Source organism: Halomonas sp. OfavH-34-E (assembly GCF_024124525.1).
GTDB classification, from domain to species: domain Bacteria; phylum Pseudomonadota; class Gammaproteobacteria; order Pseudomonadales; family Halomonadaceae; genus Halomonas; species Halomonas litopenaei.
Window position 1 is genome coordinate 1 of the sequence record NZ_JAMXRY010000023.1, and the last position, 54094, is coordinate 54094.

Here is a 54094-nt window from a genome sequence, read left to right on the forward strand (position 1 = left end):
CGTCGACCTCGCGCACCCGCACCAGATCGGCGCGCAGCCCCTGAGCGATACGCCCGCGATCGTCCAGGCCCACGGCCTCGGCCGGCCTACGCGAGGCCGTGGCCACCGCGCGGGGCAGGTCGTAGCCGTCCTCCATGGCGGCGATACGAAATACCGCATCGAGCAGCGCCGCCGGGTAGTAGTCGGAGGACAGGATGTCGAGCACGCCCAGGCGCACCAGCTCGGCCGCGGCGATATTGCCGGAGTGGGAGCCGCCGCGGACCACGTTGGGGGCGCCCATCATCACCGCCATGCCGTGACGATGGGAGGCCTCGGCGGCCTCCCGGGTGGTGGGGAACTCCGCTACCCGGGTGCCGTACTCGAGGCTTTCCGCCACGTGGGCGACGGTGGCGTCGTCATGGCTGGCCAGGGCCAGGCCGCGCTCGCTGCACAGCTCGGCGATGGCGCGACGGTGGGCGCTGGAATAGGCGGCGCTGTTGGCCAGCTGCTTCTCGATAAAGGCCTCGAGGCTGGCATCGTCCAGGCCGTACTTGCCCTGGTAGTAGACCCGGTAGGCGTCAAGGCTGGCGAACTGGCGCTGGCCCGGCGAGTGATCCATCAGCGACACCAGCCCCAGCAGCGGCGAGTCCATGAAGCTCTTGAAACGCGCCAGAGTATCCGGGTGGCACACCTCGCAGCGCAGGTGCAGACGGTGGTCGACCCGGGCCATGCCGTTGTCGTTGATCGCAGCCAGCGAGGAGACCATCTCGTCGAGGGCCCCGTGGCGCATGCTCTGCTCGTCGACGTCACCGATCGACACTGCGTCGAACACCGTGGTGATGCCGCTGGCGGCCATCTGGGCGTCGTGGGCCAGCGCCGCCTGGCGGCCCGGCCAGGACACCTTGGGCCTTGGCTGGAAGTACTTTTCCATATTGTCGGTGTGCAGCTCGATCATGCCGGGCATCAGGATATCGCCCTGGCAGTCGGTCACCCCCGGGAGCGACACCGGGCCACGTTCCAGCGCCTTGATCACGCCGTCCTTGATCACCAGGCTGCCGTGCACCACCTCGTCGTCGAGCACCAGCCTGGCGTTGGTCAGAATCTGATCCTGGTTCATGAAAGGGACTCCCCGGAGTCGGTCTGACGAAATGAGGTATGGTCTGACGCGGTGCGGTCAGCGTCGGTGCCACCAAGCAGCATATGCCCTTCCAGCTCAAGCAGGCGATCGGCGACCCGCTCGCGCACCTCCTCGTCGTGGAAGATGCCGAGCATGGCGGTGCCACGGGCCTTGGCCTCCTCGATCAACTGCACCACCACCTCGCGGTTGGCGGCGTCCAGCGACGCCGTGGGCTCGTCGAGCAGCAACAGCGGGTGTTCGGCGATAAAGCCACGGGCGATATTGACCCGCTGCTGCTCACCGCCGGAGAAGGTGCCTGGCGCCAGCTCCCACAGCCGCTCGGGCAGGTTGAGCCGCGCCAGCAGGGCCTCGGCACGGGCGCGGGCCTCGGACACGTCACAGCCCCGGGCCAGCAGCGGCTCCATCACCACCTCCCGGGCCGAGACCCGGGGCACCACCCGCAGAAACTGGCTGACGTAACCGATCACGTCGCGCCGCAGCAGGTGCCAGGCATGGGCCGGCAGCGCCGACAGCTCCAGCTCGCCATCTTCGAAGTGCAGCGTCAGCTGCCCGCCGCTGACCCGGTAATTGCCGTTGACCATCTTCAACAGGGTGCTCTTGCCGATGCCGCTGCGCCCGGCCAGCACCAGGCACTCGCCCGGCGACAGGGACAGATCGAGACCGCGCATCACCGGCAGCGCCTGGCCGCCCTGGGCGTGCAGCACGAAGGTCTTGTCGAGCCGCCGGGCGGTAAGAAAGGGGGACGTCATCTTGGACTCCTGAGCAAGCGAATTCATGGCGTCAGCACCGAGGACACCAGCAGCTGGGTGTAGGGATGCTGTGGATCGTCGAGGATCTGATCGGTCAGCCCGGCCTCCACCACCCTGCCCCGGCGCATCACCATCAGGCGGTGGGCCAGCAGCCTGGCCACCGCCAGGTCGTGGGTGACCAGGATCACCGACAGGCCGAGCTCCCGGGTCAGGGTGCGCAGCATGTCCAGAAGCCGCGCCTGGACCGAGACGTCGAGGCCGCCGGTGGGCTCGTCCATGAACACCAGCCTCGGCTGGGTCACCAGGGTGCGGGCGATCTGCAGGCGCTGCTGCATGCCACCGGAAAAGGTCTGGGGCGCGTCGTCGATGCGCGCGGGGTCGAGCTCGACCCGGCCCATCCAGTCCTGTCCGGCGGCGCGCAGTTCGCCATAGTGACGCTGGCCCAGCGCCATCAGTCGTTCACCGACGTTGGCCCCGGCGGAGACGCCCAGGCGCAGGCCGTCCCGGGGGTTCTGATGGACCAGGCCCCACTCCATGCGCAGCAGGGCGCGGCGGCGTGCCTCGCTGATGGCGTAGAGGTCGAGCGCCTCGTCCTTGCCGGGGGAGCCGCCGACCGAGCCGGCTTCCCCGGCGTGATAGACCACCTGACCGCGATCCGGCGCCTCGAGCCCGGAGAGCACCCGCAACAGGGTCGACTTGCCCGAGCCGGACTCGCCGACGATGCCCAGCACCTCGCCCTGGTGCAGGGTGAAATCGATCTCCTCGCAGCCCTTGCCGGGGCCGTACAGGCGCTGGATGGCGCGGGCCTCGAGCAGGGCGGGACGTTCAAGCTGTGGGCGCTTCATGCCTTCTCCTCGCTGCGGGAGTTGCAGTAGTCGGTATCCGAGCACACGAACATGCGTGCGCCCTGATCATCGATGATGACCTCGTCCAGGTAGCTGTCGGTGGCCCCGCAGATGGCGCAGGGCTCGTCCCAGGCCTGGATCTCGAAGGGGTGGTCCTCGAAGTCGAGGCTCTCCACCCGGGTGTGTGGCGGAATCGCGTAGAGGCGCTTCTCGCGGCCGGCGCCGAACAGCATCAGCGCCTCGCTCATGTGCAGCTTGGGGTTGTCGAACTTGGGAATCGGCGAGGGGTCCATCACGTAGCGTCCGTCGACCTTCACCGGGTAGGCGTAGGTAGTGGCGATATGGCCGTGGTGGGCGATGTCCTCGTAGAGCTTGACGTGCATCACCCCGTACTCCTCGAGGGCGTGCATGACCCGGGTCTCCTCCTCGCTGGGCTCGATAAAGCGCAGCGGCTCGGGGATCGGCACCTGGAAGATCAGGATCTGGTCGGCGCGCAGGGTCTTCTCGGGAATCCGGTGACGGGTCTGGATCACGCTGGCCTCTGCCGTGGCGGTGGTGGTCTCGACCCCGGCGACGCGCTCGAAGAAGGCGCGGATGCTGACCGCGTTGGTGGTGTCGTCGGCGCCCTGGTCGATCACCTTGAGGGTGTCGTCGGCGCCCAGCACGCTGGCGGTCAGCTGCATGCCACCGGTGCCCCAGCCGTAGGGCATCGGCATCTCGCGCCCGCCGAAGGGCACCTGGTAGCCGGGGATCGCCACCGCCTTGAGCAGGGCGCGACGGATCATGCGCTTGGTCTGCTCGTCCAGGTAGGCGAAGTTGTAGCCGCTGTCGATGGCGGTGTTCATCGGACGTTCTCCTGGACGTTCTTGGCCTGGGCGTTCGCGGTCTGGGCTTTTTCGGGATCGGCCTTGTCGCCATCGCCTGGTGCAGGACGTGCGCTGGCGGCTTGGGTGTCGGACACGGCCTCGGCCGTGGCGGCGGTACGCTCGGCGTGCTCACGACGCAGGCGGCGAATCAGCTCAAGCTCCGACTGGAAGTCGACGTAGTGCGGCAGCTTCAGGTGCGAGACGAAGCCCGAGGCCTCGACGCTGTCGGCGTGGGCCAGCACGAACTCGGCCTGCTGGGCCGGGCTCTGGATCGGCTCGCCAAGCTCATCGGCGCGCAGGGCGCGGTCGACCAGCGCCATGGCCATGGTCTTGCGCTCGTTGCGGCCGAAGGCCAGGCCGTAGCCCCGGGTGAACTGGGGGGCGGTGTCACCGCTGCCGGCGAACTGGTTGATCATCTGGCACTCGCTCATGGCGATCTCGCCGACGCACACCGGTCCGTCGAAGCCCTCGACCTCGATCTCGACCTCCACCGCACCCTGGCGGATCTCGCCGGCGAAGGGGTGGTTGCGCCCGTAGCCCCGCTGGGTCGAATAGCCCAGCGCCAGCAGGTAGCCCTCGTCGCCACGCGCCAGCATCTGCAGCCGGGTGGCGCGATCCACCGGAAAGTCGGGGGGATCGCGGGTGATGTCGTAGGGCTCGCTGCCATCGTCCTCTTCCCGCTCGATCAGGCCTTCATGGTTGAGACAGTCGAGGATCTGGGGGCAGGCCTCGAGACCTTCCTCGGCACGCGGCGGCGCCGGTGTGGCGTTCTCGACCTCCTCGCCGGCCAGCAGCATGAAGTCGAGCAGCCGGTGGGTGTAGTCGTAGGTCGGGCCCAGCACCTGGCCGCCGGGCACGTCCTTGAAGGTGGCGCTGATGCGACGCTCTATGCACATGGCGCCGGTATCCACCGGCAGGGTCTCGGCCAGCCTCGGCAAGGTGGTGCGATAGGCGCGCAGCAGAAACACCGCCTCGACGGTGTCGCCGCTGGCCTGCTTGAGCGCCAGGGCGGCGAGCTCGGGATCGTACAGCGAGGCCTCGGCCATCACCCTGTCCACCGCCAGCCCCAGCTGTTGCTGGACCTGGGACACCTCGAGTTCGCGCTGGTCGCGCTCTCCACGACGACGATCGGCCATCCAGCGATGGGCATTGGCGATGGCCTTCTCGCCTCCTTTCACGGCGACATACATCAGGCGGTCTCCTCTTGATGTTCGGCGTCGTCTGTTTCCGCCAATCCAGCTCCGGACAAGCCAGCTCCCGACAGACGGGTGCTGCGGGCGATGGCAGTGAGTCGCGTCCCGCTGCTGATAAAGGCGTCCAGCCCCCGGGGGAAGTGGGCACGATTGGCGGCGAGCACACGCATCAACGGCAGCACGCGCTCGGCGTTACCCAGCGCAAGGCCGCGCTGACCGGGTACCCCGGGACCGGATAACCACCAGTCCTCGCCCTGCGCAAGTGCCTCGACCGTCACGATCAGCGTGGTGCTGCGATCGGGCCAGGCGTCCGAGCCCAGCGCGAAGCCGTCCTCCCGGGACAGGGTGTCGGGGGTCACCAGGGCGAAGTCGGCCTGGGCCGGGTCGTCGGTCAGTCGCGCCCCGGTGTGGAAGGCCAGGGCGGCGGCAAGGTTGGCGCCAGCCAGCTCCTGGTCCACCCACACCCGGGTATCGAGGTCGCACAGTGCCAGCAGCGCGCCCCAGGCGGCGGGCGAGATCGCCGCGCCGGCCGGCAGCTCCGGCAAGACAAGCTCGGTCAGAGTGCCGGGCTCGGACATGGCGCTGAGCAGCTGACGAAACAGCCGCTGGCTGTCGTGAACGGGATCGACGAGTCCCGGCCAGTCGTGGGGCCGGACGGCCTCGGAGGTCTGCTGGGTCATGTTCATTCGCCCCTTACCATGGTGAAGAAGTCGACGCGGGTGGCGGCGGCGGTCTGCGAGGCCTGGTTGCGCTGCTCATCGAGTGCCTGCTCGAGCGGTGCCATCAGTTCGCTGTCGATACGCCTGGCCCAGTGGTCGTGGTGAGCGCAGGCGTCGACCAGGGCGATCAGCTCGGCGTGGGCCTTGTCGCGACCACGCACCCAGCCATGGCCAAGGGTGCCGTCATCGAGGGCGACGCTGGCCCGGGTCAGGGTCATCTCGCCCAGGTTGAAGGCCGATCCACTGCCGCCCATGCGGCCACGGACCATCGCCATGCCGGTCTCGGGGCCACGCACGCAGCGGTGGCTCGCCTGGATGCCCAGGGACTGCCAGCCTTGCGCAAGACGGTCGAAAGGAGTCAACGCGAGCAGGCGATGACGTTGCGTCGGGGTCATGGTCGGTGTCATGAGAAGCCCTCGTCGTCGTGGGACTGCGGACGCTCGTCCGCGGGAAAGTCGAAGTGATAGGCCAGCCGATCGGCCCGTGCCCGACTGACGGAGATCTCCACCAGACGACCATCGGCGTCGACGTTGTCACTGGTCAGCACCACCAGCGGCGCCAGGCGGGCGCACTGCAGCATGCGGCTGTCGTCGGCGTCGGCCTGGACCGCTTCCAGGCGCACCCGGGAGCGCCTCAGGCGCAGCCCGTAGTGCTGGTCCAGCAGCGCCCGGGTCGAACCACCGCGATAGCGATCTAGCCAGCCCGGCACCCGTTCGGGGTCGAACCAGTGGCGCAGCCGCAACAGCGGGGCCCGGTCGACATGGCGCATGGTGTCGACACACAGAAGGCTCTCGCCCGGCCCACGCGCAAAGCGCTGGGCGATGGCCTCCGGCGGCACCGCCAGGCCCTGGGTCAGGCAGCAGGTCTCGGTGGCCAGGCCCAGTTCCGCCAGGTTGTGGGTGACCTTGCTGGCGGCGTTGACCGCATAGTCCAGGCGGCGGTCCACCACCTGGGTGCCACGGCCCTGGTGACGGGTCACCATGCCGGCGGCCACCAGTTCGTCCAGCGCCCGGCGTACGGTGTGGCGGTTGACGCCGAAGCGCCTGGACAGCGCCGCTTCGCTGGGCAGCAGATCGCCGGGAGAGTACTGCGCCCGGACTTCGCGCGAGAGGACATCGGCCAACTGGCGATAGCGCGGCGGGCTGCCTGCCTCGGTCACTTGTCTAGACATCTTCGCTCCAAAAAAGAAGGTATCGGGTGGTGGCCGAAGCCACCGGCAGACCAGCCGTTCTGGTCTGCTTACTCGGCTCTGCTGTGTCAGCCTAGATGAAGCGCTTGCGTACGAACTGCGAGGCCATGTCCAGCGCCGTCACGGCGATGATGATCACCAGCATGATGGTGGCCGTCTCGGCGTACTGGAATCCGCGCATGGTCTCCCACAGCGCCACCCCGATACCGCCGCCACCGACCATGCCGAGCACCGTGGCCGAGCGGATGTTGGACTCGAAGCGATACAGGCTCACCGAGATCCACAGCGGCAGCACCTGGGGAATCAGACCGAACACGATCTCCTCGATGCGCCCTGCTCCGGTGACCCGAATGCCTTCCATGGGCCCGGCCTCGGCGGCTTCCACCGCTTCGGAAAACAGCTTGGCCAGCACCCCGGTGGTGTGGATGAACAGCGCCAGGGTTCCGGCGAAAGGCCCAAGCCCCACCGCCACCACGAACAGCATGGCGAATACCAGCTCGTTGATGGCACGGGTGGCGTCCATCAGTCGGCGCACCGGCTGGTAGACCCACCAGGGCACCAGATTCTCGGAGCACAGAAGGCTCGCAGGAATGGCGACCAGGATGGCCAGCAGGGTGCCCCAGATGGCGATCTGGATGGTCACCAGCATCTGCTCGATGTAGTGGCCGAGGTTGCCGAAGGCCGGGGGAAAGAAGTCGCCGGCCAGGGTCGCCATATTGTCGGCGTTGGTCACCAGCAGGCTCGGGCGCATCTCGACGCCCTGCCAGGACCAGGCCAGCACCGCCAGGCCGACGCCCCACAGCGCCAGGGTGGTCCAGCTACGCTTGGGCGGCAGGCTGATGCCGGAAAGTTGTGTCTGGGTGGTCATGCGTTTTCCTGGGGGAACTTGAGAAAGCGGTGACAGCGTGAGCGGTCCAGGCCGCGCCGGGCCTTCGTCCCGGCGCGGCCTGGCGTCACATCAGCCGGCGTTGGTGGCGGCATCCTCGGGCATCGCCTCGGCGGCCTGCACTTCCTTCATGCGCGCGTCGAGATCGTCGAGCTGGCTGTCGATCTCGGCCAGTCGGGCCTCGCGATCGCCTTCGTCCAGGCTTTCGTCCTTTGCCACCTCGGAGCGCTCCTTGAACAGCGCCAGCTGACGGATCGGCAACAGCTGGTCGTTGTCGGAGGCATCGAAGCCAGACCACTGCAGCGGCTCGAGAATCTGCTGCTCTTCGGCGTCATCGCCGTAGTTCAGGAAGAACTCACGCAGCTTTTCCTTGGTGGCGTCGTCCAGGTCGCCGCGCCACACCAGCGGGTCGGACGGGATCAGCGGCGACTTCCAGATCACCCGCAGCTGCTCGGCCTTGTCCGGCGCGGTCACTTCCAGACGCTCCATGCCTTCGGTATTGAAGGTGGCCACGTCGACCTGCTGATTGGCCACCGCCAGGGCGTTGGTCTCGTGGCTGGAGTTCAGGGTGCGCTTGAAGGCTGACGAGGCGTCGACACCGTTCTTGGCGAAGACGTAGTAGCCCGGCACCAGATAGCCGGAGGTGGAGTTGGGATCGCCGTTGCCGAACACCAGCTCGGAGGCGTTGGCCAGGACGTCATCGACGCTTTCGATGTCGCTGTCCTTGTGGGTGATCATCAGACTCCAGTAGCCCGGGGCTCCGTTGGCCGCCACGGTCTGGGCGAAGATCTCGCCGTCGGCACGATCGACGGCTTCCATGGCCGACTTGTTGCCGTACCAGGCCAGGTCGATCTGATCAAAGCGCATGGCCTGGATGACCGCGGCGTAGTCGGTGGCGAAGAAGGGCTCGACCTCCATGCCGATCTGCTCGGACATATCGGCCAGGAACGGGTCCCACAGCGGCGCCAGATTCTGGCTGGCCTCGGTGGAGATGATGCCGAACTTGAGGGTCTCGGTCTCGGCGGCGGCCAGCTGGGCACTGGCGGCGAGGCCGATACCGGCGATCAATGGCAGCGACAGGCGACGAAAGGATGCGAGAGACATGGGATTCTCCTGAAGGTTATCGGTCGTTGTGGGAACAGGTGTCGCAGGATGTGGTGGCTCAGCTATGGACGACCTGCGCCGACACAGCCGTCTGGGCCTGGGTGTAGCTCGGCTCACGCAGCGGTGACGGCAGGTCGGGTTGACTGCCGGCACGCAGCTCGTCGAGGCCGGCGTTCTCGTACAGGGTCTTGAGGCGTGCGTCGGTCAGCTCGGAGGTCTTGCCGTCGAAGTACAGGCGCCCATCCTTGAGCGCGATGGCCCGGTGGCAGTAGCGCCGGGCGATATCGACCTGATGCAGGGTGATGACCACGGTGCGGCCATCCTCGGCGTGAATCCGCTCGAGGATCTCCATCACCTCCCGGGCGCTGCGCGGGTCCAGCGAGGCGATGGGCTCGTCGGCGAGGATGACGTCGGCGTCCTGCATCAGCACCCGGGCGATGGCCACCCGCTGCTGCTGACCGCCGGAAAGGGTGTTGGCACGCTGGTAGGCCATGCCCTCGAGGCCGACCCGAGCCAGGCACTTGAGGGCCCGTTGGCGTTCCTCGTCGCTGAAACGACCGAGCAGCGCCCGCGCCCGCGGCATGCGCCCGAGCTGGCCAATCAGCACATTGGTCAGCACGCTGAGGCGATTGACCAGGTTGAACTGCTGGAAGATGTAGCCGACCCGGCAGCGCTGGCCACGGCTGGCCCGGCGAAGGCGACCGCTGGCCTGGATCTCGCGCCCCAGCAGGCTGACTCGGCCACCGCGATCACGGTTGCAGCAGGTCAGTCCGACCAGATGACGCATCAGGGTGGACTTGCCGGAGCCGGATGGGCCGATCAGCGCAACGATCTCCCCCGGGGTGATCTCGAAACTGACATCCTCGAGCACTCGGCTATGGCCGAAGTTCTTGTTGAGCCGCTCGACGATGATGGTGGGAATGGACATGACGCCTCTCCTCTAGGAATGGCGCCAGTCTGGACATCAAAGATGAAGGCCAGTTGTCTAGACAATGTCATTGAGATGACAAATTTCCCTGCACACGGAGCAAGCGCTCCGGCATTACCTCGCCAGAGGTATAAAAAACAAGGAGTTGGGGTTGGCTGTCATGCAGCGGTCACGTCATTGCCGCCGATTCGTCATACTCAGGCAGGGCGACCTGTCGACGAAGACGTCGTCCACTTGTACGAAAAGGAAGTTGGACAAGACGCCCTGGAAAGGGCTGCAAGGAGGCACCCGCAAGCGGCCAATCGCCACGCCCATAGCGCCAGGCGATAGAGGCCATAAACAGGCTTGAAGGGAAAACCGGCGGCTTCGGCGCCAGACTGAATCCGACACATGATCCCACGGAGGCATGTCATGCAGCATCTCAGTCTGGAGCCGGGCGCCCTGGAGGTCAGCGACCTGGCGGGAATGCGTCGGTTCTTCGAGACGACACTGGGCCTTCGGGTGCTGGTCGCCAGCGACACTGGGGTGACCCTGGAATTGGGGGGCGGCGAGAACACCCAGGTGCTGATGTTGCTGGCGAGCCACACCCCGACGCCGCCGAGAACACTGAATCTCGAGGTCGACGCCGCCAGCTTTCCTGCGCTGCGTCGACGCCTGGAAGACTGCGGACACGAGTGCGGCTTTGTACAGAGCTGGGAGGGAGACAACAGCACCTCGCGTCAGTGCGCCTTTCGGGTGGTGCTGTGCCGGATGCCGGAGGGGCACTGGCTGAGGCTTACCGCCATCGATCCGGCCCGCTGCGCCTCATCGACCCGAGAGGTCCGGGCCTGACGCTGTTGGTCAGTCATGTCCCTCGTCCCCCTCGTCATCGCCCTCATCATCACCCAACAGCCGCTGGCGCCGTTCGTCACGGAACTTCTGCAGGCGGTTGTTGCGGTAGCGCCGGACGATCGCTACTACCAACGCCACCACCAGCATCAGCCCCAGGGTGAGCCCCTGCCACGGGCGCGGGTGGTCCAGGGTGGTGCCGAGCACAAAGATCATCACGAAGCCGAGGGCCTGGCTGCCGATGGCCAGGGCGCGCAGGGGGTCGAAGGTCTTGGGTGGTGACATCACAGATCCTGATCAGAGAGATGGCTCGAAAACCGATGGCCCGGCAGGCGGCTCGAGATGACAGCGCGCATCGGGCGCAGTAGCCTTGCCGGATCGAGCCCACCAAGTGTACCTGCTCGCCTGCGCATTTTCGTGCTTTCGCGTTTCCCCAATGGAGTTCGCCCCATCCATGGATGCCATCGCCATCGGTCCGGTGCTAGTGAGCCTGCCGCGTCTCTACGCCCTCGTCGTCACCCTGCTGCTGCTGGCCGCCAGCGCCTTCCTGATGGGCCTGCCCCGCCGCCGCCACGGTCGCTGGTTCAACGGCCTGATGCTGGCCTGGCTGGTCGGCGCTCGCCTCGGGCACGTGCTGCCGCACTGGGCCGCCTATCAGGACAACTGGCTGGATATCATCAAACTGTGGCTGCCCGGCTACAGCGGGGTCTGGGGGCTGGTCGCCGCCGCCCTGTGGACCCTGTGGTCACTGCGTGATCGCCTCGGCGCCCTGCTCGGTGCCCTGGGTCTGACGCTGGTCGCCTCGCTTGCCTGGCTGGCGCTGGTCAGCTGGGCGCCGCTGTCGGCAAGTCCGGCGCCACAACGCGTGCCAGAGCTGACCCTGGAAGACGTCGATGGCGCCCCCATCGAACTGGCCTCGCTGGCAGGCGGCCCCACCGGCAAGCCGCTGATCATCAATCTATGGGCTACCTGGTGCCCGCCTTGCCGGCGCGAGATGCCGTTGTTGGCCGACATCGACCAACGCGACGACGTCACCGTGGTCGTGGCCAATCAGGGCGAGCCGCTGGTTCAGGTCGCGCGCTACCTGGACGAGGCCGGCCTGGACTTTCGCTACCCCCTGCTCGACCCGCGCCAGCAACTGCTGGCAGCGAGTCAATCTCCCGGGCTACCCACGACACTGCTGTTCGACGCCGAAGGGAAGCTGCTCGAGCGCCATGTGGGGGAGCTGACCCTGCCTCTGCTGGACGACTGGCTGGCGCGCTGAAACTTTGCCAACCTGAGCACATACTGCAGGTGAACCGCACCCGCAGTCTCAGGGCCGAGGGGGACACCCCGCCTCGGCCCGCCCAACCTGTCTTTTCCTGCACTGACGTAGCCTGAATCCCCCACCTCACGGCCGAGCTCATCGCTGGCCCGGGCACGGCGGCAAGCGCGGGGGCGTTTCGGGAACGCCTCGATGCGAAGGTTTCAGCCGCCATGCGACATCTGATCACGGGCATGACGATGGCGCTTAAGCCAGACTGAAGATTGCTGTAAGATACCGCGCCCTGTCGGCGGCGGGCCTGGCCCGCGACCACGAACCGTAACGACGCATCTCCCGAGGCATCATGAGCGACTTCTCTCCCGGCCAGCGCTGGATCAGCGACGGCGAGGCCGAACTCGGCCTGGGCACTATCCTGAACTGCGACGCGCGCAGCGTCACCGTGCTCTTCGGCGCCAGCCAGGAAACCCGCACCTACAGTACCCGTCTTGCCCCGTTGACCCGAGTCGCCTTCGGCAGTGGTGATCGCATCCAGTCCGCCGAGGGCTGGCAGATGACGGTGGACGACACCAAGGAAATCGATGGCCTGATCGTCTATATCGGCGAAGACGACAAGGGCGAGCTGTGCGAATTGCCGGAGGCCCGGCTGGCCGACAGCATGCAGTTCGACCAGGCCCGAGATCGTCTGCTGACCGGCCAGGTCGATCGCAACGACTGGTTCGACCTGCGCTTTCGCACCCTGCATCACTACCATCGCATCGAGCAGAACCCGGCGCTGGGTCTGGCCGGCCCACGCATCGATCTGATCCCCCATCAGCTGTACATCGCCGACGAGGTCTCCTCGCGTCAGGCGCCTCGCGTGCTGCTGGCCGATGAAGTCGGCCTCGGCAAGACCATCGAAGCCGGACTGATCCTGCATCGCCTGCTGCTGACCGGGCGGGTCGAGCGCGCGCTGATCCTGGTGCCGGCGAGCCTGACTCACCAGTGGCTGGTGGAATTGCTGCGACGCTTCTCGCTGTCGGTGACCCTGCTCGACGAACAGCAGAGCCAGGCCCATGGCGATGCCAATCCCTTCGAGGCCGGCCAGCTGGTGCTGGCAAGCCAGGACTGGCTGTTCGCCAACACCCACCGCCAGCAGCAGGCCGAAGCCTGCGAGTGGGACCTGCTGATCGTCGACGAGGCCCACCACCTGGAGTGGAGCGAGGACGAGGTCGGCCCCGGTTACGCCTGCGTCGAGCGCCTGTCCGGCGCCACCGAGGGCGTGCTGCTGCTGACCGCGACGCCGGAACAGATGGGGCTGGCCAGCCACTTTGCCAGGCTGCGCCTGCTCGATCGCGATCGCTACTCGGACCTGGAGGCCTTCCGCGCCGAAGAGCAGGGCTATGTGGCGGTGGCCGAGGCCATCGACGCCCTGGGCGATGTCGACGGGCCGCTGGATGCCGGCGCCCGGGACACCATCGGCGCGGTCGCCGACGACGGCGACAGCCAGGCGCTGCTGGCGACCCTGTCCAACCCCGAATGCAGCCTGGAACAGCGCCAGCAGGCCAGCGCCCAGCTGCGAGACCAGCTGCTCGACCGCCACGGCACCGGCCGGGTGATGTTCCGCAACAGCCGTCGCCACGTCGGCGGCTTCCCTGAACGTCGCCTGCACGTCGACAAGCTGGAGCTGCCGTCGTCCTATCGCCGAGTGCTGCGTCGCCTGGCGCGGGACGAGGACTACCTCGACGAGCTGCTGATCGAGACCGGCCTCGACCACCCCGAGGTGATGGTCTATCTGGACGGCATGTACAGCGCCCTGACCGAGGATCCGCTCAACGCCGAACCCTGGTGGCAGTTCGACCCCCGGGTGACCTGGCTGCTCGAACGGCTGACCGAGATGGGCGACGACAAGGTCCTGGTGATCGCCCACGACCGCGAGACCGCCCAGGGGCTGTCCGACGGCCTGCGCGTGCTCGGCGGAGTACAGGCGCCGGTGTTCCACGAGGACCTGTCGCTGGTCGAGCGCGACCGTGCCGCCGCCGCCTTCGCCGATGACGAGGACGGCTGCCAGGTGCTGGTGTGTTCCGAGATCGGCTCCGAAGGCCGCAACTTCCAGTTCTGTCGTCATCTGGTGATGTTCGACCTGCCGCTCCACCCGGACCAGCTCGAGCAGCGCATCGGCCGTCTCGATCGCATCGGCCAGCGCCACGCCATCGAGATCCATGTGCCGGTGTTCGAAGGCAGCCCCGGCGAGAAACTGCTGCGCTGGTATCAGGAGGGGATGGACGCCTTCAGTGCGCCGCACGGTATCGGCAATGACCTGTTCGACGCCTTCGGCGACGACCTGGCCGAGAGCCTGCTCGACGACGAGGCCCTGGAAGAAGTCATCGGCGAGACCCGCGCGCTGTTCGACGCCAAGCTGGCGGAACGCGACGCCGGTCGCAATCGCCTGCTGGAGCTCAACGCCTGCCGTCCCGAGCGGGTCGAGTCGGTCAAGCAGGGGATCGTCGAACTCGACGAGGACCGCGCCCTGCCACGCTACCTCGACCAGGCGCTGGACATCTTCGGCGTCGACAGTCGCGAACTTGGCAACGACCTGACCCTGCTGTCACCGGGCTCGCACATGCTCGACGGCCTGCCAGGGCTGGTGAAGGGCGAGGAAGGCTTCACCGTGACCACCTCGCGCTCCCGCGCGCTGGCCCGGGACGACGTCCAGCGGCTGTCCTGGGAACACCCGCTGCTGCGCGAGATGATGGGCCGCATCCTCGACGGCAACATGGGCAACACCGCCCTTGCCCTGCTCAAGCATCCGGCGATCCCTGCCGGCCGGCTGATGGCGGAGCTGGTGTTCCGCACCCACTGTCCGGCACCGAAGCGCCTGCACCTCAATCGCTTCCTGCCGCCCACCGCGGTGCGGGTGCTGCTCGACGAGTCCGGCGCCAACCTCACCGACAAGGTGTCTTTCACCGGTCTTTCGAAGAACCTCAAGAAGGTCAAGAAGGCGGTGGCGCGGGACCTGATCAAGAGTCGTCACGACCAGCTGCGAGACCTGCTCGACAGCGCCGAGGCCGAGGCCCAGCGAGAGCTGCCGACGATCGTCGAGGCCGCCCAGGTGCGCATGCGCCAGACGCTGGACAACGAGCTGACCCGACTCGAGGCCCTGGCACAGCGCAACCCGTCGGTACGCGAGGACGAGATCACCGCCCTGCGCGACGAGCGCCAGGCGCTGGACCAGGCCATCGAAGGCACCCGCCTGCGCCTGGACGCCGTGCGTGTGATCGTGACCATCGACGACGACAGCCGCTAAGGGTGGCCCCGCGCTGCGACCGACAGCGCGGGGCTCCTGCTGTTTGCGAGATGTGTCCGGTGCAAGGCCTTGGCGTAACGTGAGTCGCCTGGGGTATCGACCGGCAGTAGCGACCGCCGGTGTCGAACAGCGGAACTCGCGCCGTCTTAAAGAATGTCGTCCAGCGCCTTGTCCAGGGTCGGGTAGCGAAAGCTGAAGCCCTCCTCCTCGAAGCGCTGCGGCACCATGCGCGCGCCGGTCAGCAGCAGCCGCGACATCTCGCCGAAGGCGGTCTCCAGCACCATCGCCGGCACCGGAAAGGGCGTCGGGCGCTTCAGGTGACGCCCGATCGCTTCGGTGAACTCGCGGTTGGTGACGGGCTCCGGGGCACTGCCGTTGAAGGGCCCGCTCAGGTGCTCCTTCTCGATCAACCACAGGATCATTTCCACCAGATCCTCGCGATGGATCCAGGGCATATACTGATCGCCCTTGCCGAGCCGCACCCCCAGCCCCAGCTTGAACGGTGGCAGCAGCTTCTTGAGCATGCCGCCGCCTTCATCCAGCACCAGGCCGGTGCGCAGGATCGCCAGGCGCACGCCGAAGTCCTTCACTCCAGCGGCGGCCTGTTCCCAGCGCTTGCACAGGCGGTGGGCAAATTCATCATGGGGCGCTGTCTGCTCGGTTACCGTCGGCGCATCCTCGCCCCCGCCTTGATCGCCGTAGAAGCCCATGGCCGAACCACTGACCAGCACCCTGGGGGCCTTGGCGGTCTGCGACAGCTGTTCGCACAGCATCACCAGTTCCCTGGTGGCGTTGATGCGCGAATCGATAAGTCTTTCCTTCTGAGTGTCACTCCAGCGCTTGTCGGCAATGGGCTCGCCTGCCAGGTTGACCAGCACCCCCGGCGGCGCGTCGACGAAGTCCAGCGCGCTGACCCGTACATCCGCTCCTTCGGGCAGCACCTTCGCCGCCTGCGCCGGTGAGCGGGAGACCACCTGTACGCGGTGACCGGCGTCCACCAAGCGTCGACACAGACGCTGGCCCACAAAGCCACTGCCACCGGTGATCAGTACTCGCATAGCTTGTCCTCTCGCAATACACAACGATCCCTGGCCCCGACCACATACCGTCGGCCCTCTCTGACGGCAGCGACCACCGCAGCGTGCGACCAGCCTGATTTCAGCCTAGTCGGTTGTGCGCTGGCCGGTCTACGGCTTGTCTGAAAAGTGCCTGCGCTCGGTAATACGGCGTTAAAAATCGGCTGGTGCGCCAGCCCGGTCAAAATGCTCATTTACACCCCGTAAACTGCGCTTTCTCACCGATTTTTGCCTTGTCTAACCTTCGCTCGTCGACTTTTCGGACAGAGCCTAGGACTTCATTTGACTCAAGTTGTACATCACTTATACGCTACATCCAAGATACTGACACCACAGACTCGAGGAGGGCTTCCGTCGATGCTGCAGGTCGCCATCATTGGAGCGGGGTTCAGCGGCCTGGCTTGCGCCGGCCAGCTCCGCCGACACGGTCACCGTGCGGTGCTGTTCGACAAGGGCCGAGGACCCGGTGGGCGCGCCAGTTCTCGCCGGGAGGGAGACGAATCCCTCGACCTGGGTGCTCAATACTTCAGCGTGCGTGACGCTGCCTTCGCCGCCGAGGTCGACCGCTGGGAAGCCGCAGGGGTGGCCACGCCCTGGCCGCCCTCCAGCTATCGGGTCGACGCCTCGGGCGCCTGGCATGAGGAAGGCGACGATCAACATCGTTACTGCGGCACTCCACGCATGAGCGCCATCACCCGCCACCTGGCCGCCCCCCATGAGCTGTTTGCGGCGACTCGCGTCACCCGCTTGACCGATCGCCTGGACGGCTGGTGGCTAGAGGACCCGCAGGGCGACAGCTACGGCCCCTTCGACCGGGTGGTGGTGACCGCGCCGGCGGCCCAGGCCGAACCCCTGCTGCGCCCCCACGACGAGGCGCTGGCGAAGGCCTGTCGTGAGATCCGCATGCTGCCCTGCTGGAGTGCCTGGGTGCGCTTCGACACAGCGCTGACGCTCGAGGGCATCGACGCCGACTGGCCAGTGGTACGCTTTGACCAGGGGCCGCTGCGCCTGGCGGTTCGCCACAATCGCAAGCCCGGGGGCGAGCACCAGAGCGAGACGCTTTCGCTGCTGGCCCGGGACGAATGGAGTCAGCGCCATCTCGAGGACGACGCCGAGGACGTGGCCAGCAGGCTGACGGCAGCCCTGCAGAAGGCCCTCGCAACCCGGTTGCCGACAGGTTCCTCTCTGCCCCAGATCACGGCCAGCGGTGCCCATCGCTGGCGCTACGCCACCGCGGACCTTACGCTGGCGGCGCCCGATCACCGTCTCGGCGAGGATGGCCTGGCACTGGCCGGTGACGGTCTGCGCGGCGGACGTATCGAGGATGCCTGGCTGTCGGGCGTGCACGTCGCCGAGGCCCTGCATCGTACTGCCACCGACGCCTGAAGCGGGCGCCAGTCGCAGGCTTACCCATTTTCAGGTCATCAGGAAACCGAACATGTCATACGCACTGGTACTACTTGCACACGGCTCCAGCGATCCCAACTGGCGGGCGCCCTTCGAGCACTTCCGCGACGCCCTGGCGCCACGCCTTGGCACGCCGATCCGGCTGTCCTACATGGAGCTGTGCGAGCCGTCGCTGGAGTCCACCGTGGCCGAACTGAGCGCAGCCGGTGCTACCCGCATCGAGGTGCTGCCGCTGTTCTTCGCCGCCGGTCGTCATCTGCGCAAGGATGTGCCTGCCCAGATCGACGCCCTGCGCAGCGAACACCCGGGGCTCGAGCTGACGCTGCTGGCGCCGGTAGGAGAACACCCCGTGTTCGTCGAGGCGCTGGCAAGCGCAGTGGCCGACCAGGTCGGCGAGACGCTGTCACCGGCCCCCTGATCAGCCCCCTAGGGCTTGTCTGAAAAGTGCCTACGCTCGGTAATACGGCGTTAAAAATCGGATCAACATGCTCATTTACACCCCGTAAACTGCGCTGTCTCACCGATTTTTGCCTTGTCTAACCTTCGCTCGCCGACTTTTCGGACTAAGCCTAGACGTTCAATCAGCGTGAGCGAAAAGCGGTAAAACTGTTGTACACTTTGTAGCGTCTGTACAGCTACGGAAACGTCGAGTCACCTACGCCATCGACAACTTCCAGGGACAGGGCGCAGCTAGCGCCTTCACAATCGCACCAGGACACGCATCGAGGCCCTCATGAGTCATACGGCGCCCCCCACCGAATCTCCTCTCTACCCCATCCGCGAAGTGTCGCGGCTCACCGGGGTCAATTCGGTGACCCTGCGTGCCTGGGAGAGGCGCTACGGACTGATCGAGCCGCGCCGCACGCCCAAGGGGCATCGCCTCTACGCTCGGGAAGACATCGAGCGGGTCGAGCGTATTCTGCAATGGCTCAACCGCGGAGTCCCGGTCAGTCAGGTCAAGGATCTGTTGACCCAGCCCGAGCCCGCCGAGACGGCACCGCCCGCCGCCGGCGACTGGACCTCGCAGCGCCGCCAGATGCTGGGCGCGGTGGATGCCCTCGACATGGATCATCTGGACGGCCTGTATCAGCAGTCCCTGGCCCTTTACCCGGTCGGCACCTGCATCAGTGAGCTATGGCAGCCAGTGGTCCAGGAGCTTGAGGAACGCTGGGAAGGGCAGCTTGGTGCGGCCTTGCAGCGACGCAGCCTGGAGAGCTTCCTGCGCACGCGCATCGGTATTCGCCTGTTTCACGCCAATCGCACCGCCCGTGGTTCCACCCTGCTGCTGGACACCCTGCCAGACGATGACGGTTCGCTATGGACCCTGATGCTGGCGCTCGCCGCCAGTGAACGCGGCTACCGCATCGCCCTGATGGATGCGCCGCTGCCGTTCACCGATCTGCCGCTGGCGCTGGAACGCCTGCGCCCCGGTGCGGTGGTGCTGTGCAGCGGCAAGGCCGAACGCTCCGACGTGGTCCGTCGACTGCTGCCTCGTCTGGCCGAACAGCTCGACACTCCGCTGGCGCTGTGCGGCCCGGTGGCACGCATCCGCGCCGCCGAACTGGCCGACAGCCAGATCGAGGTGCTCGGTGACGACATCCCCATGGCGCTGGACCGGCTGAGGCCGCTGATTCGCCAGCACTGAGCCACGACAAGACAGCCTGATCATCCCCGTCGCGGCGCGATGCCCCCTCTAACCACGACACGATTCGCGGGAGCTCCCCATGCCTGTCACTCTGGTCTGGTTTCGCAGCGATCTGCGTATTCACGACAATACTGCGCTTTACCACGCCGCCCGACGCGGCCCGGTCATCGGGGTCTTTCTGCACGCCGAGCAGCAGTGGCGCGAACACGGCCACGGCGACAACAAGCTCGACTTTCTGTGTCGTGGCGTCGAGGCCCTGGGCGAAGCCCTGGCCGAGCGCAATATCCCGTTGATCCAGCGCCAGGTGCCGCGCTTCGATGACGCTCCCCAGGCACTGATGGCGCTGGCCGAGGAGCTCGGCGCCGACGCCCTCTATTTCAATCGCGAGTACCCTCTCGATGAGGTCAAGCGCGACCAGGCGGTGCTGGCGCAGGCCGAGCACAGCGGCCTCGAGGCACGTGCCCTGCGCGACGCCGTGGCCTTCAGTCCCGGCGAGCTGCTCACCGGCAAGGGCGACTACTACGGCGTCTTCACCCCCTTTGCCAAGGCCTGGCACAAGGCCATCAGCGCCGAGCGACTCGAGGTGCTGGACCCACCGGAGCGCCAGGCGCCGCTGGAGCTGTCCTCCAGCGCCAGCCAGCGCCCCGACTATCCGGACAAGAACGTGGATGGTCGCCACTGGCCGGCCGGCGAGGAGGCCGCCAGTGACCGCCTGTCGCGCTTTCTGCGAGGTTTCCCTGACAGCCCGGCGAAGCGCTACAAGGAGCAGCGGGACTTCCCGGCCAGACGCGGCACCAGCGAGCTATCGCCCTATCTGGCGCTGGGCATGATCTCCTGGCGTCAGTGCATGCAGGCGGTGATGGCGATCAACGACGGTAGCTTGAGCGACGGCGACGCCGGCCTGACCGCCTGGGTCAGCGAACTGGTGTGGCGAGAGTTCTACCAGCACGTGGCCACAGGCTTCCCCAGGGTATGCCGCCATCGGGCCTTTCAACGCCACACCGAGGCCCTGGACTGGCGCGATGCCCCCGAGGATTTTGCCGCCTGGTGCGAAGGACGCACCGGCTATCCGCTGGTCGACGCCGCCATGCGCCAGCTGGTCGCTACCGGCTGGATGCACAATCGCCTGCGCATGGTGACCGCAATGTTCCTGTCCAAGCATCTGTTGATCGACTGGCGACGTGGAGAGCGATTCTTTCTCGAGCACCTGGTCGACGGTGAATTCGCCGCCAACAACGGCGGCTGGCAGTGGGCGGCGTCCACCGGTACCGACGCCGCGCCCTACTTCCGCATCTTCAACCCCACCACCCAATCCGAACGCTTCGATCCCGAAGGCGAATTCATCGCGCGCTGGGTGCCGGAGCTTGCGTCACTGGCGCCGAAGAAGCGACATGCCCCGACCCGGGATCTGCTCACCGACCTCGACTACCCCGCCCCCATCGTCGACCACCGCGCCGCCCGCGAGCGCGCACTCGACGCCTTCAAGAGCCTGTCGAAGGACGCGGGATAAGGACACTGTCTGGCTTGGCCTGGCGTGAGATAGCCCAGCACAAGCCAGCGTCATCCTGTGGTCCCTTTGCTGATCCGCCCCAGCCCGATCCACCTCAGTCCGATCTGCCGACGACAACAACACCGACAAGGAGCACCCCATGATCCAGGACCCTGTGCTGGCGACCTTTTGCGACACCTTCAATAAACTAGACAATACCTGTACAGAAAAGCTATACAGTATATATTCTAGTGACATCGTCTTTATCGACCCATTGCATCGGGTGGAAGGCATAGAGGCACTGAAGCGCGACTTCGACGCCCTGTACGCCAACGTGATCGACTGCCGCTTCCGCTTTCACCATGGCCTGCGGGACGGCGACCGGGGCTTCGTGTGCTGGACCATGGCGCTGCGCCACCGGCGCCTTTGCAAAGGCCGCCAGATCGACGTGGAAGGCTGCTCGGTATTGCGCTTCGCCTCACCAGACGGCGGCAAGGTGGTCCACCACCAGGACCACTTCGACGCCGGTGCGCTGCTCTACGAGCGCCTGCCGTTGCTCGGCGCGGTGATACGCAGCATCAAGCGATACGCCGCCGGTTGAGGCTGGCAGCGCCGGCCAATGCCCGCGCCTTCGGTAAATATACGCACCGTCGGCTGAAACCATGGACGGCGCCGATACGTAGCTGACAGCAGGCCCAGAATTCTGATCCGACCTTGTACAACAAGAGTGAATCTCGACAAGCGTGAATCGCAGCGAGCTTGAATCGAGCCCACAGCAAGCTCAGACAGCAAGGCCGCACCGCAAAAGGAGCGACAGTAGATGGCACGCGACCCCAACCCTCAGCGCATCTGGCTGACCGGCGCCACCTCCGGCATCGGCGAGGCACTGGCACGACGCCTGCTCGACGATGGCCATCGCGTCGCCCTGACTTCGCGCGGCAAGGCTGGCCTCGAACGACTGGCCAAGGATCACGAGAATGCCATGCCGGTCCCCGCCGACATCACCGACCGCGCGTCGATGCAGGACGCCGCCGCACGCATCGACGAGGCCTTCGACGGCCTCGACATGGTGATCTTCAATGCCGGGACCTGCGTCTACCTCGACGGCGGCCGCGTCGACACCACCCTGGTTCGCGACAACTTCGAACCCAACTTCTTCGGCACCATCCATGGCATCGAGGTGGCTCTGCCGCTGTTGCACAAGGCCCGACGCCAGGGTGCCCGCCCGCAGATCGTGGCGACGTCCAGTGCTTCGGCCTATCTGGCGCTTCCGCGTGCCGAAGCCTACGGCGCGTCCAAGGCGGCACTGAGCTACTTTCTCGAGTCGCTGCGACTCGACCTGGCCCATCAAGGCATCGACGTCAGCGTCATCCACCCCGGCTTCGTCAAGACGCCGTTGACCGAACGCAACGACTTCCCCATGCCCATGGCGGTCACGCCGGAACAGGCGGCCAAGGCGATCTTCGAAGGACTGTCGGCACGCCGACGGGACATCCACTTCCCGCGGCGCTTCACCTACCTGGTCAAGTTCATGGGCATCCTGCCCCTGCGGCTGAGGATCGCCCTGGGCAAGCGCCTGGTCAGGCGCGAAGACGATGACGCTTCCACCCCCCACAAGGAACGCAACCAATGACTCGCCTTCAACCGCCGTTCGAGGCCCAGCGCATTGCGGTGATCGGTGGGGGTATCAGCGGCCTGGCCGCCGCCCGCTACTTGAGCGCGCGTCACCGGGTGACGCTGTTCGAGGCCGCCGACCGGCTGGGGGGACACACCGCTACCGTGGATGTCAGCCTGGACGGACGGGACTACGCCATCGACACCGGCTTCATCGTCTTCAACGATCGCACCTATCCGCACTTCCAGCGCCTGCTGGCACACCTCGGGGTGAACGCTCAGGCCACCGAGATGAGCTTCTCGGTGCATCGCACCGACCGCGACTTCGAGTACAACGGCCACACCCTGACCTCGCTGTTTGCCCAGCGTCGCAACCTGCTGCGCCCTGCGTTCTACCGCCTGCTGGGCGAGATCCTGCGCTTCAACCGACTGGCCATCGCCGATCTGGCGCGACCGGGCCAGGATACGTCCAGCGATGCCCTGCTGATGCCCCTTGGCGACTATCTCGATGGCCATGGCTTCAGCGACGACTTTCAGCGCCACTACCTGCTGCCCATGGGGGGCGCCATCTGGTCGGCCAGCCTGGCCGATATCCGCGCCTTTCCCACACGTTTTTTCCTGCGCTTCTTCCACCACCATGGGCTGCTGTCGGTCAACGACAGGCCCCAGTGGTACACCGTGGAAGGGGGATCGCGCGGCTATATCGATGCCATGGTGGCGCCCTACGCCGACGCCATCCGCCTGGCGACGCCGGTGCGCGGTATTCGTCGGGAACACGACGGCGTGGTGCTGCGCACCGATGCCGGCGAGGAACGCTTCGACCAACTGGTGCTGGCCTGCCACGCCGACCAGGCGCTCGGGCTGCTCGATGACCCCAGCTACGCCGAACGCGAGGTGCTGTCGGCGTTGCCCTACGCCGACAACGAGGTGGTACTGCACACCGATACTCGCCTGCTGCCGCGCCGTCGGCGCGCCTGGGCCAGCTGGAACTATCGCCTCGACGGCCGCAGCGACGCTGACCGGGTCTCGGTCACCTACGACATGAATATCCTCCAGCGCCTGAGCGCGCCGCACACCTTCTGCGTGACCCTGAACGACGCCGACAGCATCGACCCGGCCAAGGTGCTCGGGCGCTTTCGCTACGCCCATCCCCAGTTCACGGCCCAGGGTAGCCTGGCCCAGGCGCGTCATGCCGAGATCTCCTCTGCGGCGCTGCGTACTCACTTCTGTGGCGCCTACTGGCGCAACGGCTTTCACGAGGATGGCGTATGGAGCGCGCTGCGGGTGGCAAAGGCGCTGGGCTGCGAGGAAAGCGACCATGAGCGGCTGGAGGCGGTGGCACCATGATCGCCAAGCCGCGTTCGCGGATCTACCGCGGCACCCTGCGCCATCGGCGCTTTCTGCCGCGACCCCACGAGTTTGCCTATCGCGTATGGATGGCCTGGCTCGATCTGGAGGAGCTGCCCGAACTGTTCGACCGGGTGCCCGGCTTCAGTGCCCGCAGGCCGGCGCTGGCCCGCTTCAGGCGCGAGGATTACCTGCCGGCACGGGGCAGCGAGATAACCCTGGCCGACGCCGCCAGGGCCGAGGTCCGCGAGCGCCTGGGCCAGGCGCCCCAGGGCCGGGTCTGCCTGCTGACCCAGCTTGGCTCTCCCTGGGTGTCGTTCAATCCCATCTCGCTCTACTACCTCTACCACGAACCCGACGGCGAGGGACGCGAGCGTCTGGGCGCGATACTCGGTGAAGTCACCAATACCCCCTGGCGCGAGCGCACCCGTTACGCTGCCGCGGTAGACCCCGAGCGTCACAGCCACCGCGCTGAGTTCGACAAGGACCTGCACGTATCGCCCTTTCTGCCCATGGGCATGACTTACCACTGGCGCTTCAACAGCCCGGGGCGTGAGCTCGCCATGCACATGGAGACCTGGCGGGATGGCCAGCGCCACTTCGATGCCACCCTGACCCTGGCAGGCCGGCCGGCTACCCGACCGGCGCTGCTCGCCGGCCTTGCGCGGCAACCCTGGATGGCCACCAAGACCCTGGCGGCCATCCACTGGGAGGCAATCAGGCTGTGGCTCAAGGGCGTCCCGCTGCACGATCACCCACCGCCGGCCGAAGGCCTCTCATCCAGATCCGAGGAGACTCCGTCTTGACCACACTCAGGAGCGAACAAGGCGTCACCATCAGCCGACGCGGCGACAGGCTCAGCCACTGGCTCAAGCCTCGGGTGCTGGCGCAATTGGGCCAACTGCGCCACGGCAGCATCACCCTTGTCGACGGCCATGAGCGCCATCAGCTTGGGGAACAGGGGGAACTGAGCGTAACCCTGGTGGTACGCCGCAGTCGGGTGTGGAAGCGCATGGCGCTGGGCGGCACCCTGGGGGCGGCAGAAGCCTACATGGACGGTGACTGGGACGTGGACGATCTGGTCGGACTGGTGCGTCTGTTTGCGCGCAACATCGACCGGGTCAATGACGATGTGGAAGGCGGCCTGGCCGGCCTGGGACGCGCCCTGCTGTCCACGCTGCTGCGTCTGCAGCGCAATACCCGCAAGGGCTCCCGGCGCCATATTGCGGCCCACTACGACATCGGCAATGACCTGTTCGCGACCTTTCTGGACCGTGAACACTGGATGTACTCCAGTGCCATCTTCCCCTCCCCGGAGGCTACCCTCGAGCAGGCCTCGACGCACAAGCTCGATGTCATGCTCGACAAGCTGGACGTCAGGCCTCACCACCACCTGCTGGAGATCGGCACCGGCTGGGGCGGGCTCGCGATCCATGCCGCCCGTACCCGCGGCTGCCGGGTGACCACCACCACCATCTCCCGCGAGCAATACGAGCATACCGCTCGCCGCCTGGCCGAGGAGGGACTCGAGGACCAGGTCACCCTGCTCAACAAGGACTACCGCGAACTGAGCGGGCGCTACGACCGGCTGATTTCGGTGGAGATGGTGGAGGCGGTCGGCGCCGACTACCTGCCGCGCTACCTCAAGACCCTGGACCAGTTGCTGGCGCCCCAGGGGCTGGCGTTGCTGCAGGCCATCACCGTACGTGATCAGCGCTATGAAGCCGCGCGCAGAGAGATGGACTTCATCAAGCGCTACATCTTTCCCGGTGGTTTTCTGCCATCGCCCACGGTACTGCTGCAGAACCTGACGAAACACACCTCGATGAACCTTGTCGATCTGGATGATATCGGCCCGCACTACGCCCGTACCCTGCGTGAGTGGCGCCAGCGTTTCGAGGCGAGCCTCGATCAGGTCGGCAAGCTGGGCTACGACGAGCGTTTTGTGCGGATGTGGCGCTACTATCTGTGCTACTGCGAGGCGGGTTTCGCGGAGCGCACCATCAGCACCTGCCACCTGTTGCTGGCCAAGCCCGATGCGCGGCCGCGAACTCGGCTCGGCAAGCCGTGATCAGGGGACCGATGCCCCCCCGCTGGCAGGCCTCGCTGCTCAATGTGGCGGGCTTCCAGCTGGGCTGGTTCGGCTGTGTGCTGATGGGCGCCTGGGCCGGCGGAGCCATTGCCCTGGCGGTGATCGTGGCTCACCTGCGCTGGCTGGCCAAGCCCGGAGAATGGCGCTGGTTGCTGGGGTTTCTGCTGGCTGGGGTCGTGATCGATGGCTCACTGGCGGCGTTGGGCGGCTATCGCTTCGACCCGCAGAACCCGAGCCTCGGTCCGCTGGCGTTGTGGCTACTGTGGCTGTGGCCGCTGTTCGCCACCCTGATTCATCACTCGCTGGAGTGGCTATGGGCGCGCCCCTGGCTCGCCGCCCTCGGCGGCCTGATCGGCGGCCCCTCGTCCTATCTGGGCGGCGCGGCACTGGCGGGCGTCGAGCTGGCCGACTGGCTGCTGCCGACCCAGGCGCTGATCTGGGCCTCGCTGTGCCTGGTCATCGGCATCGGCCTGCGTCGACGCTCAGGCTGAACAAGGGCGGAAGGCGCCATCAGGCCACCGCCTGACGGGTATTGGCCTCTTGACGGGTAGCGCTTTCCCGCCACAGGGCTTCGAGCTCGTGGGCCGGCATCGGCCGGGCGTAGAAGTACCCCTGCACCTCATCACAACCGGCCTGGCGCAAGTAGTCGCGCTGTTCTGCGGTTTCGACGCCCTCGGCCAGTATCTCCAGTGACAACCCTCGGGCCATCGCCGTGACCGCGTTGACGATGGCCGCATCGGCACTGTCACCCGGCAGCGCCTTGATGAAGGCACGATCCAGCTTGAGCTTGTCCAGCGGCAACTCCTTGAGATAGCCCAGCGACGAATAGCCGGTACCGAAGTCGTCGAGGGCGATGCGATGGCCCAGGTCACGCAATCGCTCCAGGCGCGGCACGATATCGCCGCCACGATCGTCCAGCAGCACCGACTCGGTCAGCTCGAGCCCCAGCCACTGGGACGCCACGTCATGGCGCGCGCGGCCGGTGGCCAGGGTCTTCTCCAGGTCGCCCTGGAACAGCTGCATCGCCGAGATGTTGATCCACACCGGCAGCGGCGATAACCCCCGCGAGCGCCAGTGGGCGAGCTGGGTCAAGGCCTGATGAATCACCCAGTCACCCAGCGGCGCCATCAGTCCATGACGCTCCGCCAGGGGGATGAACTCCGCCGGGGAGATCATCCCGTCGCGGGGATGACGCCAGCGCAGCAAGGCCTCCATGCCGATCATGGCGTCATCGGCGAGGCGATGCTGTGGCTGGTAGTGAAGCTCAAGCTGTCCTCCCTGGGCCAGCGCTTCCCGCAGGTCATTGAGCAGCGTCAGATTGGGACCGTCACCGACGTCCAGGGCAGGCCGAAAGCGCTGGCAGCAATTACCGCCATGGCGGCGGGCGGACGCCAGCGCCGCCTCCATGCGCTGAAACAGCACGCCATCATCGTTGCCGTCTTCCGGGGCACGACAGCTGCCGATGGTAATGCCGAGCCTCAAGGTGCTGCCGTCGATCTCGAACGGCTCCCCCAGATGGCTCCTCAAGCCCTCGACCCAGCGCTCGTGATCGTCGTAGGTAGTGGTACGCAGGACCATGAATTCGTCCCCGCCCAGCCGCCCGACCACACCGCCGGCCACATGCCCGGCCAGGCGCTTGCCGAAACGTGCCAGCAATCGATCACCGGCGCTGACACCGAGGCCGTCGTTGATCTCCTTGAAACCATCGATATCGATCAGCGCCAGATCCAGGCACTCACCGGCACGCAGATGACGCAGACGCGAGGCCAGCAATTCATGAAGACGGAAACGGTTGGGCAGCCCGGTCAGCGGATCCTCCCGACCGATCCGCCTGAGGTCCTGCTCCCGGGCCTTGCGCAGCGAGATATCGGTAAAGGTGGCGATATGGTGCTCGGCGCGGCCATGGGGGTCGGTGATCACCTGGACCTCCAGCCACATGGGGTACTCGCTGCCATCCTTGCGTCGCTGCCACAGCTCGCCTTCCCAGCGACCGGCGCTGATCAGCGCCTGCCAGAAGCGCTCGAAGAAGGCACTGTCATGGCGCGCCGCCGCCAGGTTGCTGGCGCTGAGGCCGGCCACCTCGGACAGCTCGAACCCCGAGAGCTCGGTAAAGGCCGGGTTGACCGCCTGGATACGGTGCTGGTCGTCGGTGATCATCACCGCCTCCCCCGACTGTCGCATCACCTGCTCGGTCAACCGCGAGCGACGCTGCTCGAGCTTCACCTGACGCCAGCCGTCCCACATGGCCACCGCCATCAGCAACAGCGCACCGAGCCTGAGCGAGACGCTCGGCAGCCACAGGACGGCTGACATCGCCGAGAGCCCGAGCCAGATCAGCGGGCGATTGAAAGATAACCGAGGCCACATGGTCGAATTGGACTCCCGCGATAGAGAACGCGAAAAAAGTGTGCTGTCGTTATCGGCGCTTTGCCCGGAATCTGTAGTGTCAAAGCAGACTTTCTGTCTACCACGACCATGATCGAAGGCCCACGGGGTGCATTCAGCCCCCACGAACAGTAGACTAGGCAGGCCGCATGGCGGCAGATTGCCGTGCGCGGCGTACATCACTTCGACTCTCGGAACGCTCCAGTGACCAAGCAACACTCTTTTGATCGCGATGAACTGCTGGCTTGCAGCCGCGGTGAGCTGTTCGGCCCGGGCAATGCCCAGCTGCCGGCCCCCAACATGCTGATGCTCGACCGCATCACGCGCATTTACGAAGAGGGTGGCGAGTACGGAAAGGGCGAACTGATCGCCGAGCTCGATATCCGCCCTGACCTGTGGTTCTTCGATTGCCACTTTCCGGGCGACCCCGTCATGCCCGGCTGCCTCGGCCTCGATGCCATGTGGCAGCTGGTGGGCTTCTACCTCGGTTGGCTCGGTCACCCCGGACGCGGCCGGGCGCTGGGCTGCGGCGAGGTCAAGTTCAGCGGGCAGATCATGCCTGACGCCCAGAAGGTCACCTACCGCATCAATATCAAGCGCGTCATCACCCGCCGCCTGATTCTGGGCATGGCGGACGGCACCGTTTCCGTCGATGGCCGCGATATCTATCAGGCCAACGACCTGCGTGTCGGCCTGTTCACCTCCACCGCGAATTTCTGATCAGGAGGCTCCCATGCGACGAGTGGTAGTCACCGGTCTGGGCATCGTGTCGTGCCTGGGCAATGACCGGCAACAGGTACTCGAGGCACTCAAGAACGGCCAGTCCGGCATTCGTTTCAAGGAAGAATACGCCGAGCGTGGCTTCCGCAGCCACGTCGCCGGCGTGGTCGACATCGACCTGGACGAACTGGTGGACCGCAAGCTGCGCCGCTTCATGGGTGACGCTGCGGCCTACGCCTATGTCTCCATGGCCCAGGCCATCGAGGATTCCGGCCTCACGCCCGAGCAGGTGTCCAACGAACGTACCGGCTTGATCGCCGGGTCCGGCGGCGCCTCCAGCGCCAACCAGGTGGAGGCCGCCGACGTGATGCGCGAGAAGGGTCTGCGCCGTGTGGGCCCCTACCGGGTCACCCGCACCATGGGCAGCACCGTCTCGGCCTGTCTGGCGACCCCGTTCAAGATCAAGGGCGTGAACTACTCCATCTCTTCTGCCTGCGCCACCTCTGCCCACTGTATCGGTTCCGCCATGGAACAGATCCAGCTCGGCAAGCAGGACGTGGTATTCGCCGGCGGCGGCGAGGAGGAGCACTGGACGCTGTCGTGCCTGTTCGACGCCATGGGTGCGCTGTCGACCAGCTACAACGACGACCCGCAGACCGCCTCTCGCCCCTATGACAAGAGCCGCGACGGCTTCGTCATCGCCGGCGGCGGCGGCATGCTGGTGCTTGAAGAGCTCGAGCACGCCAAGGCTCGCGGCGCCAAGATCTACGCCGAGGTGGTCGGCTACGGCGCCACCTCCGACGGCAAGGACATGGTCGCGCCGTCAGGTGAAGGCGCCATTCGCTGCATGCGCCAGGCCATGGCCAGCGTCGACGGCGACATCGACTACATCAACACCCACGGCACCTCCACGCCGGTGGGCGATGTGGCCGAGCTCAAGGCGGTGCGCGAGGTCTTCGGCGACAGCACCCCGGCGATGAGTTCCACCAAGTCTCTGACCGGGCATTCGCTGGGCGCCACCGGCGTGCAGGAAGCGATCTACTCGCTGTTGATGATGGAGAACGACTTCATCGCCGCCTCGGCCAACGTCAGCGACCTGGACGACGAGGCCCAGGGCTTCGATATCGTCACCAGCCGCCGTGATGGCGTGAAGCTGGATCGCGTACTGTCCAACAGCTTCGGCTTTGGCGGTACCAATGCCTGTCTGGTGCTGCAGCGCTTCAACGACTGATCCAGCCCGGCCAGGTAATAACACGACGGCGCCCCTCGGGGCGCCGTCGTTGTTTGTGGATTGCGCTATTCCCACTACCAGGGAGAGCAAGACGATATTGCTGACAAAGTGTTGTCTGAAAAACACGAAAAATGGGTAGGTTTGTTGCGCTGCAATAGCGCGTGCTACAACTCCGAACACGGTCAGCTTGCGCTCCAGAAACTCCCGTCGCGATCCTGCGCGCGCAACCGCCGATCAGGACCTTGTCCTGCAGGAACCATCCCGACTCCCTCTTTCATCAAGGATGATGAGCATGAACCTACGCCTTACGCTTTCTGTCGCCGTGCTTGGCTGCACCACCCTGCTGACCGGCTGCGAGAACATGTCCACCGACAGCATGATCAACACCGGGCTCGCCGGCTTCAACGCCGCCACCATCAGCGACGCCGAGGTCAAGGCCATGTCTGACCAGAGCTGCCAGCAGATGGACAGCCAATCCGTCCTGGCGTCGCCCGACTCTGAGTATGCACAGCGCCTGGAACGCATTGCCGACCGCCTGGGCCACCAGATCGAAGGCACCCCGGTCAACTACAAGGTCTACATGACCGACGACATCAACGCCTGGGCCATGGCCAACGGCTGCGTGCGTGTCTACAGCGGGCTGATGGACATGATGAACGACAACGAGATCGAGGGTGTGCTGGGTCATGAACTGGGTCACGTGGCCCTGGGGCATAGCCGCAAGGCCATGCAGACGGCCTACGCCACCTCGATCGCCAGAGACGCCATGGCGGCATCCGGCAACAGCGCGATGGCGACCCTGTCAGACTCTCAACTGGGTGACCTGAGCGAGAAGTTCATCAACGCCCAATTCTCCCAGAGTCAGGAAAGCGACGCCGACAACTTCTCCTTTGATCTACTGACCGAGCGAGACATTCCTCGCGAGGGCCTGATGACCGGCTTCCAGAAGTTCGCCGAGCTCGACGGCGGCGAAAGCAGCCTGATGTCGTCACACCCGGGTTCCAAGGAACGCGCCGACAATATCCGCGAGCGCCTGGCCAACGGCTAGGACTGGCGATACGTGGCAGCTTCAGCCCTTGCATGCTCGGAGCTGCCACACTCGCTTGGCCCGCACCAACGACAAAAGGAGAAAACCATGAGCGACAGCACCTCGAATGAAAGCGTTATCGCAACGCTGAAGCCTTCGATTCTGGCGGGAGTGGGTTCGCTGATAGTTGGATTTTTGCTCGCATCGATTGGAACGTTATTCGCAAAGCAAATCTGGCGATTTTTTTATGACATCTACATCGGCATATACTACGGAGACCCATTGTTTCCTCTGAAAGAATCACATGTTGTTATTGCGCTTTGGGCGATCTGTCTTATTATCCCCATCTGCAAGATCATTGGCTTGGCCAACACCAAGTTTGATATCACACCGCGCCGAGTCTACTACTATCACGGCGTCTTGAATCGCCGCGTGGATCAGTTGGAGATCGCACGCATCCGCGACCTGTCGACATCAGAGCCTTTGCTGCTCAGGCTCTTTGGTTTGGGCAACCTGATACTGCTGACGGCAGACCGGACCCATCCGCAACAACTTATTCCCGGCATCAGGGACGTTCACGGCATGCGAGAGCGTGTACATGACCTGAGCGTTGCCGAAAGACAGCGGACAGGCTATCAGGAGATGGAAAACACCACCGAAGCGACGGCTTGACCGCCTTTTCTTTCGGCGATCGGCGATGATGCCGAGCGCCCCAAGACCGGCCCCAGTGGGGCCGGATCGCGTTCAGCGACTGACACTGCGCGCCAGTTCTTCGGGCGCGGGCCTCGGCACGCTGGAGATCTCTTCCAGGCGCGCCTCGATCCAGGCTTCGGTCTCGACCAGCACCTCTTCAGGGGTGCGTCCTTCGGTGGCGATAGGCTCGCCCACCACCAGCGAGATGCGGCCAGGCCGCTTGATCCAGTCACGCCCCGGCCAGCATTCGCCGGCGTTGTGGGCCACCGGCACCACCGGCACCCCGGCGCGGCAGGCGATCACCGCCCCACTCTTGTTGTAGCGGCGACGCTTGCCTGGCTCTACCCGGGTTCCCTCGGGAAAGATCAGCACCGACAACCCCTCCTTGAGCCGCTGGCCTCCCTGGCTCAGTACCTGGCGCATGGCCCGGGCAGGCTTGGAGCGGTCCAGGGCGATGGGGTGCAACAGGCGCAGCCCCCAGCCAAAGATCGGAAAGTTCAACAGTTCCTTCTTGAGCACCGTGCACACCGGAGGCTTGAGCAACTGCAGGTAGACGGTTTCCCACTCGCACTGGTGATTGGACAGGATCACCACCGGCCCATCGGGCAGTTTTTCACGCCCCTTCATCTCGTAGCGCACCCCGCACACCAGGCTGAACCAGGCGATGATGAAGTGGTTGTAGAGGTTGAGCAGCCGATAGCGCGAGCGCAGTGGCAGCAGCGGCGCCGGCGGCAGAAACAGCAAGCCACACACCAGCATCGCGGCAAAATAGCCAATATAGAAGATCACGCTGCGCAGCAGATTCATGCGTCCTTCCCCTGACTCGTCGCCTGGCAGGCCACGTCTTCCCGCGCTCGACACCAGGTGTCGAGCATGCGACCCACCTCGAGCCGCCAGGGTTTCTGGTGTACCCCGAACACTTCCAGCACCCGGCGACAGTTGAGCACCCGGCGCAGCGGCTGATCATGGTGGTGGCTGAGCGCCTTCACCTCGCCCAGCGCGATATTTTCGCCCTGGCCTTCCAGACGCGTGCCCAACTGGGTGCGCACCATGCACACGAAGGTATAGGCGCTGACCGGCTCTACCCCGGCCAGATGGTAGCTACCCCAGGCATTGGCGCCGCAGGACTGCTGCTGCAGCATGCCGATCAGCGCCATGGCCACGGCATCAGCGGACGTCGGGCACAGGGTCACGTCGGTCTCGGCGGGCACGGTGCCACCATCGATCAGGGTATCGAGCAGTTCGCCGAGCCAGGCGTGGCTACCCTCCAGGGCGAACATGGGACCGACCCGCACGATCAGGTGCTCGGGGCACTCGGCACGGATGCGGTCGCCCGTCGCCACCAGCCGGCGCAGCCCCTCGTCCCGGGGGGCCGGAATCACGTGCTCGTCGATGGGCGAATCGTGGCCATCCTCGTAGAGCTGGTCACAGACGCACCACACCAGCGGTATGCCAACGTCACGGCACGCCTCCATGCAGGCCTCGACCGCCTCGGCGTGTTCGACCACCGCAGCGGGCGGCACGCTGAAGGGGCGCGACAAGGGGGGAATGATCAGCGCGTCCGGCGCCAGCGTACGCAGCGCTTCAGGATCCACGCGGGTCGCGGGATCGATCACCAGCTCGGTATCACCGCGCCGATTGCTTTCCCGCGCCAGGGCCAGGGACAGACAATGCCCGGCGTCCAGAATCAGCAGCTTCACGACGACTCCTCGTCCATGAGAGCGCCGCACGAGACTCGTACGACGCCCTGGCGTTACGGCCGGTGTCCAGACGCTGCGACAGGAATAGCGGCGAGAACCGCCACTCGCACATCACGCCCGAGGACACCAAAGGGCCATATTCTACACCAACTGCTCATCGATCAGCGCCCCTCTTGGAGGTAGCAGACTCTCGCCATCCATCGAGGTGGAAACGTCTGGCTGCCGGTTGGCGCGATCAGCCGACGCTGGTCGCAAGGCCCACCAGGCTGACCGCCACCAGCACCACCCCGAGCACCCGGAAGAACACCTCGGAGCGAGCACCGAGCAGCGCCTGGTGGACTCGCTCGCCGAGTACATGGCCCACCATGGCGCAGGGCAACAGCCACAGGTGATGCTCGAGCTGCAGGTCCACTCCGGCGATGATGAAGGACACCATCTTGATCACCACCAGGATGAACCACAGCACAAACAGGGTGTCGCGCAACTGGTGCTTGGCCACATGGGAAGCGAATACCGCGACGATCAGCGGAGCGCCGATCAGCGATGCTCCGCTGACGTAGCCGCCCAGCGCCAGCAGCACCACGTCCACCGTCTTGCTGCGGCTACGAAAGGGGCGATTGAGGGCGTAGCTGGCGCCGTAGACGATCACGATCACGAAGATCACCGCCGTCATCAGCTCAGCCGGCAGGGTCAAGAGGCCGACCACCCCGATCAGCTTGGGCACGATCATGATCGCCAGCGCGCGCTTCAAGTAGCGCCAGTCGATATTGCTGTCGCCGGTATTGCCGGTCTGCTGGATCTGACGATGGCCGCGCCAGGCGATCCAGCTCGAGAAGATCAACAGATGCACCGCCACCAGCGGCAGGAACACCAGTGGCTCATCGAGCACCAGCAGCAGGAAGGGCAGCGCCAGCACCGCCCCACCGAACCCCAGACTGGAGCGCACGAAACCGCTCCAGCAGAAGATCAGCCCGATCAACGCGTACTGGTACCACAACAGATCCTGCATCCGCCGCTCCCTCTGGATCACCACTAAAATTATTTGTCTGCTTATCACTTTAGCCTGTCTGGCTGCACGGCAACATAAGACATCAGTGGAGATAGAGAGGCATCCGTCTCGCAAGGAGTGGGTTGGAAGACCCGGCCTTCAGCCCCTATGCTGAATTTGCCAAAACGAGCATTTCCCACTCTCATCATCGCAGGAGAGCACGCCATGGAATGGCTGGAAGATCTTGTCGACTACCTGACCGAGCACGACATCAAGCTGGCCACCGCGGAGTCCTGCACCGCCGGTCTGATCGCCTCGGAACTGGCCCGCGTACCTGGCAGCGGCCAGGTCATCGACAGCGGACTGGCCGTCTACTCGCCTGAGGCCAAGAACCGCTACCTCGGGATCCCCTTCGAGACCATCTCGCGCTACGGCCTGACCGGCGAGGAGATCACCCGGGAGATGGTGCTGGGCACCCTGAACAACTCCAACGCCAAGCTGGCGATCGCCAACACCGGCATCGCCGGCCCAGGCGAACCCGAGGATGGACCGCCCAAGGGCACGGTGTGCCTGGGCTGGGGTTTTCGCTACGAGGACAAGATCTACGTGATCACCACCACCGAGCATTTCGACGGGGATCGCAACGAGGTCCGCCTGGCGGCGGCCCATCATGCCCTCAAACGGGTGTGTGACTGGCACCGCGACATTCGCGACGGCAAGCTCGCGCCCTACTGGCGTGAGCACGACTGACACCCCAATCCCGCAAGGAGGCACGGATGACCCACGACGATATCGACCAGTTGCAGCGCATCATCGCGCGTGAACTCGAAGTCCAGCCCGGGGCGGACATCAGGGATGAAATTCAGCGGCGCCAGGCGTTTCTGATCGACCAGCTTCACACCACCGGCCAGCACTGCCTGGTGCTCGGCATCAGTGGCGGCGTGGACTCGACCAGCGCCGGCCTGCTGGCCCAGCGGGCGGTCGAGGCGGCGCGGGAGCGACTGCCCGAAGCACGCTTCATCGCCATGCGCCTGCCCTATGGCGAGCAGCAGGATGATGACGACGCCTGGCAGGCGCTGGACGCCATCCAGCCGGACGAGTGCCTGACGGTCAATATCAAGCCGGCCAGCGACGCCATGCTGGAAGCGCTGGAGCAGGCAGGCCTTGAGTTTCGCGACCAGGCCCACCGCGACTTCGTGATGGGCAATATCAAGGCGCGCCAGCGGATGATCGCCCAGTACGCCGTGGCCGGCGCTCAAGGAGGCCTGGTCATCGGCACCGACCAGGCCGCCGAGGCAGTGATGGGCTTCTACACCAAGCACGGTGACGGCGCCTGCGACCTGGTGCCCCTGGCCGGCCTGACCAAGGGCCAGGTCCGCGACATGGCTGCACAACTGGGCGCCCCGGATACCCTGGTCAACAAGGTGCCGACGGCGGACCTGGAGTCACTGCGCCCGCAATTGAGCGACGAGGAAGCCCTCGGCGTCAGCTACGCCGCCATCGACCGCTTCCTCACCGGCGAGAGTGTCGCCCCCGAGGACGCCGAGCGCATCATCGCCACCTGGCGGCGCACCGCCCACAAGCGTGCCATGCCCAGGACGCCCTGATACCCCGGGCACTTGAGGCGAAGCGCCTTGGCCGAAGAGAGACGCTGCAAGAGAAAGAGGCACTTGGCGAGAAGAGGCACTGCACTGAAGAGGCGCTGACCAAAAAAGAAGACCCGGAACGCAAGGAGGCCCTGCCGATGCAGGGCCTCCTTGGTTTGCTAATGACGCCATTTGATGGCATCCACAACGGGACTTAGAACGGGATCTCGTCGTCGAAGTCGTCGAAGTTGCCCGGGTCCGGTGCGCCGAAGCCGCCCTTCTGACCACCGCCCTGGTTGGGCGCCTGCTGGGGCGGACGGTTCTGCTGAGCGCCACCCTGCTGGCCACCGCCAAAGTTGCCGCCCTGCTGGGGCTGGCCGCCACCGAAGTTGCCACCCTGCTGGGGCTGGCCACCACCGAAGTTGCCACCCTGCTGGGGCTGACCACCACCGAAGTTGCCACCGCCCTGCTGGGGCTGACCACCGCCGAAGTTGCCGCCGCCCTGAGGGCCGCCGCCGAAGCCGCCACCCTGGCCGCCTTCACCGCGACCATCGAGCATCTGCATGTCGTTGGCGACGATCTCGGTGGAGTAGCGATCCTGGCCGTTCTGGTCCTGCCACTTGCGGGTCTGCAGGCGACCTTCGATGTACAGCTTCGAGCCCTTCTTGAGGTACTGCTGGGAAATCTCGGCCAGCTTGTTGAACATCACCACCCGGTGCCATTCGGTGCGTTCCTGGCGCTGGCCGCTCTGGCGGTCCATCCAGGTATCGGTGGTCGCGAGGTTCAGGTTGGCCACGGCGGTGCCGGACGGTGTAAAGCGTACCTCCGGATCCTGGCCGAGGTTGCCGATGAGGATGACCTTGTTGACGCCACGGGCCATGGTTGACTCCTTGATGCAGACAATGGGTGCCGGGCCGGCGGGCAGGATAGCTGCCACGCCCCCGATGACAATCGGTCGGCGTCGATTGGTCGACGCCACAAAAGCGGATGTCGCTACTATACGCGAGATCGAGACGATTCGCCGCCGTGAAGAACGGCTCGGCACTCGAGCGCAGACAGTGTGCGGCGACGTGATGTCGCGACAAGGTGCCGACACCAGGCGCCGCGACTATCTACCGCGGCTATCTACCGCAACTATCTACCGCTACCTAGGAGCGCCGGGTCGAAGAACGGGTCAGTCGCGCCAGCGCCTCGGTGTCCAGGGTGGCGCGATCCACCTTCAAGTAAGCCAGCCGCTCTTCCGGCACCACCAGCACGTCCTCGACCCCGGCGACGGCGGCAAAGCGCGCCATCAGGTTGTCCAGGGTATCGCTCTCGTGCTCGTCGGCCAGGGCCACCACCTCGCTGGACAGGTGGCGCGGCGCGCGCATGCCGAGCATCAGCACGAACCAGCCAAGCCCCAGCAGCGCTGCCCCCAGGAACACCGCCGACAGCCCGAACTGCTGGGCCAGGAAGCCGCCCATCACGCCACCGAGGAAGGCCCCCAGGAACTGGCTGGTGGAATAGACCCCCATGGCCGTGCCCTTGGCCCCGGCCGGCGCCAGCTTGCTGATCATCGACGGCAGGGTGGCCTCGAGCAGGTTGAAGGCGGTAAAGAAGGCCAGCAGCCAGGCGCCCAGGGCTACCAGGCCCGAACCGGCGAGGCCCAGCCCGACCAGACTCAGGGTGATGGTAGCGATGGCACCCAGGCACATCAGCTTCATCTTGCGCTTCTTCTCGGCCACGATCACCAGCGGCACCATGGCGACGAAGGACAGTCCCATCACCACCAGGTAGACCAGGCCATGGCGGGCTTCGACGACGCCGGCATCGACCAGCTTGAACGGCACCGCGGTGAAGATCGCCATCAGGATCAGGTGCAGGCTGAAGATGGAGGCGTCCATGCGCCACAGGTCCATGCGCCCGAGGATGCTGGCGAGCTGCCCGCGGTCGAGGCCGACGTCACGATGGCCGCGCCGGCGCGGCGCCGGCGGCACCAGCTTCCACAGCACCAGCATCCCCAGCGCCGCCAGCAGGGCGGTGAAGTAGAACACCCCGGCCAGGCCAAAGTGGCTGGCCACCAGCGGGCCGAGCACCATGGCGACGCCAAAGGCCACGCCGATCGACAGACCGATGGTCGCCATGGCGGCGGTGCGAACCTGCTCGCGGGTCTGGTCGGCCAGAAGCGCCATGATGGCGGCGGCCACCGCACCGCTGCCCTGCAGACTGCGACCGACAATCATCATGGCGATGGAGTCCGCCTGGGCGGCGACCACGCTGCCGATCAGAAACAGCCCCAAGCCAGCAGCAATCACCGGCTTGCGCCCGATGCGATCCGACAGCAGACCGAAGGGAATCTGCAGTACCGCCTGGGTCAGGCCATAGACGCCGAGCGCCAGCCCCACCAGCAGAGGGGTGGCCCCGACCAGGTGGTCGGCGTTGAGGGCGAGTACGGGCAACACCATGAACAGCCCGAGCATGCGTGTGGCGTAGAGCCCCGCCAGACCGACGATGGCGCGCCGCTCGGAGGCTAACAAGAGTCTGGCCTTGGACATGAACGAATTCCGGCTTGAGAGCGGGGAGAGAGCCCCGAAGGTGGACCGCATATTCTAGCGCCTGGGGGCGATCCAGAAAATGCCGACACTCGAGTCATTTCACAAGCGTCTTTTCACCGGTGGCTTTGCCGGCCGGGCGACCGGCCACGTATAATCGACCTTTTGCCGCGTCTTCGAGGTGGGAATGGACAAGATTCTGGTCAGGGGTGCCCGCACCCACAACCTCAAGCAGATCGACGTCGAACTACCCCGTGACAAGCTGATCGTGGTCACCGGGCTGTCTGGCTCCGGCAAGTCGTCGCTGGCCTTCGATACCCTCTACGCCGAGGGGCAGCGCCGCTACGTGGAGTCGCTGTCCACCTATGCGCGCCAGTTCCTGTCGATGATGGAAAAGCCCGACGTGGACCATATCGAGGGGCTGTCGCCGGCGATCTCCATCGAGCAGAAGTCCACCTCCCACAACCCGCGCTCCACCGTCGGCACCATCACCGAGATCTACGATTACCTGCGCCTGCTGTTCGCCCGTGCCGGCACCCCGCGCTGCCCGGAACACGGCGAGGACCTCGAGGCCCAGACCATCTCGCAGATGGTCGACCAGGTGATGGCGCTGCCGGAAGGCAGCAAGCTGATGCTGCTGGCCCCGGTGGTCAGCGGTCGCAAGGGCGAGCACCTGCAGCTGCTGGCAGAGCTGCGCTCCCAGGGCTTTGTACGCGCCATGGTCGACGGCCAGGTGCTGGAACTCGACGACGTGCGCCCGCTGGACAAGAACCGCAAGCACGACATCAGCGTGGTGGTGGACCGCATCAAGGTACGCGAAGGCCTCGAGCAGCGCCTGGCGGAATCCTTCGAGACCGCCCTGGGTCTGGCCGACGGTACCGCCATGGTCCACTTCATGGACGGCGAACAGGACGACATGGCGTTCTCGGCGCGCTTCGCCTGTCCGGTCTGCGGCTACTCCATCGCCGAACTCGAACCGCGGATGTTCTCGTTCAACAACCCGGCCGGCGCCTGCCCCACCTGCGATGGCCTGGGGGTGCAGCAGTTCTTCGACCCGGAAAAGCTGATCAGCCACCCGGAGCTGTCTCTGGCGGAAGGCGTGATCAAGGGCTGGGACCGGCGCAGCGTCTACTACTTCAACCAGCTGAAGTCGGTGGCCGAGCACTACCGCTTCACCCTGGAGACACCGTGGCAGGATCTGGCCCGCCACGAGCGCGAGGTGATCCTCAACGGCAGCGGCAAGGACGACATCGCCTTCAGCTACGTCAATGATCGTGGCAAGAAGGTCACCCGCGAGCATCCCTTCGAGGGCGTGCTGCCGAACATGCAGCGCCGCTACCGCGAGACCGAGTCGAGCATGGTCCGCGAGGAACTCGCCCGCTATATCGCGGTGCAGCCCTGCCGCACCTGCGAGGGCTCGCGCCTGCGCAAGGAAGCCCGCCACGTGTTCGTCGACGACACCACCCTGCCCGAGGTGGTGCGCCTGCCGATCGGCGACGCCCAGCGCTACTTCAGTGAACTGAGCCTGCCTGGCCGGCGCGGCGAGATCGCCGAGAAGATCCTCAACGAGATCTCGGCGCGGCTCGAGTTTCTGGTCAACGTCGGCCTCGACTACCTCAACCTGGAGCGCAGCGCCGAGACCCTGTCCGGTGGCGAGGCCCAGCGCATCCGCCTGGCCAGCCAGATCGGTGCCGGCCTGGTGGGCGTGATGTACATCCTCGACGAGCCCTCCATCGGCCTGCACCAGCGCGACAACGACCGCCTGCTGCAGACCCTGGAACGCCTGCGCGACCTGGGTAACACGGTGATCGTGGTCGAACACGACGAGGACGCGATCCGTGCCGCCGACCACGTGCTCGACATCGGCCCCGGCGCCGGTGTCCATGGCGGCGAGATCGTCGCCGAAGGCACCCCGGAGGAGGTCATGGCCAACCCGGCCTCGCTGACCGGTCAGTACCTGTCCGGTACCCGCGCCATCGAGGTACCGCCCTGGCGCATCCCCGGCAACCCGGAAAAGATGCTCAAGCTCACCGGCGCCTCGGGCAACAACCTCCAGGACGTCACCCTGGAGCTGCCGCTCGGGCTGTTCGTGTGCGTTACCGGGGTGTCCGGCTCGGGCAAGTCGACCTTGATCAACTCGACCCTGATGCCGATCGCCGCGCGCGAGCTGAACAAGGCCACTACCCTGACGCCGTCACCCTACACCGGCATCGAGGGGCTCGATCAGCTCGACAAGATCATCGACATCGACCAGAGCCCGATCGGCCGCACGCCGCGCTCCAACCCGGCGACCTACACCGGCATCTTCACCCCCATTCGTGAACTGTTCGCCGGCACCCAGGAGGCGCGCTCACGCGGCTACAAGCCCGGCCGCTTCTCGTTCAACGTCAAGGGCGGGCGCTGCGAGGCGTGTCAGGGCGAGGGCATGATCAAGGTCGAGATGCACTTCCTGCCGGATATCTATGTGCCCTGCGACGTGTGCAAGGGCAAGCGCTACAACCGCGAGACCCTGGATATCCACTACAAGGGCAAGACCATCGATGAGGTGCTGGAGATGACCGTGGAGGAGGCGCTGGAGTTCTTCAGCCCGGTGCCCGCCATCGCCCGTCGTCTGCAGACCCTGGTCGACGTGGGCCTGACCTACATCCGCCTGGGCCAGAGCGCCACCACCCTGTCCGGCGGCGAGGCCCAGCGGGTCAAGCTGGCCCGGGAGCTGGCCAAGCGCGATACCGGCAAGACCCTGTACATCCTCGACGAGCCCACCACCGGCCTGCACTTCGAGGACATCCGCCAGCTGCTGACGGTGCTGCACCGGCTGCGCGACCACGGCAACACCGTGGTGGTCATCGAGCACAACCTTGACGTGATCAAGACCGCCGACTGGCTGATCGACCTGGGCCCGGAGGGCGGGTCCGGCGGTGGACGCATCATCGCCGAGGGCACCCCGGAACAGCTCGCCGAGATGGAGGTCTCCCACACCGGACGCTTCCTCAAGCCGCTGCTCAAACGCGCCGCCCCCACCTCGCGCAAGGGCGACAAGGAAACCGCCACCGCCTGAAGGCCCGCGGGTGGAACGCGTGTAGCCGCAGACAAGGCGACAATCGAAAACACCGATGACAGAAGCCGCGAAAGGGGAAGGCCAAGGCCTTCCCCTTTTCTGTTCCTGATGGTTCGCGCTTTGTTTCACACAGAAGCGCGAGGACACAGCAGCGTCAGCCACACCCTACCTAAAGGCTGCTCTCGTGCAGGATGCCCTTCAAGGCAAGCGCCCGCCGGGCGGTCTGTTCCAGTCGACAGGAGGCGGCGACGATGCTGCGGATGGTGCCATCCTGATAGCGGGCATAGGCGTAGCCGCACTCGGCGTCGCGGAAGGTGATCCAGGCGCGCTGCACGTCTCTTAGCGCGTCCACCGGGAGATACCCACGTCAGGATTCCCCTCGTCCTGCTCGCGCATCAACGCGCGCAGCTCCTGATACTGGGCGTTGAGCAGTTCATCCCACACCCGGGTCTCCTGGGCCAGGCAATCGACGATGCCCAGGGTCGTGGCCCCGCCCGGGGTCTGCTGGCAGGCGTCGGCGGCGAGTCCGATGCAGTCACCGACCGCCCCCTGGCCCATCTGTACAAAGCAGTCGCGCACCTCGGCGGCGTCGACCGTGGGCGCCGCACTGCCCCCCACCTCGGCCAATGATGACGCCTGGGCAGCCTCCTTGCCCGCTTCTCCTGGATCGCCCGGCGTCTGCGCCACGGCGATGACTGGCGATAGCACCAGCATCGACAACAGCCTCTGCCACGTCCTTTGCATGCCTTTCCCCCGTTACCTTGTCCCTGACTGACAGCATAGGGGAAGCCACGCCGTGCGGACACGCAGCCCTGGCGCTTGTGTCATCGCTGCCCCTGGTGGCCAAGCCTCTGGTGCCGGCCAGCTTCCGGTCACCGTGCACAAGGAACTCGTCGACAAATGACAGACATAAAAAAACCGACACCCGGAGGTGTCGGTTTCGCGTCGTGTCGAAGCGCTGTCGAAAGGATTACTCCTCGCCGACGGCCTCTTCTTCAACGACGGGGCGATCGACCAGCTCGACGTAGGCCATGGGGGCGTTATCGCCGGTGCGGAAACCGCACTTGAGAATACGGACGTAACCGCCCGGACGCTCGACGTAACGCGGACCCAGCTCATTGAAGAGCTTGCCGACCGCTTCCTTCGAGCGGGTACGGCTGAAGGCCAGACGCCGGTTGGCGACGCTGTCTTCCTTGGCCAGGGTGATGAGCGGCTCGATATGACGACGCAGCTCCTTGGCCTTGGGAAGGGTTGTCTTGATCACTTCGTGCTCGACCAGCGACACGCTCATGTTGCGAAACATGGCCTGGCGGTGCGAGCTGGTACGATTGAGGTGACGACCACTCTTACGATGACGCATGGTTGTGATTCCTTACCAAACTGGGACTCGAGCCGACGCTTAGGCGGTGGCCTTGTCGTCCTTCAGGCTAGCCGGCGGCCAATTTTCAAGCCGCATGCCAAGGGACAGACCACGAGCAGCCAACACGTCCTTGATCTCGTTCAAGGACTTCTTGCCGAGGTTCGGGGTCTTCAACAGCTCCACCTCGGTGCGCTGAATCAGATCGCCGATGTAGTAGATATTCTCGGCTTTCAGGCAGTTGGCGCTACGAACGGTCAACTCGAGATCGTCTACGGGGCGCAGCAGGATGGGATCGATATGATCCTCTTCCTCGACCACTTCCTGTTCCTTGTCGGCTTCCAGGTCGACGAACGCTGCCAGCTGCTCTTGCAGGATGGTCGCGCTGCGACGGATCGCCTCTTCCGGATCCAGGGTGCCGTCGGTTTCCAGGTTGATGATCAGCTTGTCGAGGTCGGTGCGCTGTTCGACGCGGGCGGCTTCGACGCTGTAGGAAACGCGGCGCACGGGGCTGAAGGTCGCATCCAGCTGCAGACGGCCGATGGTGCGTGTCTCGTCGTCGGCTTCGCTGCGGACATCCGCAGGCTCATAGCCGCGACCACGGGCCACCTTCAGCTGCATCTTGAGCTCGGCGCCTTCATTGACGTGGGCGATGACGTGCTCGGGGTTGACCACTTCGACGTCGTGATCGACGGCGATGTCACCAGCGGTGACGACGGCCGGGCCCTGCTTGTTCAGCGAGAGCATCGCCTCGTCGCGGCTGTGCATCTTGATCGCCACGTCCTTGAGGTTCAGGAGGATTTCGATGACATCTTCCTGGACACCCTCGATCGCGCTGTACTCATGGTCGACGCCGGCGATCTCGGTCTCCACCACGGCGCAGCCGGGCATGGACGAGAGCAGGATACGACGCAGAGCATTGCCCAACGTGTGGCCGAAGCCACGCTCGAACGGCTCGAGCACGATCTTTGCGTGGTGTGCGCTGATCTCTTCGACCTTGATGTCGCGAGGACGGAGAAACTCTGTCACTGAACGCTGCATATGAACACCTTTCAGGCTGCCAAACGAATACTCGGTAATAACCGCCGCCCTCCCGGAGGAGGGCGGCGCGGACGGACCGCTTACTTCGAGTACAGCTCGACGATCAGTTGCTCGTTGATGTCGGCAGTCAGGTCACCGCGCTCAGGCAGGGCCTTGAAGGTGCCTTCCATCTTCTTGGCGTCGAGTTCGATCCAGGCCACGTCGCCACGGTTGGCGGCGATGCTCAGGGCGTTCTGGATACGCGCCTGTTGCTTGGCCTTTTCACGAACGGATACCACGTCGCCGGGCTTGACCTGGTAGGAGGCCACGTTGACGGTCTTGCCGTTGACGGCAATCGCCTTGTGGCTTACCAGCTGACGAGCCTCGGAGCGAGTGGCGCCAAAGCCCATGCGGTAGACGACGTTGTCCAGTCGGGACTCAAGCAGCTGCAGCAACAACTCACCGGTCGCACCCTTCAGGCGGGCGGCTTCCTTGTAGTAGTTGCGGAACTGCTTTTCGAGTACGCCGTACATGCGACGTACTTTCTGCTTCTCGCGAAGCTGCAAGCCGTAGTCGGAAAGACGCTGACGGCGCTGGCCGTGCACACCCGGAATCTGTTCGGATTTGCACTTTTTCTCGAAGGGAGTGACACCGCTCTTGAGGAAGAGGTCGGTACCTTCCCGGCGAGACAGTTTGCACTTCGGTCCAATGTAACGAGCCATGAATCTGTCTCCTTAAACGCGGCGTTTCTTCGGCGGACGGCAGCCATTGTGGGGAATGGGCGTCGCGTCGGTGATGCTTTGCACGCGGAAGCCGGCGGCGTTGAGTGCACGCACGGCGGATTCACGGCCAGGACCGGGGCCCTTGACCAGCACGTCGACGTTTTTCACACCATACTCGGCTGCAGCAGTTGCTGCACGCTCGCTTGCCACTTGAGCAGCGAACGGGGTGCTCTTGCGAGAACCACGAAAACCCGAACCACCGGCTGTCGCCCAGGAAAGAGCGTTGCCCTGGCGGTCTGTGATCGTAATGATCGTGTTGTTAAAAGAGGCATGGATATGCGCAACGGCATCCACTACCTGCTTTTTAACCTTTTTACGGTTGCTACGCGGGTTAGCCATGTTGATGTCAATTCCTGTCTTTACGCCAGAACGTGCGTGTTATTTGCGGATCGGCTTACGCGGTCCCTTACGGGTACGCGCGTTGGTCTTGGTGCGCTGACCGCGCATCGGAAGACCACGACGATGACGCAGACCACGGTAGCAACCCAAGTCCATGAGACGCTTGATGTTCAGCGTCACATCACGACGAAGGTCGCCTTCAACGGTATACTTGCCGACTTCACTACGCAGGCTGTCGATCTCTTCAGATGACAGATCCTGGATCTTGGTGGTCGGCGCGATGCCGGTCGCTTCACAGATTTCCTGTGCGCGAGTACGGCCAATCCCGAAGATGTAGGTCAGCGAGATCGCCGCATGCTTGTTGTCCGGGATATTGACGCCTGCAATACGGGCCATCAGCTTACTCCGAAGTTTGAGCGGCTTGCTCGGTTAATCAACTACAAAAGGCGCAATAGCATACCCCCTTCCCGTCATTAGGGCAAGGGGTATGCCAGCACCCGGTTCAATTCAGGCCAGGATTAACCCTGGCGCTGCTTGTGCCGCGGCTCGGTGCAGATGACGCGAACAGCGCCATTGCGACGAATGATCTTGCAATTGCGGCACATTTTCTTCACGGAAGCTCGAACTTTCATCGTTCTCTCCAAAATCGGCTTGCGGCGTGCCAAATCGGCCTGCGGCGCCTTAGCGCATGATGCCGCCGCTACCGTAGCCTTTCAGGTTGGACTTCTTCATCACCGACTCATACTGGTGCGACATGAGGTGCGACTGCACCTGGGCCATGAAGTCCATGATGACCACGACCACGATCAGCAGCGAGGTACCGCCAAAGAAGAACGGCACGTTCCACGCTACGATCAGGAACTGGGGCATCAGGGAAACCGCAGTGATGTAGAGAGCGCCGAACAGGGTCAGACGAGTCATGACCTTGTCGACATAACGAGCGGTCTGCTCGCCAGGACGAATCCCCGGCAGGAAGGCACCCGACTTCTTGAGGTTGTCGGCCACATCCTTGGGGTTGAAGACCAGCGCTGTGTAAAAGAAGCAGAAGAATACCACCGCCGCCGCGAAAAGCAAGATATAAAGGGGCTGACCTGGGGCCAACGCCTGGGACGCGCGCTGCAACCATTCCATGCCGTCGCCCGCACCTACCCACTGACCGAGTGAGGCGGGGAACAACAGGATGCTCGAGGCAAAGATGGCCGGAATGACACCCGCCATGTTGACCTTGAGCGGCAGGTAGCTGCTCTGCCCTGCATACATCTTGTTGCCTACCTGGCGGCGCGGGTAGTTCACCGTAATCCGGCGCTGGCCGCGTTCGATGAACACGACGAACGCCACGGTGGCGATACCCAGAAGGCTAAGCGCCAACAGCGGCAACACATTCCACGCGCCCTCGTTGCGGGCAAGCTCGAAGGCTTGAGCCACAGCTCCGGGCAGGCCGGCGACGATACCCGCGAAGATCAGCAGCGAAATGCCGTTGCCGATGCCCTTCTCGGTGATCTGCTCACCCAGCCACATCAAGAACACCGCGCCACTCACGAAGGTGATGATCGCGGTGAAATAGAAGCTGAGATCGGCCGTATAGGCAATGCCTTGGCTGGCCAGACCCACGGACATGCCGGTGGCCTGAACCAGGGCCAGCACCACCGTGCCGTAGCGCGTGTACTGGCTGATCTTGCGGCGGCCGCTCTCGCCCTCCTTCTTCAACTGCTCGAGGTGGGGCGAGACGGCGGTCAGGAGCTGCATGATGATCGACGCCGAGATGTACGGCATGATGCCGAGGGCGAGGATACTCATGCGCTCCAGGGCACCGCCCGAGAACATGTTGAACATGCCCAGGATGGTGCCCTGCTGCTCCCTGAACAAGGCAGCAAGCTGGTCAGGATTGATACCGGGAACGGGTATGTGGGCACCGATACGGTAGACCACGATGGCGAGGAGCACGAAGCGCAGACGCGCCCACAGTTCACTCAGACCGCTGCCCATCGCCGGCATGTTTCCTGACTTGGCCATTTAGTCCTCTACCTTGCCACCGGCGGCTTCGATCGCTGCGCGGGCACCCTTGGTGACCCGCAGACCGCGAACGGTGACCGCCTTGTTCAGATCGCCGGAAAGGATCACCTTCGCATGCTGCGTGGAATCCTTCAGCACATTGGCTTCCTTGAGGCTTTCCAGAGTGACTTCGTCACCCGCGACCTTGGCCAGCTCGGCCAGGCGGACTTCCTCGGAAACCAAAGACTTGGCGGAGGTGAAACCAAACTTCGGCAGACGACGCTGCAGGGGCATCTGACCGCCCTCGAAGCCGGGCTTCACGCTGCCACCGCTGCGCGACTTCTGGCCCTTGTGGCCACGGCCGCCGGTCTTGCCCAGACCGGAACCGATGCCACGACCGACGCGCTTTTCAGCGTGCTTGGAGCCCGGTGCCGGGCTCAGGCTGTTAAGTTTCATGGATTACTCTCCCTCAACACGCACAAGGTAGTTGACCTTGTGGATCATGCCGCGAACGGCAGGGGTGTCTTCCAGTTCAACCGTGTGACCGATGCGGCGCAGGCCGAGGCCCTTCATGGTGGCCTTGTGCTTGGCCAACGTGCCGATGGTGCTGCGGGTCTGGGTAACCTTGATCGTAGCTGCCATGGTGTATTACCCCGTGATCGCTTCGACTGAGAGACCGCGCTTGGCGGCCACGTCTTCCGGCGACTGCATGGAAGCCAGGCCATTCACGGTCGCGCGGACCACGTTCACCGGATTGGTGGAGCCATAGCACTTGGCCAGCACGTTGTGCACGCCGGCCAATTCCAGCACGGAGCGCATGGCGCCGCCGGCGATGATACCAGTACCGTCAGAGGCCGGCTGCATGTACACCTTGGAGGCGCCATGACGTGCCTTGACCGGATACTGGAGGGTACCGCCGACCAGGTTCACCTTGATCATGTTGCGGCGCGCCTGGTCCATCGCCTTCTGAATCGCGACCGGCACTTCACGTGCCTTGCCACGACCGAAGCCGACGCGACCGTTACCGTCGCCCACGACAGTCAGAGCGGTGAAGCCGAAAATACGGCCACCCTTGACCACCTTGGCGACACGGTTGACCTGCACGAGCTTTTCCTGCAGATCGCCGTTTTGCTGTTCGTTCTTCGCCATCGTAAAACCCTTTAGAATTCCAGGCCGCCTTCACGTGCGGCGTCGGCCAGGGCCTTCACACGACCGTGGTACTTGAAGCCAGCGCGGTCGAAGGCCACCTGGGTGATGCCCGCTTCCTTGGCGCGTTCAGCGATCAGCGCACCAACTTTGGCTGCGGCGTCTGCATTGCCGGTCGAACCCTCGCGCAGGCTCTTGTCCAGCGTGGAAGCGCTGGCCAGGACCTTGCCACCATCCGGCGAGATAATCTGCGCGTAGATGTGACGGGGGGTACGATTGACGCACAGGCGAGACACGCCCAGCTCGCGGATCTTCGCGCGAGCGCGGCGGGCACGACGGAGACGAGATTCTTTCTTCGCGTTCATAACCCTGCCTTACTTCTTCTTGGCTTCTTTACGGCGGACCTGCTCATCCGCGTAACGCACACCCTTGCCCTTGTAGGGTTCAGGCGGACGGAAAGCGCGGATTTCCGCTGCGACCTGGCCGAGCTTCTGCTTGTCCGCGCTCTTCAGCACGATGACGGTGTTCTTCGGCGTTTCCGCCGTGACACCTTCAGGCAGTTGATAGTCGACCGGGTGAGAGAAGCCCAGTGTCAGGTTGAGCGTCTGGCCTTTCGCTTGAGCGCGATAACCGACGCCGATGATTTCGAGAGACTTGGTAAAGCCCTCGGACACGCCGGTGACCAGGTTCTGAACCAGGGCACGGGTGGTGCCGACCATGGCCCAGCTCTTAGCAGATTTGCTCGGCTGGAAGGTCAGCTGGCCATCTTCCTGCGCGACCACGACATCGTCGTGAACGGGCATGGAGAGGGTGCCCTGACCGCCTTTGGCGGTCAGCGTGGCGCCGTCGATCTTGACCTCGACGCCAGCGGGCACTTTAACCGGATATTTGGCTACGCGGGACATTCCAAACTCCTAGAATACGGTGCAGAGGACTTCGCCGCCGACACCAGCCTGACGCGCGGCACGATCGGTCATCACACCCTTGGAGGTGGTGACGATCGCGACACCCAGGCCATCGGCGACCTTCGGCAGCGCATCCTTGCCCTTGTAACTACGCAGGGACGGCTTGGAAACCCGCTGCAGATGCTCGATGACCGGCTTGCCTTCGAAGTACTTGAGGCTGACGGTCAGCTCGGGCTTGGCTGATTCGCTCACGGCGAAGTCAGTGATGTAACCCTCTTCTTTCAGCACGCGGGCCACTTCAACCTTGATCTTGGAGGACGGCATGGTGACCGTCTCCTTGGTGGCCTGCTGCGCATTGCGGATACGGGTAAACATATCCGCCAGAGTGTCTTGCATGCTCATTTAACTTGCGCTCCTGATGATTCTACGTGGCGTTACCAGCTGGACTTCTTCAGTCCGGGCACGTCGCCACGCATGGCGGCTTCACGCAGCTTGTTACGGCCAAGGCCGAACTTGTTGTAGTAGCCGTGCGGACGGCCAGTCACGCGGCAGCGGTTACGCTGACGCACGGGGCTGGAGTCACGCGGCAGCGACTGCAACTTCAGCTGCGCATCGAAGCGCTCCTCATCGGAGCTGTTCACGTCCTGGATGATCGCCTTGAGCTCGGCACGCTTGGCAGCATACTTCTCAACCAGTTGCGTGCGCTTCAGCTCACGCTCAATCATGCTCTTCTTTGCCATGATCCCACCCCTATTTCTTGAACGGGAAGTTCAGTGCACTCAAGAGCGCACGACCTTCGTCATCGGTGTTGGCAGTGGTGGTGATGGTGACATCCAGACCACGAATCCGGTCGATCTTATCATACTCGATCTCCGGGAAGATGATCTGCTCACGCACCCCCATGCTGTAGTTGCCACGACCGTCGAAGGACTTCGGGTTGAGACCACGGAAGTCACGAACGCGGGGGATCGCGATATTCACCAGGCGATCGAGGAAGTCCCACATGCGCTCACTGCGCAGTGTGACCTTCACGCCGATCGGCCAGCCTTCACGCACCTTGAAGCCCGCGATGGACTTACGTGCCTTGGTCACCATCGGCTTCTGACCGGAGAGCTTCTCCAGGTCGCCGACGGCAGCGTCGATCAGCTTTTTATCGCTGGTCGCTTCGCCGATACCCATGTTCAGAGTCACCTTGGTGATCCGGGGTACCTGCATAACGTTGGCGTAGCTGAACTGCTCTTTCAGTTGAGCCACCACCTCGTTTTGATAACGTTCTTTCAAGTTCGCCATTTTGCTACCCGACTCGCGTTAGGCGTCGATCTGCGCTTGCGTCGACTTGTAGATACGTACCTTGGTACCGTCTTCCTTGATCTGGAAGCCGACGCGATCCGCCTTACCGGTCTCCTGATTGAAGATGGCTACGTTGGACGCGTGAATCGGAGCCTCGCGCTCGACGATACCGCCCTGATTGCCGGCCATGGGGTTCGGCTTGGTGTGACGCTTGATCATGTTCACACCCGCTACCACGAACCGCTCGTCCTTGAGGACGCGCTTCACGGTACCGCGCTTACCCTTGTCCTTGCCGGCGATGACGATCACTTCATCATCACGTTTGATCTTTTGCATGTCGCCTCGCTCCCTTACAGCACTTCAGGCGCTAAGGAAATGATCTTCATGAACTTCTCGTTGCGAAGTTCACGCGTCACCGGCCCGAAGATACGGGTACCGATCGGCTGCTCGTTGGTGTTGTTCAACAAGACGGCCGCATTTCCATCGAAGCGAATCAGCGAACCGTCGCTGCGACGGACGCCACTGCGGGTCCGGACAACTACCGCTTTCAGCACCTGGCCTTTCTTGACCTTGCCGCGCGGAATAGCTTCCTTCACCGTGACCTTGATGACGTCACCAACGCGAGCGTAGCGGCGGTGTGAGCCACCCAGCACCTTGATGCACTGCACCCGGCGCGCTCCGCTGTTGTCGGCGACATCCAGCATTGTCTGAGTCTGAATCATCGGTTTTCTCCAAACCTAAACTGACTGCACGAGGTTAAGGCCGTGGCCTTAACCCTTGGCCTGTTCGACAACCTCGACCAGGGTCCAGGCCTTCTTCTTGGACAGCGGACGGCATTCCTGGATGGATACCGTGTCACCGGCCTTGGCCTGGTTGGTCTCGTCGTGGGCGTGCAGCTTGGTGGAGCGCTTAACGTATTTGCCGTAGATCGGGTGGCGCTCACGACGCTCGATCATTACAACGATGGACTTGTCCATCTTGTCGCTCACCACCTTGCCGGTGAGCGTACGGGCTTTTTTCTCTTCGGCCATCTCAGACACCTGCCTTCTCGTTGAGCACAGTCTTCACGCGGGCGATATCCCGACGAACCTGCTTGAGCAGATGAGTCTGGCTCAGCTGGCCGGTGGCCTTCTGCATGCGCAGGTTGAACTGCTCGCGGAGGAGTTCGAGGAGCTGCTCATTGAGCTGCTCGGCGGACTTTTCACGAATTTCCTGGGCTTTCATCACATCACCGTCCGTTTCACAAAGGTGGTGGAGACCGGGAATTTCTGGGCGGCCAGTGCGAAAGCTTCGCGGGCCAGTTCCTCGGAAACGCCTTCGATCTCGTAAAGGACACGACCGGGCTGGATCTGTGCGACCCAGTACTCGACGGAGCCCTTACCTTTACCCATCCGGACTTCCAGGGGCTTCTTGGAAATCGGCTTGTCCGGGAAGACACGGATCCAGATCTTGCCGCCACGCTTGACGTGACGGGTGATGGCACGACGGCCAGCTTCGATCTGACGGGCGGTGACACGACCGCGGCCGGTGGCCTTGAGGCCGAACTCGCCGAAGCTCACTTTGCTTCCGCGATGCGCCAGGCCACGGTTGCGGCCCTTCTGCACCTTACGGAATTTTGTACGCTTGGGTTGTAACATCGAATCGCTCTCCCCTTACCTGGAACCTTTCTTCTTGGAGGGCGCTGCCTGGCTCTGCTTCGCCTTGGCGCGGACCTCCTCGATGCCCCCGAGGATTTCACCCTTGAAGACCCAGACCTTGACACCGATGATGCCGTAGGTGGTCTTGGCTTCGTAGGTGGCGTAATCGATGTCCGCACGCAGGGTATGCAGCGGAACACGACCTTCGCGGTACCACTCGGTGCGGGCAATTTCCGCGCCGCCGAGGCGACCGGAGAGCTGCACCTTGATGCCGCCAGCGCCCAGACGCATGGCGTTCTGGACAGCGCGCTTCATGGCGCGACGGAACATCACACGGCGCTCGAGCTGGCCGGCAATGTTCTGTGCGACGAGCTGAGCATCCAGCTCGGGCTTGCGAACTTCCTCGATGTTGACGTGAACAGGCACGCCCATCATCTCGGTGACGTCGCGACGCAGGCGATCGACATCTTCGCCCTTCTTGCCAATCACGATACCCGGACGGGCAGTGTGAATGGTGATGCGCGCGTTGTTCGCGGGACGCTCGATGGTGATCTTGCTAACGGAGGCGTTTTTCAGACGCTCTTCCAGGAAGCTACGCACCGCGAGGTCGTTGTTGAGCTTATCGGCATAGGCGCCGCGCTCGGCGTACCAGACAGAGGTATGGTCTTTGACGATACCCAGTCGGATGCCTGTCGGATTGACTTTCTGACCCATCTGGTCGACTCCTACTTCTCGGCTACCTTGACGGTGATGTGGCAAGTGCGCTTCAAAATGCGATCCGCACGGCCTTTGGCGCGCGGACGGATGCGCTTGAGCGTCGTACCCTCATCGACACAGATGGTCGAGACGCGCAGCTCGTCGATGTCCATGCCGTTGTTTTCTTCCGCATTCGCGATGGCGGACTGCAGCACCTTCTTGACCAGCTTGGCCGCCTTCTTCGGTGAGAAGGTCAGCAGGTCGATTGCTTCGGCGACAGGCTTACCGCGCACCTGATCAGCCACCAAACGGGCCTTCTGGGCGGATAAACTGGCGCCACGCAGCTTTGCTGTGACTTCCATCTCTTAATCCTCTCTGGCTTACCGTTTGGCTTTCTTATCCGCCGCATGGCCGCGATAGGTGCGGGTAGCAGCGAATTCGCCCAGCTTGTGGCCAACCATTTCCTCGGAGACGTGCACCGGGACGTGTTGGCGACCGTTATGGACTGCAATGGTGAGCCCGACCATGTTGGGCAGGACCATTGAACGACGCGACCAGGTCTTGATCGGTTTGCGATCGTTCTTTTCCGCTGCAGTCTCAACCTTTTTCAGCAGATGAAGGTCTACAAAAGGACCTTTCTTCAGTGAACGTGGCACAGCCGTTACCTCTTAATGTCTTGGCGTGGGATCTTAACCGCGAGCCTTGCGGCGGCGGACGATCAGCTTGTCGGTGCGCTTGTTCTTGCGGGTCTTGTGGCCCTTGGTGGGCATACCCCACGGGGACACCGGATGACGACCACCGCTGGTGCGGCCTTCACCACCACCGTGCGGGTGATCCACCGGGTTCATCGCGACACCGCGAACAGTCGGGCGCACACCTCTCCAGCGCTTTGCACCGGCCTTGCCAAGTTGACGCAGGCTGTGCTCGGAATTGCTCACCTCACCCAGGGTCGCGCGGCACTCGGCCAGCACCTTGCGCATCTCGCCGGAGCGCAGACGCAGGGTGGCGTAGTTGCCTTCACGAGCCACCAGCTGGGCGCTGGTACCGGCGCTGCGTGCGACCTGAGCACCCTTGCCAGGCTTCAGTTCGATGCAGTGCACCGTGGAACCCAGCGGGATGTTGCGCAGCGGCAGTGCGTTGCCCTTCTTGATCGGCGCATTGACGCCGGACTCGAGGCGATCACCGGCACTCACGCCCTTGGGGGCGATGATGTAGCGACGCTCACCGTCGATGTACTTCAGCAGCGCGATGTGGGCGCTACGGTTCGGGTCATGCTCCAGGCGCTCGACGATGGCCGGAACGCCATCCTTGGTGCGCTTGAAGTCGATGATCCGATAGTGGTTGCGATGACCACCGCCGACGTGGCGAGT

Annotated in this window: 65 protein-coding genes (1 of these 65 cut by a window edge); 20 read left to right on the forward strand and 45 right to left on the reverse strand. The window is 64.6% G+C overall.

Annotated elements, in window-relative coordinates:
* From NH448_RS11445 to phnC, 11 genes are all read right to left on the reverse strand, one after another.
* On the reverse strand, positions 1-1096 hold a 1096-nt coding region (locus tag NH448_RS11445; RefSeq protein ID WP_253028790.1), incomplete at its 3' end, for an alpha-D-ribose 1-methylphosphonate 5-triphosphate diphosphatase.
* Positions 1093-1866, reverse strand: a complete 774-nt coding sequence (gene phnL / locus NH448_RS11450) for a phosphonate C-P lyase system protein PhnL (RefSeq protein ID WP_083970563.1) — start codon at positions 1864-1866, stop codon at positions 1093-1095. The genes phnL and NH448_RS11445, both read right to left, overlap by 4 nt.
* Positions 1867-1889: 23 nt before the next feature.
* Positions 1890-2711 carry a phosphonate C-P lyase system protein PhnK gene (gene phnK / locus NH448_RS11455; RefSeq protein ID WP_045994228.1) on the reverse strand — a complete coding sequence of 274 codons (822 nt, stop codon included), beginning with the start codon at positions 2709-2711 and terminating at the stop codon, positions 1890-1892.
* A complete protein-coding gene (locus tag NH448_RS11460; protein ID WP_045994227.1) occupies positions 2708-3556 on the reverse strand; it encodes an alpha-D-ribose 1-methylphosphonate 5-phosphate C-P-lyase PhnJ in 849 nt (282 codons plus the stop codon). The genes phnK and NH448_RS11460 overlap by 4 nt, the downstream gene beginning before the upstream one ends.
* Entirely contained in the window at positions 3553-4767 is a 1215-nt protein-coding gene (locus NH448_RS11465; RefSeq protein ID WP_083970562.1) for a carbon-phosphorus lyase complex subunit PhnI, read from the reverse strand. Before NH448_RS11465 ends, NH448_RS11460 begins: the two co-directional genes overlap by 4 nt.
* Positions 4767-5450, reverse strand: a complete 684-nt coding sequence (phnH, locus tag NH448_RS11470; protein WP_083970564.1) for a phosphonate C-P lyase system protein PhnH — start codon at positions 5448-5450, stop codon at positions 4767-4769. Before phnH ends, NH448_RS11465 begins: the two co-directional genes overlap by 1 nt.
* Positions 5451-5452: 2 nt before the next feature.
* Positions 5453-5896 (reverse strand): phosphonate C-P lyase system protein PhnG, encoded by a 444-nt coding sequence (gene phnG / locus NH448_RS11475; RefSeq protein WP_239452594.1) that lies wholly within the window; start codon positions 5894-5896, stop codon positions 5453-5455.
* Complete coding sequence (phnF, locus tag NH448_RS11480; RefSeq protein ID WP_083970561.1) at positions 5893-6660, reverse strand: phosphonate metabolism transcriptional regulator PhnF; 768 nt, start codon at positions 6658-6660, stop codon at positions 5893-5895. The genes phnG and phnF overlap by 4 nt, the downstream gene beginning before the upstream one ends.
* A 91-nt stretch (positions 6661-6751) precedes the next feature.
* The gene (gene phnE / locus NH448_RS11485) at positions 6752-7546 is read right to left on the reverse strand and encodes a phosphonate ABC transporter, permease protein PhnE (RefSeq protein WP_045994226.1); all 795 of its coding nucleotides are present in this window, start codon (positions 7544-7546) and stop codon (positions 6752-6754) included.
* A 90-nt stretch (positions 7547-7636) separates the two neighbouring features.
* Complete coding sequence (gene phnD / locus NH448_RS11490) at positions 7637-8668, reverse strand: phosphonate ABC transporter substrate-binding protein (protein WP_045994225.1); 1032 nt, start codon at positions 8666-8668, stop codon at positions 7637-7639.
* A gap of 58 nt (positions 8669-8726) precedes the next feature.
* The gene (gene phnC / locus NH448_RS11495) at positions 8727-9596 is read right to left on the reverse strand and encodes a phosphonate ABC transporter ATP-binding protein (protein WP_045994224.1); all 870 of its coding nucleotides are present in this window, start codon (positions 9594-9596) and stop codon (positions 8727-8729) included.
* 411 nt (positions 9597-10007) lie between these two features.
* On the opposite strand from phnC, the gene NH448_RS11500 reads away from it, so the two are divergent.
* Positions 10008-10427 carry a glyoxalase/bleomycin resistance/dioxygenase family protein gene (locus tag NH448_RS11500; RefSeq protein ID WP_045994223.1) on the forward strand — a complete coding sequence of 140 codons (420 nt, stop codon included), beginning with the start codon at positions 10008-10010 and terminating at the stop codon, positions 10425-10427.
* A gap of 9 nt (positions 10428-10436) precedes the next feature.
* On the opposite strand, the gene NH448_RS11505 is transcribed toward NH448_RS11500, so the two are convergent.
* Entirely contained in the window at positions 10437-10709 is a 273-nt protein-coding gene (locus NH448_RS11505; RefSeq protein WP_045994222.1) for a hypothetical protein, read from the reverse strand.
* Positions 10710-10878: 169 nt separating this feature from the next.
* Between NH448_RS11505 and NH448_RS11510 the strand changes: the two genes are divergently transcribed.
* The gene (locus NH448_RS11510; RefSeq protein ID WP_045994221.1) at positions 10879-11688 is read left to right on the forward strand and encodes a TlpA disulfide reductase family protein; all 810 of its coding nucleotides are present in this window, start codon (positions 10879-10881) and stop codon (positions 11686-11688) included.
* A 343-nt stretch (positions 11689-12031) separates the two neighbouring features.
* Positions 12032-14971, forward strand: a complete 2940-nt coding sequence (gene rapA / locus NH448_RS11515) for an RNA polymerase-associated protein RapA (RefSeq protein WP_045994220.1) — start codon at positions 12032-12034, stop codon at positions 14969-14971.
* 146 nt (positions 14972-15117) lie between these two features.
* On the opposite strand, the gene NH448_RS11520 is transcribed toward rapA, so the two are convergent.
* The gene (locus NH448_RS11520) at positions 15118-16029 is read right to left on the reverse strand and encodes a TIGR01777 family oxidoreductase (protein WP_253028791.1); all 912 of its coding nucleotides are present in this window, start codon (positions 16027-16029) and stop codon (positions 15118-15120) included.
* A 375-nt stretch (positions 16030-16404) separates the two neighbouring features.
* Between NH448_RS11520 and NH448_RS11525 the strand changes: the two genes are divergently transcribed.
* The 10 genes from NH448_RS11525 to NH448_RS11570 all read left to right on the forward strand — a co-directional run bounded on the left by NH448_RS11525 (position 16405) and on the right by NH448_RS11570 (position 26132).
* The gene (locus NH448_RS11525; protein WP_253028792.1) at positions 16405-17433 is read left to right on the forward strand and encodes an FAD-dependent oxidoreductase; all 1029 of its coding nucleotides are present in this window, start codon (positions 16405-16407) and stop codon (positions 17431-17433) included.
* Positions 17434-17485: 52 nt separating this feature from the next.
* On the forward strand, positions 17486-17872 hold the full coding sequence (locus NH448_RS11530) for a CbiX/SirB N-terminal domain-containing protein (protein WP_108449193.1): 387 nt from the start codon (positions 17486-17488) through the stop codon (positions 17870-17872).
* Between the two features lie 315 nt (positions 17873-18187).
* Positions 18188-19099 (forward strand): MerR family transcriptional regulator, encoded by a 912-nt coding sequence (locus NH448_RS11535; protein ID WP_045990818.1) that lies wholly within the window; start codon positions 18188-18190, stop codon positions 19097-19099.
* A 79-nt stretch (positions 19100-19178) separates the two neighbouring features.
* Entirely contained in the window at positions 19179-20609 is a 1431-nt protein-coding gene (gene phrB, locus NH448_RS11540) for a deoxyribodipyrimidine photo-lyase (RefSeq protein WP_045990819.1), read from the forward strand.
* A gap of 139 nt (positions 20610-20748) precedes the next feature.
* Complete coding sequence (locus NH448_RS11545; RefSeq protein WP_045990820.1) at positions 20749-21189, forward strand: nuclear transport factor 2 family protein; 441 nt, start codon at positions 20749-20751, stop codon at positions 21187-21189.
* A gap of 219 nt (positions 21190-21408) precedes the next feature.
* The gene (locus NH448_RS11550; protein ID WP_045990821.1) at positions 21409-22221 is read left to right on the forward strand and encodes an SDR family NAD(P)-dependent oxidoreductase; all 813 of its coding nucleotides are present in this window, start codon (positions 21409-21411) and stop codon (positions 22219-22221) included.
* Positions 22218-23549 (forward strand): FAD-dependent oxidoreductase, encoded by a 1332-nt coding sequence (locus NH448_RS11555; RefSeq protein ID WP_045990822.1) that lies wholly within the window; start codon positions 22218-22220, stop codon positions 23547-23549. Before NH448_RS11550 ends, NH448_RS11555 begins: the two co-directional genes overlap by 4 nt.
* Complete coding sequence (locus NH448_RS11560) at positions 23546-24355, forward strand: DUF1365 domain-containing protein (RefSeq protein WP_045990823.1); 810 nt, start codon at positions 23546-23548, stop codon at positions 24353-24355. The genes NH448_RS11555 and NH448_RS11560 overlap by 4 nt, the downstream gene beginning before the upstream one ends.
* Positions 24352-25620, forward strand: coding sequence for a cyclopropane-fatty-acyl-phospholipid synthase family protein (locus tag NH448_RS11565; RefSeq protein ID WP_045990824.1), 1269 nt, complete (start codon positions 24352-24354; stop codon positions 25618-25620). Before NH448_RS11560 ends, NH448_RS11565 begins: the two co-directional genes overlap by 4 nt.
* A gap of 11 nt (positions 25621-25631) precedes the next feature.
* Positions 25632-26132 (forward strand): DUF2878 family protein, encoded by a 501-nt coding sequence (locus tag NH448_RS11570; protein WP_045990825.1) that lies wholly within the window; start codon positions 25632-25634, stop codon positions 26130-26132.
* 19 nt (positions 26133-26151) lie between these two features.
* Here NH448_RS11570 and NH448_RS11575 read toward each other — a convergent pair whose 3' ends face one another.
* Positions 26152-28008: a GGDEF domain-containing phosphodiesterase gene (locus tag NH448_RS11575; RefSeq protein ID WP_045990826.1), complete on the reverse strand. Its 1857-nt coding sequence runs from the start codon at positions 28006-28008 to the stop codon at positions 26152-26154.
* Positions 28009-28230: 222 nt separating this feature from the next.
* On the opposite strand from NH448_RS11575, the gene fabA reads away from it, so the two are divergent.
* The 4 genes from fabA to NH448_RS11595 all read left to right on the forward strand — a co-directional run bounded on the left by fabA (position 28231) and on the right by NH448_RS11595 (position 31676).
* On the forward strand, positions 28231-28746 hold the full coding sequence (gene fabA / locus NH448_RS11580) for a 3-hydroxyacyl-[acyl-carrier-protein] dehydratase FabA (protein ID WP_045990827.1): 516 nt from the start codon (positions 28231-28233) through the stop codon (positions 28744-28746).
* 13 nt (positions 28747-28759) lie between these two features.
* Complete coding sequence (fabB, locus tag NH448_RS11585) at positions 28760-29977, forward strand: beta-ketoacyl-ACP synthase I (protein ID WP_045990828.1); 1218 nt, start codon at positions 28760-28762, stop codon at positions 29975-29977.
* Between the two features lie 292 nt (positions 29978-30269).
* On the forward strand, positions 30270-31025 hold the full coding sequence (locus NH448_RS11590; RefSeq protein WP_045990829.1) for a M48 family metallopeptidase: 756 nt from the start codon (positions 30270-30272) through the stop codon (positions 31023-31025).
* A gap of 87 nt (positions 31026-31112) precedes the next feature.
* Positions 31113-31676 (forward strand): PH domain-containing protein, encoded by a 564-nt coding sequence (locus NH448_RS11595; protein WP_052704180.1) that lies wholly within the window; start codon positions 31113-31115, stop codon positions 31674-31676.
* A gap of 72 nt (positions 31677-31748) precedes the next feature.
* Here the strand turns inward: NH448_RS11595 and NH448_RS11600 are convergent, their stop codons facing one another.
* The 3 genes from NH448_RS11600 to NH448_RS11610 form a co-directional block, all read right to left on the reverse strand.
* A complete protein-coding gene (locus NH448_RS11600) occupies positions 31749-32504 on the reverse strand; it encodes a lysophospholipid acyltransferase family protein (protein WP_045990830.1) in 756 nt (251 codons plus the stop codon).
* Complete coding sequence (locus NH448_RS11605; RefSeq protein ID WP_045990831.1) at positions 32501-33397, reverse strand: sugar nucleotide-binding protein; 897 nt, start codon at positions 33395-33397, stop codon at positions 32501-32503. Before NH448_RS11605 ends, NH448_RS11600 begins: the two co-directional genes overlap by 4 nt.
* Positions 33398-33632: 235 nt before the next feature.
* On the reverse strand, positions 33633-34406 hold the full coding sequence (locus tag NH448_RS11610) for a sulfite exporter TauE/SafE family protein (RefSeq protein WP_045990832.1): 774 nt from the start codon (positions 34404-34406) through the stop codon (positions 33633-33635).
* Positions 34407-34610: 204 nt separating this feature from the next.
* Between NH448_RS11610 and NH448_RS11615 the strand changes: the two genes are divergently transcribed.
* Positions 34611-35135 carry a CinA family protein gene (locus tag NH448_RS11615; protein WP_045990833.1) on the forward strand — a complete coding sequence of 175 codons (525 nt, stop codon included), beginning with the start codon at positions 34611-34613 and terminating at the stop codon, positions 35133-35135.
* A 26-nt stretch (positions 35136-35161) separates the two neighbouring features.
* The gene (nadE, locus tag NH448_RS11620; RefSeq protein ID WP_045990834.1) at positions 35162-35992 is read left to right on the forward strand and encodes an ammonia-dependent NAD(+) synthetase; all 831 of its coding nucleotides are present in this window, start codon (positions 35162-35164) and stop codon (positions 35990-35992) included.
* Positions 35993-36185: 193 nt separating this feature from the next.
* On the opposite strand, the gene ssb is transcribed toward nadE, so the two are convergent.
* Both ssb and NH448_RS11630 read right to left on the reverse strand, forming a co-directional pair.
* Positions 36186-36851: a single-stranded DNA-binding protein gene (ssb, locus tag NH448_RS11625; protein ID WP_045990835.1), complete on the reverse strand. Its 666-nt coding sequence runs from the start codon at positions 36849-36851 to the stop codon at positions 36186-36188.
* A gap of 268 nt (positions 36852-37119) precedes the next feature.
* Positions 37120-38505: an MFS transporter gene (locus NH448_RS11630; protein ID WP_045990836.1), complete on the reverse strand. Its 1386-nt coding sequence runs from the start codon at positions 38503-38505 to the stop codon at positions 37120-37122.
* Between the two features lie 184 nt (positions 38506-38689).
* On the opposite strand from NH448_RS11630, the gene uvrA reads away from it, so the two are divergent.
* Entirely contained in the window at positions 38690-41560 is a 2871-nt protein-coding gene (uvrA, locus tag NH448_RS11635; RefSeq protein WP_045990837.1) for an excinuclease ABC subunit UvrA, read from the forward strand.
* Positions 41561-41729: 169 nt separating this feature from the next.
* On the opposite strand, the gene NH448_RS11640 is transcribed toward uvrA, so the two are convergent.
* The 26 genes from NH448_RS11640 to rplB form a co-directional block, all read right to left on the reverse strand.
* Positions 41730-41912, reverse strand: a complete 183-nt coding sequence (locus NH448_RS11640; RefSeq protein WP_083970152.1) for a lysozyme inhibitor LprI family protein — start codon at positions 41910-41912, stop codon at positions 41730-41732.
* Positions 41900-42304 carry a lysozyme inhibitor LprI family protein gene (locus NH448_RS11645; protein WP_052704181.1) on the reverse strand — a complete coding sequence of 135 codons (405 nt, stop codon included), beginning with the start codon at positions 42302-42304 and terminating at the stop codon, positions 41900-41902. The genes NH448_RS11640 and NH448_RS11645 overlap by 13 nt, the downstream gene beginning before the upstream one ends.
* 226 nt (positions 42305-42530) lie before the next feature.
* Entirely contained in the window at positions 42531-42920 is a 390-nt protein-coding gene (rplQ, locus tag NH448_RS11650; protein ID WP_045990838.1) for a 50S ribosomal protein L17, read from the reverse strand.
* A gap of 39 nt (positions 42921-42959) precedes the next feature.
* A complete protein-coding gene (gene rpoA, locus NH448_RS11655) occupies positions 42960-43958 on the reverse strand; it encodes a DNA-directed RNA polymerase subunit alpha (RefSeq protein WP_045990839.1) in 999 nt (332 codons plus the stop codon).
* Between the two features lie 80 nt (positions 43959-44038).
* Complete coding sequence (gene rpsD, locus NH448_RS11660; protein ID WP_045990840.1) at positions 44039-44659, reverse strand: 30S ribosomal protein S4; 621 nt, start codon at positions 44657-44659, stop codon at positions 44039-44041.
* 12 nt (positions 44660-44671) lie between these two features.
* Positions 44672-45058 carry a 30S ribosomal protein S11 gene (rpsK, locus tag NH448_RS11665; protein WP_013331014.1) on the reverse strand — a complete coding sequence of 129 codons (387 nt, stop codon included), beginning with the start codon at positions 45056-45058 and terminating at the stop codon, positions 44672-44674.
* A gap of 39 nt (positions 45059-45097) precedes the next feature.
* Complete coding sequence (rpsM, locus tag NH448_RS11670) at positions 45098-45454, reverse strand: 30S ribosomal protein S13 (protein WP_045990841.1); 357 nt, start codon at positions 45452-45454, stop codon at positions 45098-45100.
* A 122-nt stretch (positions 45455-45576) separates the two neighbouring features.
* Positions 45577-45690: a 50S ribosomal protein L36 gene (rpmJ, locus tag NH448_RS11675; protein WP_031384759.1), complete on the reverse strand. Its 114-nt coding sequence runs from the start codon at positions 45688-45690 to the stop codon at positions 45577-45579.
* A gap of 49 nt (positions 45691-45739) precedes the next feature.
* Positions 45740-47071: a preprotein translocase subunit SecY gene (gene secY / locus NH448_RS11680; RefSeq protein WP_045990842.1), complete on the reverse strand. Its 1332-nt coding sequence runs from the start codon at positions 47069-47071 to the stop codon at positions 45740-45742.
* On the reverse strand, positions 47072-47506 hold the full coding sequence (rplO, locus tag NH448_RS11685; RefSeq protein ID WP_045990843.1) for a 50S ribosomal protein L15: 435 nt from the start codon (positions 47504-47506) through the stop codon (positions 47072-47074). It lies immediately after the preceding gene.
* A gap of 3 nt (positions 47507-47509) precedes the next feature.
* On the reverse strand, positions 47510-47692 hold the full coding sequence (gene rpmD / locus NH448_RS11690; RefSeq protein ID WP_045990844.1) for a 50S ribosomal protein L30: 183 nt from the start codon (positions 47690-47692) through the stop codon (positions 47510-47512).
* Between the two features lie 6 nt (positions 47693-47698).
* Positions 47699-48199, reverse strand: a complete 501-nt coding sequence (gene rpsE / locus NH448_RS11695) for a 30S ribosomal protein S5 (protein WP_045990845.1) — start codon at positions 48197-48199, stop codon at positions 47699-47701.
* Positions 48200-48210: 11 nt separating this feature from the next.
* The gene (gene rplR, locus NH448_RS11700) at positions 48211-48561 is read right to left on the reverse strand and encodes a 50S ribosomal protein L18 (RefSeq protein WP_045990846.1); all 351 of its coding nucleotides are present in this window, start codon (positions 48559-48561) and stop codon (positions 48211-48213) included.
* A gap of 9 nt (positions 48562-48570) precedes the next feature.
* A complete protein-coding gene (rplF, locus tag NH448_RS11705; protein WP_045990847.1) occupies positions 48571-49101 on the reverse strand; it encodes a 50S ribosomal protein L6 in 531 nt (176 codons plus the stop codon).
* Positions 49102-49110: 9 nt separating this feature from the next.
* Complete coding sequence (gene rpsH, locus NH448_RS11710; RefSeq protein ID WP_045990848.1) at positions 49111-49503, reverse strand: 30S ribosomal protein S8; 393 nt, start codon at positions 49501-49503, stop codon at positions 49111-49113.
* 32 nt (positions 49504-49535) lie between these two features.
* Positions 49536-49841, reverse strand: a complete 306-nt coding sequence (rpsN, locus tag NH448_RS11715) for a 30S ribosomal protein S14 (protein ID WP_045990849.1) — start codon at positions 49839-49841, stop codon at positions 49536-49538.
* 10 nt (positions 49842-49851) lie between these two features.
* The gene (rplE, locus tag NH448_RS11720; protein ID WP_045990850.1) at positions 49852-50391 is read right to left on the reverse strand and encodes a 50S ribosomal protein L5; all 540 of its coding nucleotides are present in this window, start codon (positions 50389-50391) and stop codon (positions 49852-49854) included.
* 18 nt (positions 50392-50409) lie between these two features.
* Positions 50410-50727, reverse strand: coding sequence for a 50S ribosomal protein L24 (gene rplX / locus NH448_RS11725; RefSeq protein ID WP_045990851.1), 318 nt, complete (start codon positions 50725-50727; stop codon positions 50410-50412).
* A gap of 14 nt (positions 50728-50741) precedes the next feature.
* Positions 50742-51113 carry a 50S ribosomal protein L14 gene (gene rplN / locus NH448_RS11730; RefSeq protein ID WP_009723896.1) on the reverse strand — a complete coding sequence of 124 codons (372 nt, stop codon included), beginning with the start codon at positions 51111-51113 and terminating at the stop codon, positions 50742-50744.
* Between the two features lie 48 nt (positions 51114-51161).
* A complete protein-coding gene (gene rpsQ, locus NH448_RS11735) occupies positions 51162-51422 on the reverse strand; it encodes a 30S ribosomal protein S17 (protein WP_045990852.1) in 261 nt (86 codons plus the stop codon).
* A gap of 1 nt (position 51423) precedes the next feature.
* Positions 51424-51615: a 50S ribosomal protein L29 gene (gene rpmC / locus NH448_RS11740; protein WP_045990853.1), complete on the reverse strand. Its 192-nt coding sequence runs from the start codon at positions 51613-51615 to the stop codon at positions 51424-51426.
* Positions 51615-52028, reverse strand: a complete 414-nt coding sequence (rplP, locus tag NH448_RS11745; RefSeq protein ID WP_045990854.1) for a 50S ribosomal protein L16 — start codon at positions 52026-52028, stop codon at positions 51615-51617. Before rplP ends, rpmC begins: the two co-directional genes overlap by 1 nt.
* 15 nt (positions 52029-52043) lie before the next feature.
* Entirely contained in the window at positions 52044-52742 is a 699-nt protein-coding gene (rpsC, locus tag NH448_RS11750; protein WP_045990855.1) for a 30S ribosomal protein S3, read from the reverse strand.
* Positions 52743-52753: 11 nt separating this feature from the next.
* Entirely contained in the window at positions 52754-53086 is a 333-nt protein-coding gene (gene rplV, locus NH448_RS11755) for a 50S ribosomal protein L22 (RefSeq protein WP_045990856.1), read from the reverse strand.
* An 18-nt stretch (positions 53087-53104) separates the two neighbouring features.
* The gene (gene rpsS / locus NH448_RS11760) at positions 53105-53380 is read right to left on the reverse strand and encodes a 30S ribosomal protein S19 (protein WP_045990857.1); all 276 of its coding nucleotides are present in this window, start codon (positions 53378-53380) and stop codon (positions 53105-53107) included.
* 33 nt (positions 53381-53413) lie between these two features.
* Positions 53414-54094 carry the 3' portion of a 50S ribosomal protein L2 gene (rplB, locus tag NH448_RS11765; protein WP_045990858.1) on the reverse strand. Its footprint extends 150 nt past the window's final position, so only the last 681 of its 831 coding nucleotides appear in the window; its start codon lies off the right edge, out of view — the gene reads right to left on this strand; the stop codon is at positions 53414-53416.

Bases quoted from the DNA above. Each gene is read 5' to 3' on its own strand.
- rplR (WP_045990846.1), bottom strand. From the start codon at position 48,561: ATGAACGCGAAGAAAGAATCTCGTCTCCGTCGTGCCCGCCGCGCTCGC.
- rpsE (WP_045990845.1), bottom strand. From the start codon at position 48,199: ATGGCGAAGAACGAACAGCAAAACGGCGATCTGCAGGAAAAGCTCGTG.
- rplO (WP_045990843.1), bottom strand. From the start codon at position 47,506: ATGAAACTTAACAGCCTGAGCCCGGCACCGGGCTCCAAGCACGCTGAA.
- rpsK (WP_013331014.1), bottom strand. From the start codon at position 45,058: ATGGCTAACCCGCGTAGCAACCGTAAAAAGGTTAAAAAGCAGGTAGTG.
- NH448_RS11630 (WP_045990836.1), bottom strand. From the start codon at position 38,505: ATGTCCAAGGCCAGACTCTTGTTAGCCTCCGAGCGGCGCGCCATCGTC.
- rplV (WP_045990856.1), bottom strand. From the start codon at position 53,086: ATGGAAGTCACAGCAAAGCTGCGTGGCGCCAGTTTATCCGCCCAGAAG.
- NH448_RS11560 (WP_045990823.1), top strand. From the start codon at position 23,546: ATGATCGCCAAGCCGCGTTCGCGGATCTACCGCGGCACCCTGCGCCAT.
- phrB (WP_045990819.1), top strand. From the start codon at position 19,179: ATGCCTGTCACTCTGGTCTGGTTTCGCAGCGATCTGCGTATTCACGAC.
- rpsD (WP_045990840.1), bottom strand. From the start codon at position 44,659: ATGGCTCGTTACATTGGACCGAAGTGCAAACTGTCTCGCCGGGAAGGT.
- phnH (WP_083970564.1), bottom strand. From the start codon at position 5,450: ATGACCCAGCAGACCTCCGAGGCCGTCCGGCCCCACGACTGGCCGGGA.
- rpmD (WP_045990844.1), bottom strand. From the start codon at position 47,692: ATGGCAGCTACGATCAAGGTTACCCAGACCCGCAGCACCATCGGCACG.
- rplP (WP_045990854.1), bottom strand. From the start codon at position 52,028: ATGTTACAACCCAAGCGTACAAAATTCCGTAAGGTGCAGAAGGGCCGC.
- NH448_RS11645 (WP_052704181.1), bottom strand. From the start codon at position 42,304: ATGCAAAGGACGTGGCAGAGGCTGTTGTCGATGCTGGTGCTATCGCCA.
- rpsC (WP_045990855.1), bottom strand. From the start codon at position 52,742: ATGGGTCAGAAAGTCAATCCGACAGGCATCCGACTGGGTATCGTCAAA.
- phnL (WP_083970563.1), bottom strand. From the start codon at position 1,866: ATGACGTCCCCCTTTCTTACCGCCCGGCGGCTCGACAAGACCTTCGTG.
- NH448_RS11600 (WP_045990830.1), bottom strand. From the start codon at position 32,504: ATGAATCTGCTGCGCAGCGTGATCTTCTATATTGGCTATTTTGCCGCG.
- NH448_RS11460 (WP_045994227.1), bottom strand. From the start codon at position 3,556: ATGAACACCGCCATCGACAGCGGCTACAACTTCGCCTACCTGGACGAG.
- NH448_RS11570 (WP_045990825.1), top strand. From the start codon at position 25,632: ATGCCCCCCCGCTGGCAGGCCTCGCTGCTCAATGTGGCGGGCTTCCAG.
- rplN (WP_009723896.1), bottom strand. From the start codon at position 51,113: ATGATTCAGACTCAGACAATGCTGGATGTCGCCGACAACAGCGGAGCG.
- NH448_RS11530 (WP_108449193.1), top strand. From the start codon at position 17,486: ATGTCATACGCACTGGTACTACTTGCACACGGCTCCAGCGATCCCAAC.
- NH448_RS11615 (WP_045990833.1), top strand. From the start codon at position 34,611: ATGGAATGGCTGGAAGATCTTGTCGACTACCTGACCGAGCACGACATC.
- secY (WP_045990842.1), bottom strand. From the start codon at position 47,071: ATGGCCAAGTCAGGAAACATGCCGGCGATGGGCAGCGGTCTGAGTGAA.
- NH448_RS11590 (WP_045990829.1), top strand. From the start codon at position 30,270: ATGAACCTACGCCTTACGCTTTCTGTCGCCGTGCTTGGCTGCACCACC.
- rpoA (WP_045990839.1), bottom strand. From the start codon at position 43,958: ATGCAGCGTTCAGTGACAGAGTTTCTCCGTCCTCGCGACATCAAGGTC.
- phnC (WP_045994224.1), bottom strand. From the start codon at position 9,596: ATGTCCATTCCCACCATCATCGTCGAGCGGCTCAACAAGAACTTCGGC.
- phnF (WP_083970561.1), bottom strand. From the start codon at position 6,660: ATGTCTAGACAAGTGACCGAGGCAGGCAGCCCGCCGCGCTATCGCCAG.
- NH448_RS11550 (WP_045990821.1), top strand. From the start codon at position 21,409: ATGGCACGCGACCCCAACCCTCAGCGCATCTGGCTGACCGGCGCCACC.
- NH448_RS11520 (WP_253028791.1), bottom strand. From the start codon at position 16,029: ATGCGAGTACTGATCACCGGTGGCAGTGGCTTTGTGGGCCAGCGTCTG.
- phnK (WP_045994228.1), bottom strand. From the start codon at position 2,711: ATGAAGCGCCCACAGCTTGAACGTCCCGCCCTGCTCGAGGCCCGCGCC.
- ssb (WP_045990835.1), bottom strand. From the start codon at position 36,851: ATGGCCCGTGGCGTCAACAAGGTCATCCTCATCGGCAACCTCGGCCAG.
- rpsQ (WP_045990852.1), bottom strand. From the start codon at position 51,422: ATGGCCGAAGAGAAAAAAGCCCGTACGCTCACCGGCAAGGTGGTGAGC.
- NH448_RS11465 (WP_083970562.1), bottom strand. From the start codon at position 4,767: ATGTATGTCGCCGTGAAAGGAGGCGAGAAGGCCATCGCCAATGCCCAT.
- NH448_RS11500 (WP_045994223.1), top strand. From the start codon at position 10,008: ATGCAGCATCTCAGTCTGGAGCCGGGCGCCCTGGAGGTCAGCGACCTG.
- rplX (WP_045990851.1), bottom strand. From the start codon at position 50,727: ATGCAAAAGATCAAACGTGATGATGAAGTGATCGTCATCGCCGGCAAG.
- NH448_RS11545 (WP_045990820.1), top strand. From the start codon at position 20,749: ATGATCCAGGACCCTGTGCTGGCGACCTTTTGCGACACCTTCAATAAA.
- fabB (WP_045990828.1), top strand. From the start codon at position 28,760: ATGCGACGAGTGGTAGTCACCGGTCTGGGCATCGTGTCGTGCCTGGGC.
- rpsN (WP_045990849.1), bottom strand. From the start codon at position 49,841: ATGGCAAAGAAGAGCATGATTGAGCGTGAGCTGAAGCGCACGCAACTG.
- NH448_RS11575 (WP_045990826.1), bottom strand. From the start codon at position 28,008: ATGTGGCCTCGGTTATCTTTCAATCGCCCGCTGATCTGGCTCGGGCTC.
- nadE (WP_045990834.1), top strand. From the start codon at position 35,162: ATGACCCACGACGATATCGACCAGTTGCAGCGCATCATCGCGCGTGAA.
- rpmC (WP_045990853.1), bottom strand. From the start codon at position 51,615: ATGAAAGCCCAGGAAATTCGTGAAAAGTCCGCCGAGCAGCTCAATGAG.
- NH448_RS11555 (WP_045990822.1), top strand. From the start codon at position 22,218: ATGACTCGCCTTCAACCGCCGTTCGAGGCCCAGCGCATTGCGGTGATC.
- rpsH (WP_045990848.1), bottom strand. From the start codon at position 49,503: ATGAGCATGCAAGACACTCTGGCGGATATGTTTACCCGTATCCGCAAT.
- NH448_RS11595 (WP_052704180.1), top strand. From the start codon at position 31,113: ATGAGCGACAGCACCTCGAATGAAAGCGTTATCGCAACGCTGAAGCCT.
- uvrA (WP_045990837.1), top strand. From the start codon at position 38,690: ATGGACAAGATTCTGGTCAGGGGTGCCCGCACCCACAACCTCAAGCAG.
- rplE (WP_045990850.1), bottom strand. From the start codon at position 50,391: ATGGCGAACTTGAAAGAACGTTATCAAAACGAGGTGGTGGCTCAACTG.
- NH448_RS11525 (WP_253028792.1), top strand. From the start codon at position 16,405: ATGCTGCAGGTCGCCATCATTGGAGCGGGGTTCAGCGGCCTGGCTTGC.
- NH448_RS11510 (WP_045994221.1), top strand. From the start codon at position 10,879: ATGGATGCCATCGCCATCGGTCCGGTGCTAGTGAGCCTGCCGCGTCTC.
- phnG (WP_239452594.1), bottom strand. From the start codon at position 5,896: ATGACACCGACCATGACCCCGACGCAACGTCATCGCCTGCTCGCGTTG.
- rplF (WP_045990847.1), bottom strand. From the start codon at position 49,101: ATGTCCCGCGTAGCCAAATATCCGGTTAAAGTGCCCGCTGGCGTCGAG.
- NH448_RS11610 (WP_045990832.1), bottom strand. From the start codon at position 34,406: ATGCAGGATCTGTTGTGGTACCAGTACGCGTTGATCGGGCTGATCTTC.
- rplQ (WP_045990838.1), bottom strand. From the start codon at position 42,920: ATGCGTCATCGTAAGAGTGGTCGTCACCTCAATCGTACCAGCTCGCAC.
- phnE (WP_045994226.1), bottom strand. From the start codon at position 7,546: ATGACCACCCAGACACAACTTTCCGGCATCAGCCTGCCGCCCAAGCGT.
- NH448_RS11505 (WP_045994222.1), bottom strand. From the start codon at position 10,709: ATGTCACCACCCAAGACCTTCGACCCCCTGCGCGCCCTGGCCATCGGC.
- phnD (WP_045994225.1), bottom strand. From the start codon at position 8,668: ATGTCTCTCGCATCCTTTCGTCGCCTGTCGCTGCCATTGATCGCCGGT.
- rpmJ (WP_031384759.1), bottom strand. From the start codon at position 45,690: ATGAAAGTTCGAGCTTCCGTGAAGAAAATGTGCCGCAATTGCAAGATC.
- rapA (WP_045994220.1), top strand. From the start codon at position 12,032: ATGAGCGACTTCTCTCCCGGCCAGCGCTGGATCAGCGACGGCGAGGCC.
- NH448_RS11535 (WP_045990818.1), top strand. From the start codon at position 18,188: ATGAGTCATACGGCGCCCCCCACCGAATCTCCTCTCTACCCCATCCGC.
- rpsM (WP_045990841.1), bottom strand. From the start codon at position 45,454: ATGGCCCGTATTGCAGGCGTCAATATCCCGGACAACAAGCATGCGGCG.